General features: G+C 74.0%; 57 protein-coding genes and 3 pseudogenes (2 of these 60 cut by a window edge). 21 read left to right on the top strand and 39 right to left on the bottom strand.

Annotated elements, in window-relative coordinates; genetic code table 11:
* A protein-coding gene (locus ABGB16_RS08290) for a molybdopterin molybdotransferase MoeA (RefSeq protein ID WP_347667371.1) crosses the window boundary here: on the top strand, window positions 1-438 show its 3' end. 822 nt of this gene lie to the left of the window's left edge; only the last 438 of its 1,260 coding nucleotides appear in the window; its start codon lies beyond the left edge, outside the window; it ends in the stop codon at window positions 436-438.
* Window positions 439-524: 86 nt separating this feature from the next.
* Entirely contained in the window at window positions 525-941 is a 417-nt protein-coding gene (locus ABGB16_RS08285; protein WP_347667408.1) for a molybdenum cofactor biosynthesis protein MoaE, read from the top strand.
* Window positions 942-1,099: 158 nt separating this feature from the next.
* On the opposite strand, the gene ABGB16_RS08280 is transcribed toward ABGB16_RS08285, so the two are convergent.
* Together ABGB16_RS08280 and ABGB16_RS08275 are read right to left on the bottom strand one after the other, a co-directional pair.
* Window positions 1,100-2,545 carry a glycosyltransferase 87 family protein gene (locus tag ABGB16_RS08280; protein ID WP_347667370.1) on the bottom strand — a complete coding sequence of 482 codons (1,446 nt, stop codon included), beginning with the start codon at window positions 2,543-2,545 and terminating at the stop codon, window positions 1,100-1,102.
* Between the two features lie 214 nt (window positions 2,546-2,759).
* Entirely contained in the window at window positions 2,760-3,305 is a 546-nt protein-coding gene (locus ABGB16_RS08275; protein ID WP_347667369.1) for a DoxX family protein, read from the bottom strand.
* Between the two features lie 146 nt (window positions 3,306-3,451).
* On the opposite strand from ABGB16_RS08275, the gene ABGB16_RS08270 reads away from it, so the two are divergent.
* A complete protein-coding gene (locus tag ABGB16_RS08270; RefSeq protein ID WP_347667368.1) occupies window positions 3,452-3,997 on the top strand; it encodes an N-acetyltransferase in 546 nt (181 codons plus the stop codon).
* 36 nt (window positions 3,998-4,033) lie between these two features.
* Here ABGB16_RS08270 and ABGB16_RS08265 read toward each other — a convergent pair whose 3' ends face one another.
* The 3 genes and pseudogenes from ABGB16_RS08265 to ABGB16_RS08255 all read right to left on the bottom strand — a co-directional run.
* A complete protein-coding gene (locus ABGB16_RS08265; protein ID WP_347667367.1) occupies window positions 4,034-5,269 on the bottom strand; it encodes an ATP-binding protein in 1,236 nt (411 codons plus the stop codon).
* Between the two features lie 162 nt (window positions 5,270-5,431).
* A complete protein-coding gene (locus ABGB16_RS08260) occupies window positions 5,432-5,857 on the bottom strand; it encodes a hypothetical protein (protein WP_347667407.1) in 426 nt (141 codons plus the stop codon).
* A 499-nt stretch (window positions 5,858-6,356) separates the two neighbouring features.
* Window positions 6,357-6,800, bottom strand: a pseudogene (locus ABGB16_RS08255) (hypothetical protein); the annotation flags it as partial.
* Window positions 6,801-7,594: 794 nt separating this feature from the next.
* On the opposite strand from ABGB16_RS08255, the gene ABGB16_RS08250 reads away from it, so the two are divergent.
* Together ABGB16_RS08250 and ABGB16_RS08245 are read left to right on the top strand one after the other, a co-directional pair.
* Window positions 7,595-8,137: an EamA family transporter gene (locus ABGB16_RS08250; protein WP_347667366.1), complete on the top strand. Its 543-nt coding sequence runs from the start codon at window positions 7,595-7,597 to the stop codon at window positions 8,135-8,137.
* 10 nt (window positions 8,138-8,147) lie between these two features.
* Window positions 8,148-8,870: a prepilin peptidase gene (locus tag ABGB16_RS08245; protein WP_347667365.1), complete on the top strand. Its 723-nt coding sequence runs from the start codon at window positions 8,148-8,150 to the stop codon at window positions 8,868-8,870.
* A 36-nt stretch (window positions 8,871-8,906) separates the two neighbouring features.
* Here the strand turns inward: ABGB16_RS08245 and ABGB16_RS08240 are convergent, their stop codons facing one another.
* The 5 genes from ABGB16_RS08240 to ABGB16_RS08220 all read right to left on the bottom strand — a co-directional run bounded on the left by ABGB16_RS08240 (window position 8,907) and on the right by ABGB16_RS08220 (window position 15,789).
* Window positions 8,907-12,095 carry a UvrD-helicase domain-containing protein gene (locus ABGB16_RS08240; protein WP_347667364.1) on the bottom strand — a complete coding sequence of 1,063 codons (3,189 nt, stop codon included), beginning with the start codon at window positions 12,093-12,095 and terminating at the stop codon, window positions 8,907-8,909.
* A gap of 227 nt (window positions 12,096-12,322) precedes the next feature.
* Window positions 12,323-13,564 (bottom strand): metallophosphoesterase, encoded by a 1,242-nt coding sequence (locus ABGB16_RS08235; RefSeq protein ID WP_347667363.1) that lies wholly within the window; start codon window positions 13,562-13,564, stop codon window positions 12,323-12,325.
* 13 nt (window positions 13,565-13,577) lie between these two features.
* Window positions 13,578-13,826, bottom strand: a complete 249-nt coding sequence (locus ABGB16_RS08230) for a MoaD/ThiS family protein (protein WP_347667362.1) — start codon at window positions 13,824-13,826, stop codon at window positions 13,578-13,580.
* Window positions 13,823-14,836 carry a GTP 3',8-cyclase MoaA gene (moaA, locus tag ABGB16_RS08225; RefSeq protein WP_347667361.1) on the bottom strand — a complete coding sequence of 338 codons (1,014 nt, stop codon included), beginning with the start codon at window positions 14,834-14,836 and terminating at the stop codon, window positions 13,823-13,825. Before moaA ends, ABGB16_RS08230 begins: the two co-directional genes overlap by 4 nt.
* The gene (locus ABGB16_RS08220; RefSeq protein ID WP_347667360.1) at window positions 14,833-15,789 is read right to left on the bottom strand and encodes a fructosamine kinase family protein; all 957 of its coding nucleotides are present in this window, start codon (window positions 15,787-15,789) and stop codon (window positions 14,833-14,835) included. Before ABGB16_RS08220 ends, moaA begins: the two co-directional genes overlap by 4 nt.
* 174 nt (window positions 15,790-15,963) lie before the next feature.
* Here ABGB16_RS08220 and ABGB16_RS08215 point away from each other — a divergent pair, with 174 nt between their 5' ends.
* Window positions 15,964-17,010: a DUF4192 domain-containing protein gene (locus tag ABGB16_RS08215; RefSeq protein WP_347667359.1), complete on the top strand. Its 1,047-nt coding sequence runs from the start codon at window positions 15,964-15,966 to the stop codon at window positions 17,008-17,010.
* A 459-nt stretch (window positions 17,011-17,469) separates the two neighbouring features.
* On the opposite strand, the gene fdhD is transcribed toward ABGB16_RS08215, so the two are convergent.
* Window positions 17,470-18,333 (bottom strand): formate dehydrogenase accessory sulfurtransferase FdhD, encoded by an 864-nt coding sequence (fdhD, locus tag ABGB16_RS08210; protein ID WP_347667358.1) that lies wholly within the window; start codon window positions 18,331-18,333, stop codon window positions 17,470-17,472.
* A gap of 287 nt (window positions 18,334-18,620) precedes the next feature.
* The gene (locus ABGB16_RS08205) at window positions 18,621-18,800 is read right to left on the bottom strand and encodes a hypothetical protein (RefSeq protein ID WP_347667357.1); all 180 of its coding nucleotides are present in this window, start codon (window positions 18,798-18,800) and stop codon (window positions 18,621-18,623) included.
* 41 nt (window positions 18,801-18,841) lie between these two features.
* Between ABGB16_RS08205 and ABGB16_RS08200 the strand changes: the two genes are divergently transcribed.
* The 5 genes from ABGB16_RS08200 (at window position 18,842) to ABGB16_RS08180 (ending at window position 23,078) form a co-directional block, all read left to right on the top strand.
* On the top strand, window positions 18,842-19,048 hold the full coding sequence (locus tag ABGB16_RS08200) for a hypothetical protein (protein ID WP_347667356.1): 207 nt from the start codon (window positions 18,842-18,844) through the stop codon (window positions 19,046-19,048).
* A 503-nt stretch (window positions 19,049-19,551) separates the two neighbouring features.
* Complete coding sequence (locus ABGB16_RS08195) at window positions 19,552-20,850, top strand: hypothetical protein (RefSeq protein ID WP_347667355.1); 1,299 nt, start codon at window positions 19,552-19,554, stop codon at window positions 20,848-20,850.
* Window positions 20,851-20,910: 60 nt separating this feature from the next.
* On the top strand, window positions 20,911-21,510 hold the full coding sequence (locus tag ABGB16_RS08190) for an NTP transferase domain-containing protein (RefSeq protein ID WP_347667354.1): 600 nt from the start codon (window positions 20,911-20,913) through the stop codon (window positions 21,508-21,510).
* A complete protein-coding gene (locus ABGB16_RS08185) occupies window positions 21,507-21,761 on the top strand; it encodes a DUF6457 domain-containing protein (protein WP_347667353.1) in 255 nt (84 codons plus the stop codon). Before ABGB16_RS08190 ends, ABGB16_RS08185 begins: the two co-directional genes overlap by 4 nt.
* Window positions 21,762-21,977: 216 nt before the next feature.
* The gene (locus ABGB16_RS08180; protein WP_347667352.1) at window positions 21,978-23,078 is read left to right on the top strand and encodes a hypothetical protein; all 1,101 of its coding nucleotides are present in this window, start codon (window positions 21,978-21,980) and stop codon (window positions 23,076-23,078) included.
* A 15-nt stretch (window positions 23,079-23,093) separates the two neighbouring features.
* On the opposite strand, the gene ABGB16_RS08175 is transcribed toward ABGB16_RS08180, so the two are convergent.
* A complete protein-coding gene (locus tag ABGB16_RS08175; RefSeq protein ID WP_347667351.1) occupies window positions 23,094-24,992 on the bottom strand; it encodes a beta-propeller domain-containing protein in 1,899 nt (632 codons plus the stop codon).
* Window positions 24,993-25,080: 88 nt separating this feature from the next.
* Window positions 25,081-25,539: an Lrp/AsnC family transcriptional regulator gene (locus ABGB16_RS08170; protein ID WP_347667350.1), complete on the bottom strand. Its 459-nt coding sequence runs from the start codon at window positions 25,537-25,539 to the stop codon at window positions 25,081-25,083.
* 59 nt (window positions 25,540-25,598) lie between these two features.
* Here ABGB16_RS08170 and ddaH point away from each other — a divergent pair, with 59 nt between their 5' ends.
* Window positions 25,599-26,432 (top strand): dimethylargininase, encoded by an 834-nt coding sequence (gene ddaH, locus ABGB16_RS08165; protein ID WP_347667349.1) that lies wholly within the window; start codon window positions 25,599-25,601, stop codon window positions 26,430-26,432.
* A gap of 64 nt (window positions 26,433-26,496) precedes the next feature.
* Here ddaH and ABGB16_RS08160 read toward each other — a convergent pair whose 3' ends face one another.
* Both ABGB16_RS08160 and ABGB16_RS08155 read right to left on the bottom strand, forming a co-directional pair.
* A complete protein-coding gene (locus tag ABGB16_RS08160; protein ID WP_347667348.1) occupies window positions 26,497-27,705 on the bottom strand; it encodes an ABC transporter substrate-binding protein in 1,209 nt (402 codons plus the stop codon).
* An 85-nt stretch (window positions 27,706-27,790) separates the two neighbouring features.
* Window positions 27,791-28,579: an alpha/beta hydrolase gene (locus tag ABGB16_RS08155; protein ID WP_347667347.1), complete on the bottom strand. Its 789-nt coding sequence runs from the start codon at window positions 28,577-28,579 to the stop codon at window positions 27,791-27,793.
* A gap of 132 nt (window positions 28,580-28,711) precedes the next feature.
* Here ABGB16_RS08155 and ABGB16_RS08150 point away from each other — a divergent pair, with 132 nt between their 5' ends.
* Complete coding sequence (locus ABGB16_RS08150; RefSeq protein ID WP_347667406.1) at window positions 28,712-29,314, top strand: bacterial proteasome activator family protein; 603 nt, start codon at window positions 28,712-28,714, stop codon at window positions 29,312-29,314.
* A 54-nt stretch (window positions 29,315-29,368) separates the two neighbouring features.
* Here ABGB16_RS08150 and ABGB16_RS08145 read toward each other — a convergent pair whose 3' ends face one another.
* The 3 genes from ABGB16_RS08145 to ABGB16_RS08135 all read right to left on the bottom strand — a co-directional run bounded on the left by ABGB16_RS08145 (window position 29,369) and on the right by ABGB16_RS08135 (window position 31,969).
* Entirely contained in the window at window positions 29,369-30,181 is an 813-nt protein-coding gene (locus ABGB16_RS08145) for an HAD family hydrolase (RefSeq protein WP_347667346.1), read from the bottom strand.
* Complete coding sequence (locus ABGB16_RS08140; RefSeq protein ID WP_347667345.1) at window positions 30,181-31,002, bottom strand: HAD family hydrolase; 822 nt, start codon at window positions 31,000-31,002, stop codon at window positions 30,181-30,183. Before ABGB16_RS08140 ends, ABGB16_RS08145 begins: the two co-directional genes overlap by 1 nt.
* A gap of 166 nt (window positions 31,003-31,168) precedes the next feature.
* A complete protein-coding gene (locus ABGB16_RS08135; RefSeq protein WP_347667344.1) occupies window positions 31,169-31,969 on the bottom strand; it encodes a hypothetical protein in 801 nt (266 codons plus the stop codon).
* 145 nt (window positions 31,970-32,114) lie between these two features.
* Between ABGB16_RS08135 and ABGB16_RS08130 the strand changes: the two genes are divergently transcribed.
* The 3 genes from ABGB16_RS08130 to ABGB16_RS08120 all read left to right on the top strand — a co-directional run bounded on the left by ABGB16_RS08130 (window position 32,115) and on the right by ABGB16_RS08120 (window position 33,933).
* On the top strand, window positions 32,115-32,546 hold the full coding sequence (locus tag ABGB16_RS08130) for an OsmC family protein (RefSeq protein ID WP_347667343.1): 432 nt from the start codon (window positions 32,115-32,117) through the stop codon (window positions 32,544-32,546).
* Window positions 32,547-32,769: 223 nt separating this feature from the next.
* Window positions 32,770-33,117 (top strand): metallopeptidase family protein, encoded by a 348-nt coding sequence (locus ABGB16_RS08125; RefSeq protein ID WP_347667405.1) that lies wholly within the window; start codon window positions 32,770-32,772, stop codon window positions 33,115-33,117.
* A gap of 93 nt (window positions 33,118-33,210) precedes the next feature.
* Entirely contained in the window at window positions 33,211-33,933 is a 723-nt protein-coding gene (locus tag ABGB16_RS08120) for an AIM24 family protein (RefSeq protein WP_347667342.1), read from the top strand.
* Between the two features lie 95 nt (window positions 33,934-34,028).
* Here ABGB16_RS08120 and pheA read toward each other — a convergent pair whose 3' ends face one another.
* The 5 genes from pheA to ABGB16_RS08095 all read right to left on the bottom strand — a co-directional run bounded on the left by pheA (window position 34,029) and on the right by ABGB16_RS08095 (window position 37,772).
* Window positions 34,029-34,985: a prephenate dehydratase gene (pheA, locus tag ABGB16_RS08115; RefSeq protein ID WP_347667341.1), complete on the bottom strand. Its 957-nt coding sequence runs from the start codon at window positions 34,983-34,985 to the stop codon at window positions 34,029-34,031.
* 9 nt (window positions 34,986-34,994) lie between these two features.
* Complete coding sequence (locus ABGB16_RS08110) at window positions 34,995-35,495, bottom strand: hypothetical protein (protein ID WP_347667404.1); 501 nt, start codon at window positions 35,493-35,495, stop codon at window positions 34,995-34,997.
* Between the two features lie 423 nt (window positions 35,496-35,918).
* A complete protein-coding gene (locus ABGB16_RS08105; protein WP_347667340.1) occupies window positions 35,919-36,302 on the bottom strand; it encodes an ACT domain-containing protein in 384 nt (127 codons plus the stop codon).
* Window positions 36,303-36,394: 92 nt separating this feature from the next.
* The gene (locus ABGB16_RS08100) at window positions 36,395-36,853 is read right to left on the bottom strand and encodes a hypothetical protein (protein WP_347667339.1); all 459 of its coding nucleotides are present in this window, start codon (window positions 36,851-36,853) and stop codon (window positions 36,395-36,397) included.
* 178 nt (window positions 36,854-37,031) lie between these two features.
* A complete protein-coding gene (locus ABGB16_RS08095; protein ID WP_347667338.1) occupies window positions 37,032-37,772 on the bottom strand; it encodes a hypothetical protein in 741 nt (246 codons plus the stop codon).
* A 164-nt stretch (window positions 37,773-37,936) separates the two neighbouring features.
* On the opposite strand from ABGB16_RS08095, the gene ABGB16_RS08090 reads away from it, so the two are divergent.
* Complete coding sequence (locus ABGB16_RS08090; protein WP_347667337.1) at window positions 37,937-39,166, top strand: arginine deiminase; 1,230 nt, start codon at window positions 37,937-37,939, stop codon at window positions 39,164-39,166.
* Here the strand turns inward: ABGB16_RS08090 and ABGB16_RS08085 are convergent.
* The 13 genes and pseudogenes from ABGB16_RS08085 to ABGB16_RS08025 form a co-directional block, all read right to left on the bottom strand.
* Window positions 39,153-40,037 (bottom strand): DUF5926 family protein, encoded by an 885-nt coding sequence (locus ABGB16_RS08085; protein WP_347667336.1) that lies wholly within the window; start codon window positions 40,035-40,037, stop codon window positions 39,153-39,155. The genes ABGB16_RS08090 and ABGB16_RS08085 overlap by 14 nt on opposite strands.
* 70 nt (window positions 40,038-40,107) lie before the next feature.
* Window positions 40,108-40,524, bottom strand: a complete 417-nt coding sequence (locus tag ABGB16_RS08080) for an ATP-binding protein (RefSeq protein ID WP_347667403.1) — start codon at window positions 40,522-40,524, stop codon at window positions 40,108-40,110.
* A gap of 78 nt (window positions 40,525-40,602) precedes the next feature.
* Window positions 40,603-42,054 (bottom strand): PAS domain-containing sensor histidine kinase, encoded by a 1,452-nt coding sequence (locus tag ABGB16_RS08075; protein WP_347667402.1) that lies wholly within the window; start codon window positions 42,052-42,054, stop codon window positions 40,603-40,605.
* A 343-nt stretch (window positions 42,055-42,397) separates the two neighbouring features.
* Window positions 42,398-43,189, bottom strand: coding sequence for a glycerophosphodiester phosphodiesterase family protein (locus tag ABGB16_RS08070; protein ID WP_347667335.1), 792 nt, complete (start codon window positions 43,187-43,189; stop codon window positions 42,398-42,400).
* Between the two features lie 13 nt (window positions 43,190-43,202).
* The gene (locus tag ABGB16_RS08065; RefSeq protein ID WP_347667334.1) at window positions 43,203-43,538 is read right to left on the bottom strand and encodes a rhodanese-like domain-containing protein; all 336 of its coding nucleotides are present in this window, start codon (window positions 43,536-43,538) and stop codon (window positions 43,203-43,205) included.
* 59 nt (window positions 43,539-43,597) lie between these two features.
* Window positions 43,598-44,539 (bottom strand): LCP family protein, encoded by a 942-nt coding sequence (locus ABGB16_RS08060; protein WP_347667333.1) that lies wholly within the window; start codon window positions 44,537-44,539, stop codon window positions 43,598-43,600.
* Window positions 44,540-44,743: 204 nt separating this feature from the next.
* The gene (locus tag ABGB16_RS08055; protein ID WP_347667332.1) at window positions 44,744-45,931 is read right to left on the bottom strand and encodes an LCP family protein; all 1,188 of its coding nucleotides are present in this window, start codon (window positions 45,929-45,931) and stop codon (window positions 44,744-44,746) included.
* 214 nt (window positions 45,932-46,145) lie between these two features.
* Complete coding sequence (locus ABGB16_RS08050) at window positions 46,146-47,378, bottom strand: LCP family protein (RefSeq protein ID WP_347667331.1); 1,233 nt, start codon at window positions 47,376-47,378, stop codon at window positions 46,146-46,148.
* Between the two features lie 66 nt (window positions 47,379-47,444).
* Window positions 47,445-48,422, bottom strand: coding sequence for an NAD-dependent epimerase/dehydratase family protein (locus tag ABGB16_RS08045; protein WP_347667330.1), 978 nt, complete (start codon window positions 48,420-48,422; stop codon window positions 47,445-47,447).
* Between the two features lie 126 nt (window positions 48,423-48,548).
* Complete coding sequence (locus ABGB16_RS08040; RefSeq protein WP_347667329.1) at window positions 48,549-50,222, bottom strand: cation acetate symporter; 1,674 nt, start codon at window positions 50,220-50,222, stop codon at window positions 48,549-48,551.
* A complete protein-coding gene (locus tag ABGB16_RS08035; RefSeq protein ID WP_347667328.1) occupies window positions 50,200-50,577 on the bottom strand; it encodes a DUF485 domain-containing protein in 378 nt (125 codons plus the stop codon). The genes ABGB16_RS08040 and ABGB16_RS08035 overlap by 23 nt, the downstream gene beginning before the upstream one ends.
* Before the next feature lie 245 nt (window positions 50,578-50,822).
* Window positions 50,823-51,353: pseudogene (locus tag ABGB16_RS08030) on the bottom strand (flavin reductase family protein); the annotation flags it as partial.
* 508 nt (window positions 51,354-51,861) lie between these two features.
* Window positions 51,862-52,053, bottom strand: a complete 192-nt coding sequence (locus ABGB16_RS08025) for a hypothetical protein (RefSeq protein ID WP_347667327.1) — start codon at window positions 52,051-52,053, stop codon at window positions 51,862-51,864.
* A 194-nt stretch (window positions 52,054-52,247) separates the two neighbouring features.
* Between ABGB16_RS08025 and ABGB16_RS08020 the strand changes: the two genes are divergently transcribed.
* Window positions 52,248-53,033, top strand: coding sequence for a helix-turn-helix transcriptional regulator (locus tag ABGB16_RS08020; protein ID WP_347667326.1), 786 nt, complete (start codon window positions 52,248-52,250; stop codon window positions 53,031-53,033).
* The gene (locus tag ABGB16_RS08015) at window positions 53,030-53,227 is read left to right on the top strand and encodes a DUF397 domain-containing protein (RefSeq protein ID WP_347667325.1); all 198 of its coding nucleotides are present in this window, start codon (window positions 53,030-53,032) and stop codon (window positions 53,225-53,227) included. Before ABGB16_RS08020 ends, ABGB16_RS08015 begins: the two co-directional genes overlap by 4 nt.
* Before the next feature lie 3 nt (window positions 53,228-53,230).
* Here ABGB16_RS08015 and ABGB16_RS08010 read toward each other — a convergent pair whose 3' ends face one another.
* Window positions 53,231-53,725 (bottom strand): SRPBCC family protein, encoded by a 495-nt coding sequence (locus tag ABGB16_RS08010; protein WP_347667324.1) that lies wholly within the window; start codon window positions 53,723-53,725, stop codon window positions 53,231-53,233.
* A gap of 82 nt (window positions 53,726-53,807) precedes the next feature.
* Here ABGB16_RS08010 and ABGB16_RS08005 point away from each other — a divergent pair, with 82 nt between their 5' ends.
* Window positions 53,808-54,062: a hypothetical protein gene (locus ABGB16_RS08005; RefSeq protein ID WP_347667323.1), complete on the top strand. Its 255-nt coding sequence runs from the start codon at window positions 53,808-53,810 to the stop codon at window positions 54,060-54,062.
* A gap of 270 nt (window positions 54,063-54,332) precedes the next feature.
* A complete protein-coding gene (locus tag ABGB16_RS08000) occupies window positions 54,333-55,001 on the top strand; it encodes an HAD family hydrolase (protein WP_347667322.1) in 669 nt (222 codons plus the stop codon).
* A 128-nt stretch (window positions 55,002-55,129) separates the two neighbouring features.
* Here ABGB16_RS08000 and ABGB16_RS07995 read toward each other — a convergent pair.
* Window positions 55,130-55,256, bottom strand: a pseudogene (locus ABGB16_RS07995) (ABC transporter permease) (its annotated part continues 203 nt past the right edge of the window); the annotation flags it as partial.

Below are 55,256 nucleotides of genomic sequence, written 5' to 3'. Positions count from 1 at the left end.
CTCGGCGCGGATTACGTGGTCAACACGGTGGCGGTCCGTCCCGGATTCCCGATGCTGCTCGCCCGGCTCACCGACCCGGACGGTCGGGTCCGCTTCGTCGCCGGCCTCCCCGGCAACCCGCAGTCGGCGATCGTCGCGCTCGTGTCGCTGGTGGCGCCCCTGCTCGCCGGCCTGTCGGGCCGGCCGGAGCCGGTGCTGCCGCACGCCACGCTCGCCGAGCCGGTGCCGGGGCGGGGCGACTACACGCACCTGGCCCTGGTCCGGCTGGACCGGATGGCCGGCACCGCTCACCCGGTGCGCCACGTCGGCTCGGCGATGCTGCGCGGGCTCGCCGGCGCGGACGGGTTCGCGGTCATCCGCCCCGGCACCACCGGGGAGCCGGGCGACCGGGTGCCGGTCGTGCCGCTGCCCCTCCAGCCCGGGGAGCGGGCGTGGTGACGGGCGCCCCGGATTCCGGCGGAGCGGGCGTGGCCACGGGCAGCCCCCTCGGCGGGGACGCGGGCGCGGCGACGGACTTCGGCACCGTGGCGGTCTTCGGCACCGTGACGGACGAGCCGCTGGACCTGGCCGCGCACGAGGAGGCGGTCGCCGACCGGCGGGCCGGCGCGGTGGTGTCGTTCCAGGGCGTCGTCCGCGACCACGACCACGGCCGCGCGGTCACCAGCCTGGAGTACGAGGGTCACCCGAGCGCCGCAGCCGTGCTCCGGGAGGTGGCCGCCGAGGTCGCCGCCGACCCCGACGTGTACGCGGTCGCGGTGTCGCACCGCGTCGGCCCGCTCGGGATCGGCGACGTGGCCCTGGTCGCGGCCGTGAGCACCGCGCACCGGTCCGCCGCGTTCGCCGCCTGTGCCCGGCTGGTCGACGAGGTCAAGGCCCGGCTGCCGATCTGGAAGCGGCAGGTCTTCGCCGACGGCACGGAGGAGTGGGTCAACTGCCCCTGACGCCGGGTGGCCGCCGGGGTGCTCTCCGCCGGTCACGCCCGCGCCCCGGGCGGCCCGCCCGGGGCGGCCGCGTGCGGCAGGTCGAGTTCGTTCCGCCGGCGGGCCGAAGTCGGTCGGCGGGCCGAAGTCGGTCGGCAGGCGCATCGGCCGGCTGCCGGTCAGCGGCGGGCGTACGCCGAGGCGGTGCGGCCCAGCCGGTCGGCGTAGAAGGCCGGCTCGGCGCCCGGCCGCCAGGGCAGCGCGGCGACCAGCACGATCAGCGCCACGGCCAGCGAGTTCTCCATGAGCGCCCCGAAGAGGCCGTCCTGGTAGTGCGACACCTCGGGGAGTTGGTGTTCGTACGGCCAGATGGGCGAGACGAGGAACAACAGGTACAGCCCGACCGCGGCCACGCCGTGCCGGAGCCCGGTCAGCGTGGGGTACCAGATCGGCGGGCGCAGGGCGTTGACCCCCGGCACCCCGCCGTACGGGAACACCTGACCTGCGCGCTGCGCCAGGCCGCGGCTGGCCTCCCGGCGCCGTACGGCGGCGTCGGCGAGCACGATGATCGCCGGGATCACCCACACGAGATGGTGCGACCACGAGATCGGGCTGATCACGTTGGCGGTGAGCCCGACCAGGGTGAACGCGGTCAACTCGTCGCCGTCGGCGCGGGCGGTGGCGGCCCGGGACAGCCCGAGCGCCAGCACCAGCACCGAGAACGACAGCCAGAGCAGGCCGGGCGTCTCGATCGAGTCGTAGAGGCGGGCCAGCAGACCGGCGAGCGACTGGTTCGGGGTCATGTCGGCGGCGCCGACCCGCTCGGTCTGCCACAGCACGCCGCCGAAGTACGTCCGCGACTCGGTGCCCACGAGGGCGAAGCCGGCGAGGGTGACCCCGACGGTGGTGCCGATCGCAGTGGCTGCCGCCCGCCACTGCCGCGTGATCATCAGGTAGGCGATGAACAGCGCGGGGGTCAGCTTGACCGCGGTGGCCAGGCCGATGCCGGCCCCGGCCCAGACGCCGCTGAACACGAACCGGCGCAGCGGACTGTCGGCCGGGTCGAACCGGGTGCCGCGCCTCGCCCGCCAGCGCAGCCCGACCATGTCGGCCATGATCAGGGCGAAGAGGAGCAGGTTGACCTGCCCGTACCCGAGGGTCTCCCGGCCCGGCTCGATGGCCACCGCCATCGGCGTCGCGATGCCGACGGTGAACCACAACGGCCAGCCGAGCCGGTCCACGATCGGCCGCAGCAGCGCGGCCAGGACCAGCGCCAGCGCGGCGATGCTGGCCAGCGCGTTCAGCCACCCGGCGGCCGCCACCGGGACCAGCGCCATGGGCAGCATGACCAGGCCCCCGAACGGCGGGTACGTGAAGCCCAACGTGGTGGAGGGGGCGATGAATTCGTACAGGTCATGGCCGCTCGCCCACCACACCACCGCGCCGTGGTAGATCTTCATGTCGAAGAAGTTGTACGGCCGCCCGAAGGCGCCGACGGCGAGCCACGCGGCGTAGGCGACGGTGGCGATGACCCCCGCGCGGACGGCAGTCCTGCGGTCGAGGCCACGGGTCATGCGGCGGACCGGGGCGAGGCGGTCCATCCGTCGTCCGACGGTCGCCGGCATGGCGTGGCCACCCCCGTACCAAGATCGTCCTACCCGTCCAGGTCCAGCAGGCAGCCTAGAACGGCGCCTCACGTTGATGCCTCCCGCGTTATGCGACCGTGTCCGATCCCACACATGTTTTTGACATTTCCACCGCGTTAACGCCTAGCGGGTGGTTCAGGTGATTTTCTACGGGGGCGGCAGCGGGGGCCGGGAGGGGGTGGAGAGCCGCAGGTCAGCCGGGCAGGCGGCGGGCGGCAGCCGCCGAGCGTACGGCGATCCGGGCCTCGCGGCGGGCGGTGCTGACCGCGCGCCGCACGGACCGTCGCGAGTGGTCGATCCGGTGGCCGGCGCGCCACCGCAGGCCCGGCTTGCCACCGCTGTCGGCGGCGGCCAGCAGCAGCCCCCCGAAGAGCCCGAGGTTCTTCAGGAAATGGGCCTGGTTCTGTGCCCGCTGGGCCGGGTCGTCGTTGCTCCAGAAGGGATGGCCGGTGGCGGTGGTCGGAATCAGCGTGCCGGCGAGCAGCAGCGCGGCCGGCCGGGCGAACCTGCCGGTGGCCAGCATCAGGCCGCCGACGAGGTGGGTGGCCGCGTTGACCCTGATCAGCGTCTCGGCGTCGGTGGGCAGGCTGGGGGCGACCTGCTGGATGAACGGGGCGACCCGGTCGGTGACCGGCTTCGCGGCCGGGACCAGCCGACCAGGGTTGTGGAAGTTGCGGGCGCCACTGACCACGAAGATGCCGCTCAACATGACGCGGGCGAGGGAGCGCACGGGTTTCATGAAATAGTCATACCCCTTCGTCCGGTCGGCTACCCCCGCAACGGCGCGATCCGCTCGCTGTCGGGACAGGTCGGACGGCCCCCACCGCCACGCCGATCTCGGTGACAGTCGCTGGTGGACCCGCTTCGGGCGGTAACCTCGCCCGGGTGACGACGCTGCGGCTCCGCCCGGAAGGCCCGGCCGACACCGGTCCGGTGGGTCGGGTGCTGGCCGCGGCCTTCGCCCGCCCGGACGTCCTGGCGCCGCCAGAGGTGGGGCTGGTCGAGGAGTTGCGCGGCACCGACGCCTGGATTCCCGAGCTGGCCATGGTCGCCGAGTACGGCGGGGAGGTCGTCGGGTACGCCCTGCTCACCCGGGTCCGGGTGCGGGGCGACGGCGGGGACGCCCCCGCGCTGGCCCTCGGGCCGGTGGCGGTGGCGCCGCACCGGCAGCGGGTCGGGCACGGCACGGCGGTGGTGCAGGCGGGCCTGGACGCGGCCACCGAGCTGGGCGAGCGGCTGGTGGTGGTGCTCGGCTCCCCCGCCTTCTACCGGCGCTTCGGCTTCACCCGGGCCGACCGGCTGGGGCTGACGAGCCCGTGGTCCGGTCTGGGCGACCCCTGGCAGGCGCTGGTCCTGCCCGCCAGCTCCAACGGCGACGGCCTCGCGCCGCGCGGCGAGGTGCTCTTCCCGTCGCCCTGGGCGAAGGTCTGACGCGTCGTCCCCGGGGCGCCGGTGGGCAGTGGGCCGTCAGGCGGGCTGGGTGCGCAGGTACCGGCCGAAGTGCGGGACGGTGAAGGCCACCGTCCCGCGCTCCCCGGAGTAGATCAACCCCTTCTTGATCAACGCGTCGCGGGCCGGGGAGAGGCTGGCCGGCTTCCGCCCCAGCGACCGGGCGATCTCGGCGGTCGGCACCGCGGCGTCCATGTCGTCCCGACCGCCGACATCCCCCTCCACCAGGGACAGCGTCGCCATCGCCCGCATGTACTCGCGCTCGGCCGGCGTGGCCCGCTCGAAGCGGGAGCCGAAGAAGCCGACGGCCAGCTCGGCCTCCGCCTCCGGGGCGGCCACCCGTACGTCCGCTGCGGTGATCGGGGAGCGCGGCGCGTGGTCCCAGGTGGCCTTGCCGTACGCCTGGACGAAGTAGGGGTAGCCGCCGGACTTCTCGTAGAGCAGGTCGAGGGCCTTCGGCTCGTACTCGACCTCCTCGCGCTCGGCGGGCGCGCAGAGCGCCTGGTCGGCGGCGATCCGGTCGAGGCGGTCGATCCGTTGGTAGCGGAACAGCCGCTCGGAGTACGACTTGGCGGCGCTGAGCACGGCGGGCAGGTGCGGCAGGCCGGCGCCGACCACGATCAGCGGGGCACCGAGCTGGGACAGCTCGTGGCAGGCGGCGCAGAGCGCCGAGACGTCCTCGGCGCCGAGGTCCTGCATCTCGTCGATGAAGATCGCGATGCCGGTGCCGACGTCGCCGGCCACTGCGGCGGCGTCGCTGAGCAGCTCGACCAGGTCGATCTCGATGTCCCCGGAGTCGGCGCGCCCGGTGGCCGCCGGCACGTCGATGCCGGGCTGCCAGCGGTCGCGCAGCCTCGGGGCGGCGCCGGCCCGCCCGGTCGGCGCGGACCGCTGGGCGAACGCCTTGAGCACCCCGAGGAACGCCTCGATCCGGTCGGGGGCCCGGTGCCGGGGGGCCAGCTCGCGGACCGCCATGTGCAGGGCGGCGGCGATCGGGCGGCGCAGGGACTGGTCCGGCCGGGCCTCGATCTTGCCGCTACCCCAGAGCTGCCCGATGGCCTGCGAGCGGAGGGTGTTGAGCAGCACGGTCTTTCCGACGCCGCGCAGGCCGGTGAGCATCAGGCTGCGTTCCGGGCGGCCGCGCGCGATGCGCTCCAGCACCACCTCGAAGACGTCGAGTTCCCGCGCCCGCCCGGCGAGCTCGGGCGGGCGCTGACCGGCGCCCGGGGCGTACGGGTTGCGGACCGGATCCACGAATCGCACAGTATCGGGCTGTCTAGCTGCGAGGCTAGACATCCGTAGATGCGGCTACCGGCGTGTCGCGCCGGCCCTCGGGGGCAGTGGGATCAGCCGTCGAGACAAAACTAGGGCTGTCTAGCGTGGATGCTAGACAGCCCTAGTTTCGGCTACCGGGGGCTATTTGAGCTTCTTGAGGCAGAGCACGTAGTCCAGGAAGTCGACCGAGTTGTCGTGGACGTAGTTGGCGGTCGACTCAGGGGCCAGAGTCTCGCACCGATCGCCGTCCGCGGTCGCCGGGATGCGCAGCAGGATCTTGTACGTGTTCGGCCCGCACGGCACCTTGCGCAGCTCCGCGTCGTCGTCCGTGCCGTCGTTGACGACGCAGTCGCCCTTGGCGAACTCATCGTCGTCGTCCTCGCTCGGGCTCGGCTCGGCCGTGGTCGGGGCCGCCGTCGGCTCGTCGCTGGGCTCCACGGGGCCCGCGGAGACGCTCGGCGCCGGAACGACCGGGTCGTCAGCCACGTCGGCCGCCCGGTAGATCCCCCAGCCGGCCAGGCCGAGGCAGGGGCAGAGCAGCAGCACGACCACCAGGGCGATGATCAGGCCGACCCGCCGGCCGTTCCCCTTGGCGGGCGGGGTGACCGGCCCGGGCCCGTACCCGGGTGGCGGCGGCGGACCCCACGGCCCCGCCGGCGCCGGCTGCCCGACGGGCGGGACGGGGCCGCCGGGAGCGGCGCCCGGCTGCCCGGCCGGCGGGAACGGCCCCGGCGGGGGGTACCCGCCCGGCGCGCCGCTGGTCGGCGGCGGGTACGCGCCCGGCTGCCCGCCGCCCGGCGCGGGCGGCGGGTAACCGGAGCCCGGCGGCGGGTCACCGGCGGGCGGCGGGTATCCGCCACCGGGCGACTGGTTCCACAGCGGGGCGGTCGGGGGCTCGGCCCCGCCGACCGGCGGCGGGCCCCACTGCGGCAGGGTCGGGTCGACCGGCGCGCCGCCGCCGGAACCGCCCGGCGGCCGGGCGTACCGGTCGTCGGGCGAGCCGGAGCCGGGTGGTCCGAATGATGACATTTCTTCCCCAGGGGTGTGGCGATCGGCGAGCGATCGGTCAGCGGAGCTTGAGGCAGAGCACGAAGTCGAGGGTGTCCAGCTGGCTGTCGAAGAAGTACCAGTTCGTGTAGCCCTCCACCTTGGCACACTTCGTCTCGGCGTCCTTCTCGCCGCTGGTCTGCCCATCGAAGCGGCGCAGCACCTCGTACGTCCTCGGCGCGCACGGGGCGATGAGCAGCTTGGGTTTGCCGCCCGCCGGCCCGTCGTTGCGGACGCACTGCCCGACCTTGACGAACCGGGGATCCGCCGACGATTCGGGAGCCGGACCGGTCGGGGCGGGGGCCGTCGAGTCGTCCTGGGCGTTCCCGGGCACCCCGTCGCTGCTCGGCAGAGCCGGACCCGCCGCCGGCGGCGCGTCGTCCCGGCCGAGCAGGTACCACGCTGTCGACCCGCCGGCGAGCAGCACCACCAGGGTGGCCAGCACGGCGAGCAGCGGGCCCCGCCCGCGCGGGCGCTCCGGCGGCGCCGGCTCCTCGGCGTACGGCTGCGTGCCGCCGAAGCGCGGGTGAGGCGTGCCGCCGTACGGGGGATCCGCGTAGCCGTCGCCGGAGTACGCCGGCGGGTACTCCCCGGTGCGCCCCGGGTCGGGACCGGGCTGGTGGCGCGGCGGGTACCCCGGATGCGCCGCCCCCCGGTCGGTGTCCGGCCAGGGCGGGCCCGGATGGTCGTACCCCTCGTCGGCTCGCCGCCGCGGCCACGGTGCGCTCGGGTCGTACCTTTCCTCGGGGCGCTGTTGCGGCCAGGGCGCCGTCGGGTGGCCGTACCCCTCGTCGCGCCGTCGTCCGGGCCAGGGTGCGTTCGGGTCGTCCCCCTCCTCGGGCCCTCGTCCCGGCCACGGCCCGGGACCCGCACCCGGCGGTCCGTAGTTCGACATGCGCACCCTCCTGCCCAGGTGGTGAGGCCGGCCACCAACGAGGGACACCGACGCCCAAGCCACCGTAGCGTGGTCCACCGATGAGCTCATCCTCCCCGCGCGTGACCTCTATCGCCGCGCCGGCCGCCCCGCTGCCGGGCGGTCGCCGGCACGCCCCGCGCTGATCTGGACGGCGCTGGCCCTCGTGTACGTCCTGTGGGGATCGACCTACCTGGGCATCCGGGTCGCGGTGGAGTCGCTGCCGGCGCTCACCTCGGCCGGCCTCCGGCATCGCCGCGCTGCTCATCGCCATCGTTCCCCTGCTGGTCGTCCTGCTCCGGACGGCCACCGGGGACCGGCCCCGGTTCTGGACGTTCGCCGGCGTGAGCGTCGGCTTCCTCGGTCTGGTCCTGCTGGTGCTGCCTTCCGGCGGGTCGGCGGCCGTGCCGCTGGCCGGGGCGCTGACCGTGGTCGCGGGGGCCGTCTCGTGGTCGATCGGATCGCTCCTCTCCGGGCGCCTGCCGATGCCCGCCGACCCGTTCATCGCCACGGTGTACGAGATGATCGCCGGGGCCGTGGCGCTGGCCGTGCTCGCCGCCTGCCGGGGCGAACTGCGGGACTTCGACCCGGCGGCGGTCAGCGGCCGGTCCTGGCTGGCCCTGGCGTACCTGATGGTCGCCGGCTCGCTGATCGCCTTCACCGCGTACGTCTGGCTGCTGCACCACGCGCCGATCTCCCTGGTCGCCACGTACGCGTACGTGAACCCGGCGGTCGCGGTGGCGCTCGGCGCGCTGTTGGCCGCCGAGCCGGTCACCGCCCAGGTGCTGCTCGGCGGGGCCGTGATCGTCGCCGGGGTGGCGCTCGTGGTCAGCACGGAACGCCCCGGACGGCCCGCCGGGGCGGCGGACGGTACGGCCCGGCGGTAACGTCCGGCCGGTGTCCGCCGGTCCGCTGACCCTCGTCGCTTCGGCCGAACCAGCGGCCGGCTTTCCTGTGCTCGGGTTGCCGGCCGTGCTCGGGTTGCCGGCCGGCTATCCCGCCGTCTGGCTACTGGCCGGGGTCGCGGTGCTCGGTGGGGCGGCCGGTGCCGCCGCACCGTGGCTGGCCCGGCGCTTCACCCCCGGCGACCGGGACCTGCCGGCGGCCGGCGTGACGGCGGTGGTCGGGGCGGTCGTCTTCGCGGGCCTCGGCGTCGCGCGTGTCGGCCCGGCGTTGCCGGCGTTCCTGGCGGTCGCGGCGGTCGGGCTGGTGCTCGCCGTGGTCGACCTGGCCTGCCTCCGGCTGCCGGACCGGCTCGTCGGGGCGGCGGCGCTGGCCGCGGTGGCCGGCCTGGGCGCGGCGGCGGGGATCGGCGGCCAGCCGCACCGGCTCCTCACGCCGCTGGCCGGGGCGGCCCTGTCGTTCGCCGGGTACGCGGTGCTGGCACTGCTGCCGGGCGCACGGCTCGGGTTCGGCGACGTGAAGCTGGCCGCCGCGCTGGGGCTGCCGCTCGGCTGGCTGGGCTGGCCGACGCTGCTGGCCGGGCTGGTCCTGCCGCACGTCCTGCACGGGTCGGCCGTGATCGGCCTGCTGGCCGCCCGCCGCGTCCGCCGGGACACCCTGCTGCCCCTCGGGCCGGCCCTCCTGGCGGGCGCCTGGCTGGCCGTCCTCGTGACCTGAGCCGCGCCCGCGCCGCTACCGCCGCCCCGCGCCCCTTCACAGCAGGCGGAGTTGGCGGTCCTTGGGGCGGCGGGGTTCCGCCTCGCCGAGGCGCTCGAACAGACCCGGGTCGATCACGTCCAGGAAGGGGGACGGGCGGCAGTCGCGCTCGGCGCCGTGGCGCGTACGGCGGGCCGCGTGGCTGACGTAGAGGCGGTCCTGCGCGCGGGTGAGGCCGACGAAGAAGAGCCGGCGCTCCTCGGCGATCGCGTCGTCGTCCGGCTCGGAACCCGGCCAGCGCAGCGGGAGCAGGCCGTCCTCGCAGCCGACCAGGAAGACCACGGGGAACTCCAGCCCCTTCGCGGCGTGCAGGGTCAGCAGGGTGACCGCCTCGGCGCGCGGGTCGAGGGCGTCCACCTCCGCCCCGGTGGCGAGCTGGGACAGGAACAGCCCCAGGTCGTCGCCGCAGCGGCGGGCCAGCGGGGTGAGCAGGTCGACCGCCGCCCGGACCTCCTCGGGGCGTACGGTGCCGGAGCCGTCCAGGGTGGGGGCGGCGAACCGGTCGGCCACCACCTGGCCGGCGAGCCGGACCCGGGCGGGCAGCCCGCCGCCGAGGCCGTCGGCGTGCCGCAGCTCGCGGGCGATCGCGGCCACGCCGGGCCGGTCCCGCAGCCGATCGTGCGAGCGCTTCTGCACCGGGATGTTCGCCCGGGCCAGGGCGTCCATGATCGGGGCGGCCTGCGCGTCCGTCCGGTACAGCACGGCGATGTCGGAGAACGACAGGTTCGTCGACCGGCCGTCGATCCGCCCCGAGTCCAGCGAGCGGTGGGACAGGCCGCCGACCAGTTCGTCGACGGTGCGTACGACGAAGTCGGCCTCGTCGGCGACGGACCCGGCGGCGTACCGGCCGACCAGCGGAGACTCCGGGTCGAGTCGGGCCGGGTCGAGCCGGCGGCCCCGCACCAGCGACGACGGCGCGATGGCCTGCACGGCGGCGGCCAGGATGGGCGCGGAGGAGCGGTAGTTGCGGTTCAGGCGCACCAGCCGCGCGTCGGTGAAGTCCTGCGAGAAGCGCAGGAAGTAGCCGACGTCCGCACCCCGGAACGAGTAGATCGCCTGGTCGGGATCGCCGATCGCGCACAGGTTGCCGTCGGCGGGGCTGAGCAGCCGCAGCAGCTCGTACTGGACCGCGTCGACGTCCTGATACTCGTCGACGAAGATCCACTGCCACCGGCCCCGGTACCGGTCGACCAGCTTCGGATCGGCGCGCAGCAACTCCACCGGCAGGCTGAGCAGCTCGTCGAGGTCGACGAGGTCACGCTTGCGCAGCAGCGCCGTGTAGGCGGCCTGGTCGTCGCCGGCCTCGTCCCGGGCCGCCGCGCGGTCCGCGTCGTCGGCGATCCGGAAGTCGTCCGGCAGTCCGGCCGTCCCCGCGTTCTCCCGCAGGATGGTCAGCCCCAGCGAGTGGAACGTGCCGACGGTGATGTCCTCGGCCACCGGCCCGAGCAGCCCGTCGAGGCGGTGGCGCAGCTCCTCGGCGGCCCGCCGGGTGAAGGTGATCGCCAGGCAGCGTTCGGGGAAGACGTTCAGCTCGGCGCACAGGTACGCGATCCGGTGCGTCAGGGTGCGGGTCTTGCCGGTGCCGGGGCCGGCGACGATCAACAGCGGTCCGCCCGGGGCGGAGGCGGCCACCCGCTGCATCGCGTCCAGCCGGTCCAGCAGCCCGGTGCCGACCTCCTCCATGCCGGCGAGCATCGGCTCGAACGGCTCGTGCGGGGAGGGCTGCGGCGCGATCGGCGGGGGCGGCGGGGGCGCCTTGCGCTTCGGCTCGGCCTTCGCCGCCGCCGGGCGCCGGGCCTTGGCCTTCGCCGCCGGCTCCGGGGCCCGCTGCGCCGGCACGGGTACGTCGAACAGCGTCTCCGCCTGCGGCCCCGCGGCCGTCCCGCCCAGCTCGACCGGGTCGAACAGGGTGATCACGCCGTACTCGCCGTCGTAGCCGGGAACCCGGCGCACGGCGCCGCGCCGCAGCCGACCGATGCCCTCGGCGAGCAGTTCCCCGCCGACCCGGCCGATCTCGTCGAGCGGGGCGCGGGTCAGGATGTCCAGCTCCGGGCCGAGCGCGGCGACCAGGTCGTTGAGCTTCCCCTCGACCTTCTTCGACCGGGGGCCCACCTTGTTGATCTCACCGAGGATCTCCGCCAGCGGCACCAGGTGGGTGACCTCCCGGGCGTGCGCGGGACGGTGCCCCTCGGGCCGGTCGGCCAGCTCCTCCACCCGGCTGAGCACGCCGACGGTCAGTGGCTTGCCGCACTCGGGGCAGCGCCCGCCCGCGGCCCGGGTCTGCTCGGGCGACCAGTTGACGCCGCAGAGCCGGTGCCCGTCGGCGTGGTACTTCCCCTCCTCCGGGAAGAACTCGATCGTCCCGGCCAGTCCGTCGCCGGTGCGCAGCGCCTCCCGGATGGCGAAGTAGTCCCGGCCGGTGGCGAAGACCGTCGCCTCGCGGGCCAGCGCCGGTGGGGAGTGGGCGTCGGAGTTGGAGACGAGCCGATAGCGGTCCAGGCTGCCGACCCGCCAGTTCATCTCGGGATCGGAGGAGAGCCCGGTCTCCACGGCGAAGACGTGCTCGGCGAGGTCGGCGTAGCAGTCGGCGATCGCGTCGAAGCCGGACTTCGAGCCCAGCGCCGAGAACCACGGCGTCCAGATGTGCGCGGGCACGAGATAGCCGTCCGGGCTGGACTCGAGGGTGATCTCCAGCAGGTCCCGGGAGTCGAGGCCGAGGATGGGCCGGCCGTCGGAGGCGATGTTCCCGATCCGGGCGAGGGCGGCGTTGAAGCGCTCCACCGCGTCCAGGTCGGGCAGGTAGACCAGGTGGTGCACCTTGCGGGTGCGGTCGTCCCGCTTGTAGATGGTGGAGATCTCGACGCTGAGCATGAACCGGACGGGGTCCGCCTCCGCCTCGCTCGCCAGCCGGGGCGGCAGCCGGCGGGCGATGTCCCGCTCCGCCTCGGGGCCGAGCCGGTACAGGCCGGGCTCGGCCGGCTGCAGCGTCTGGCGCAGGTGGTCGTACCAGGCGGGGTGGGTGAAGTCGCCGGTGCCGAGCACGCCGATGCCCTTGCGTCGGGCCCACCAGCCCAGGTTCGGCAGGGTCAGGTCGCGGCTGCACGCGCGCGAGTACTTCGAGTGGATGTGCAGGTCCGCGACGAACGGCGAGGGGCCACCGGGGGGTGCGGCGCTGAACGGAGGCACGCCGCATCCTGCCACGCCGCCCCGGCGCGCCGCCCTCCGCCACGCGTACGCGTGACCTGAGCAATCCACCTCTGGACATGCGCGGCCCTCGCCGCTATGCGTCCGCCACCGCCCCTAGACCCGCGTTGATCATGGAGTTGGCGGGGCAAATCGTCTGATTCGGTGCCGTTAACCCCATGATCAACGAGGCGGAGCGGGGCGCGTGGGGGCAGGTGGTAGCCGGTGCGTCAGGGGGTGCGGAGTTCGACCAGGGTGATCTGGGGGTTTGCGCCCACCCGGACCGGCGGGCCCCAGAAGCCGGCGCCGTTGGTCACGTACACCTTCGTGCCGTCCACCTCGCCCAGGCCGGAGACCACCGGCTGCTGCATCGCCACCAGCAGGTTGAACGGAGCCATCTGGCCGCCATGGGTGTGGCCCGACAGTTGCAGGTCGACGCCGAACTTCGCCGCCTCCACGGCGGCGATCGGCTGGTGGGCCAGCAGCACCACGGGGCGGCTCTGGTCCCGGTCGCCGAGCGCGGCGGCGTAGTCGGCGGGGGCGGCCAGCCCCGTGCCGGCGGCGCTCACGTCGTTCACCCCGGCGAGGTCGAGCACGCCGCCCGGCGTACGGATCTCCTGCCGGACGTTCTGGAGCACCCGCAGCCCGAGCCGGTCCACCTCCTGCACCCACTCCTCCACGCCGGAGTAGTACTCGTGGTTGCCGGTGACGAAGAAGCTGCCGTAGCGGGAGCGCAGGTCACGCAGCGGCGCCGCCGCCTCGCCCAGCTCGGCGACCGAGCCGTCCACCAGGTCGCCGACGACCGCGACCAGGTCGGCGTCGAGTCGGTTGATCATCGCGACGATCCGCTCGGTGTGCGCCCGGCCGCGGAACGGCCCGAGGTGAATGTCCGAGACGGTGGCGATGCGCAGGCCGTCCATGCCCCGGGGCAGCTTCGCCAGCGGGATCTGCACCCGGTCCAGCCGCGGCGGGCCCAGCGCGTTGCGTACCCCGTACCCGGTGATGCCGGCGGCCGTGAGACCCGCGAAGATCGCCGCGCCGCGGGCCAGCAGCAGCCGGCGGTCGGGGTCGTGGTCGGGCTGGTCCACGGCTGCGGCGGCCGGCGGGTCCGCCGGGCCGGTCGCACCCACGAGCACCGGCTCGGGCGCGGCGGCGGTCGGCTCGGCGGCGGCCACCCGGCGGCGCAGCACCAGCCGGACGGCCAGCATCGGCACCTCGAGCACGGCGAGCACGACCAGCAGGTAGAACATCAGCGCGAGCCACACGTACCCAGGCCAGGACAGCCAGTACCAGTCGGCCCGGACGCTCGCCAGGGTCGCGGGGATGAGCAGTCCCAGCACCACCGCCGCGACGGCGCCGACGCGGCGCCACCGGCCCGGGCCCGTGGTGTCCCGGACCAGCCGCCTCCACAGGTAGAAGTGGATCAGGCCGAGGACGACGAGCACCACGACCACGGACAGCACAGCCGCCAACACGGATCCCCTCTCAGCCGCCCGCGAACGGCGGCAGCACGTCGATCGTGGCGCCGGCCGGCAGCGGTGCCCCACGATCATGACAGGCGACGCCGTCGACCAGGAAACTCGCAGCCCGCAGCACGGCGGCGAGGCGCTCGCCGTGCCGTTCGGCCAGCTCGCCGACCAGTTCGTCCAGGCAGCCGCCGGCGGGCACGCTCTCCTCGGCCGTGCCGGCGGCGGCCCGCGCCCCGGCGAAGTAGCGGACGGTCAGCACGCTCAACCTCCGATCGCCGACATCGGGCGGGCCGGCTGGAGGAAGGCCGGGTCGTCGATGCCGTGCCCGGCCCGCTTGCCCCACATCGCCGTGCGCCACAGTCGGGCCAACTCCCCGTCGTCCGCCCCGGCCCGCAGCGCCCCGCGCAGGTCGGACTCCTCCGTCGCGAAGAGGCAGGCCCGGACCTGGCCGTCGGCGGTGAGCCGGGTCCGGTCGCAGTCGCCGCAGAACGGCCGGGTCACGCTGCCGATCACCCCCACCCGGGCCGGCCCGCCGTCGACCAGCCACGTCTCGGCCGGCGCGGCGCCCCGCTCCGCCGGGTCCGGGGTCAGCTCGAACGCGGTACGCAGCGCGGCGAGGATCTCCTCGGCGGTGACCATGCTGTCCCGGTCCCAGCCGTGCTGGGCGTCCAGCGGCATCTGCTCGATGAACCGCAGCTCGTAGCCGTGCGCCAGGGCGAAGCGGACGAGCGCGGGAGCCTCGTCGTCGTTCACCCCGCGCATCAGCACACTGTTGACCTTGACCGGGGTGAGCCCGGCGGCGGCGGCCCCGGCCAGGCCGGCGAGCACGTCGGCGAGCCGGTCCCGCCGGGTCAGCCGGGCGAACCGCTCCGCGTCGAGGGTGTCCAGCGAGACGTTCACCCGGTCCAGCCCGGCGGCCCGCAGCGCGGGTGCCAGCCGGCCGAGCCCGATGCCGTTGGTGGTCACCGAGATCCGGGGCCGGGGCTCCAACGCGGCGACGGCGGCGACGATGCCGACCAGTCCCGGGCGGATCAGCGGCTCCCCGCCGGTGAACCGCACCTCGGTCACCCCGAGCCGCTCCACCGCCACCCGGACCAGCCGCACGACCTCGTGGTCGTCGAGCAACTGCGGCCCGGCCAGCCAGGGCAGCCCCTCGGCCGGCATGCAGTACGTGCAGCGCAGGTTGCACTTGTCGGTCAGCGAGACGCGCAGGTCCCGGGCGACGCGGCCGTACCGGTCGACGAGGACGCCGTCGGTCGGTGGCGCGGCGGTCACCGTTCGACCGTAGCGCGGTCGGCCCCGCGCAGCGCGGTCGGTGGCGTGACGGTCGCGCGGTCGACCCCGCGTAGCGCGGCGTGGGCGGCGTTGCCCACCGCATCGCGGTACGCGGCGCCGAACAGGGCGGTGTGCACCAGCAGCAGGTGGAGCTGGTGCAGCGGCACCCGCTCCCGCCACCCGTCGGCCAGCGGCCACGCCTCCCGGTAGGCGGCCATGATCCGGTCGGCGTGCGGCGGCCCGCCGAACAGCGCCAGCAGGGCCAGGTCCGTCTCCCGGTGGCCGCCGTGCGCCGCCGGGTCGACCAGCCACACCCGGTCGTCCGCCCCCCACAGCAGGTTGCCCGGCCACAGGTCGCCGTGCACGCGCGCCGGCGGCTCGTCGCCGCCGAACTCGCCGATCCGGTCCACGACCTCCTCGACCAGGGCGGCCTCGGCGGCGGTGAGCGCGCCGTTGTCGACCGACATCCGCAGGTACGGCGCGAGCCGCGCCCGGGCGAACCAGGCCGACCAGGGCCCCGCGTCCGGGGTGTTGTCCTGCGGGAGCGCGCCGATGAAGCCGGCCCACTCCGCGCCGAAGGCGGGGGCCCCGGCGCGGTGCGTGGCGGCCAGCTCGCGGCCGAACCGCTCGGCGGCCTCGGGCGTCGGCTCGCCGGGCTCCAGCCACTCCAGCGCCAGCAGCTCCGGCAGCGCCACCACCACCTCCGGTACGGGTGCCCCGCCGGCCTCCCGCAGCCAGCGCAGCCCGGCCGCCTCGGTGGCGAAGAACTCGGCCGGCACCGGCCGGCCCGCACCCTCGGGCCAGGACTTGGCGAAGACGGAGTGCCCGTCGTCCAGGGTCAGTCGGGAGGCGGCGCAGTTGCTGCCGCCGGAGACCGGGGTCTCCCTGATCCGTTGATGGGTGAGGAACGTCGGCAGGTGCTCCGGGTGCGCCCGCAGGTACGCCAGGTCCATGAGCGCAAGGTAGCCGGTGTGGTCCCACCGGTGAACGCCCCCGGGCCGCGCCGGCACTTTCGGCCGACCGATGAACCCTTGCCGACCTGCGCCGATACTCTCCGTGTCTGTGGATAACCCGCGTGTCGTCCACAGGGCCTGCCGGGGCGCTCCCGGGCGGCCCAGGCTGCCCCCATGACTCCGACCGACCGCCCCCGGCTCGCCGTCCGCTCACCCGCCGACCTGATCGCCGCCGTGCCGTACCTGCTCGGCTTCCATCCCGCCGACAGCGTGGTGGTGGTCGCACTTCGGGGCCCGCGGATCGTCTTCGCCGCCCGCGCCGACCTGCCCGGACCGGGCGCCGACCCGCTCGACCCGGCCATCCACCTCGCCGGCGTGATCGCGCGGCAGGGCGCGGAGTCCGCCACCGTGCTCGGGTACGGCGAGGCGGCCCGGGTCACCCCCGCCGTCGACGCGGTACGCGGGTCGCTGACCGCCGCCGGGCTGGCCGTGCTCGACGCGCTACGGGTGACCGACGGACGCTACTGGTCGTACCTGTGCGCCGAGCCCGCCTGCTGCCCCGCCGAGGGCACCCCGTACGACGCCGGGGCCAGCGAGGTCAGCGCGGCGGCCGTGTTCGCCGGCCAGGTGGCGCTGCCCGACCGGGCGGCACTGACCGCGCAGGTGGCCCCGCTCGGCGGCCCCGCCGCGTCGGCCATGCGCACGGCGGTCGCCCGTGCCGAGCGCCGCAGGGACGCCCTGCTGGCGGGAGCGCCCACGGCCGACCTGATCGGCGGACGCACCCTGCGCCGGGCGGGGGTGAACGCCGTCCGCGCCGCCCTGCGCCGGCACCGCCGGGGCGAGCGGCTCCCCGACGACGAGGTGGCCTGGCTGACCGTGCTCCTGACCCACCTTCCGATCCGCGACCACGCGTGGGAACGCACCGACGGGCGGGACGGCGACATCGACCTGTGGACGGACGTGCTGCGTCGCGCCGCCCCGGAGCTGATCGCGGCCCCGGGCTGCCTGCTCGCGTTCGCCGCCTGGCGGGCGGGGCAGGGCGCGCTGGCGGCGGTGGCGCTGGAGCGCGTCCTGGCGGCGCATCCCGGGTACTCGCTCGCGCTGCTCCTCGACGAGCTGCTCCGCACCGGGGTGCCCCCGTCCCGGCTGGACGGCTGGCCGGCGGTCAGCCCGCCCGCCGTGCTCCGTCCGCGCCGCCGCCGCCCCCGTCGCCCCACCTGACCGGAGCCGCGACCGCGTCGGGCGGCTCGGTGGGGGCGCCGATACCGCGCGATGTCGGCGGTATGGGGCGGACGTGGGGGCGCGCCGGTGCCGCCATGTCGGCGACATCGGGCGGACGTGGGGGCGCGCCGGTGCCGCCATGTCGGCGATATGGGGCGGACGTGGGGGCGCTGATGCCGCCATGTCGGCGACATCGGGCGGACGTGGGGGCGCTGATGCCGCCATGTCGGCGACATCGGGCGGACGTGGGGCGCTGATGCCGCCATGTCGGCGACACAGAGTCGATCATGCGGTCAGTCGGCCGATCCACGGCCAGGTCGCACCGTGCCGTGCGCCCGGTCAGGTCGCGCCGTGCCGTGCGCCCGGTCAGGTCGCGCCGTGCCGTGCGCCGGTCAGGTCGCGCCGCGCCGGTCAGGTCTCGCCGTGCCGCGCACTGGGTCAAGTCGCGCCGCGCGCCGGTCAGGCGCTGCCGGCGCTCACCCGGTGAGCTGCCGTGTAGACGTTCATCGTCCGGCCGCGCAGGAAGCCGACCAGGGTCATCCCCGCCTCGTCGGCGAGGTCCGCTGCCAGGGTGCTCGGCGCGGACACGGCCGCGAGCAGCGGTATCCCCGCCATCCACGCCTTCTGGGTCAGCTCGAAGCTCGCCCGGCCCGAGACCAGCAGCAGGTGGCCGGCGAGCGGGAGCCGCCGCTGCCGTACCGCCCAGCCGACCAGCTTGTCGACGGCGTTGTGCCGGCCGATGTCCTCGCGCAGCACCACCAGTTCCCCGTCGGCGGTGAACAGCCCGGCCGCGTGCAGCCCGCCGGTGCGGTCGAAGGCGCGTTGGGCCGCCCGCAACCGGTCGGGCAGCTCGGCCAGCAGCGTGGCCGGCACGGTGAGCGGGTCGCCGGCGACGGCGAAGGGGGATCGGGTCCGCACCGCGTCGATGCTGGCCTTCCCGCAGACGCCGCACGAGCTGGTGGTGTAGAAGTTCCGGGCCGGGTCGACGCTCGGCTCGGGCACGCCGCGGGTGAGGACCACGTCCACCACGTTGTACGTGTTCGGCGTCTCCGCGCCCGCGCAGAGCTGAGCGGTGTGCACGTCGGCGTCGGAGCGGATCAGCCCCTCGGTCAGCAGGAACCCGATCGCCAGGTCCAGGTCGTCGCCGGGCGTACGCATGGTCACCGCGAGCGGGCGCCGCCGGCCCGGGCCGCCCGGCCCGACGCGGATCTCCAACGGCTCCTCCACCGCGAGGTTGTCCGGCCGGCGTACCGTCGCCCGCCCGTCCGCCGCCGCGTCGAGGTCGACCCGGAGCACGCTCCTTCGGTCCGTCGCCCGTCCCATCCCGCCATCCTGCCCGAACCGCCCACCCCGCACACCGGCGACCGCCGCCGGGACCTCCCGTACGAAAGGGCCGGGGGACTCAGGCGGTGGCGGCGGGGCCCACGGACTCCTCGGCCCGGCAGGCTCCTCGGCCCCGGCAGGCTCCTCGGCCCCGGCAGGCTCCTCGGCCCCGGCGTGGCCGGCGATCGCGGTCCCAGCCCCGGCGCGGCCAGCGGCCTCAACGCTGGCGGGACCGACGGTCTAAGCCCGGCGCGGCCGGCGGCCTCAACGCCGCCGGGACCGGCGGTCTAAGCCCCGGCGGGACCCGCGGCCTCGGCGTCGGCGTCGGCGTCGGCCTCGGCGGGCAGGGTGGCCTCCAGCCAGCTGACGATCAGCTCGGCCACGGCGTCCGGCGGCGGCATGGCGATGCCGACCGCGTTCTCCCGCTGCCACAACTCGAAGATGACCCGCTCCTGCGGCTCCACCACCGTGTGGCCGCTCGTCCCGCAGCGCCTCCACGTGCCGCTGGGTGACCCGCTTGACCCACATCGAGCGGTTCATGCTGGGGAAGAACAGCGACGGGCGGTCGCTGGCCAGCAGTGCGGTCTGCGCCGGGTTGCCGGCCAGGCCGAGGGCCGCCGCGGCGATCGTGTTGGCCGTGGCCGGCAGGACCACGATGCCCAGGGACCGCTTCGCGAACTCCGTGGGGTTCAGGGTGGGATCGGCGCCGGTGTAGACCTCGTCGGCGTACCAGGCGGCCACCTGTGGCTGCACGAACCGCTCGGCGCTCGCCGTGAGCAGCACCCGCAGCGGCAGGTCGATCTCCTGGCGCAGCCAGGACAGGTACCCCGAGGTCGCCATCGCGGCGCTGGAGCCACAGACGATCACCGAAAGCGCGTCATCTCGCATTGCGACAGCGTGGCGTGACGGGTCGATCACGGAAATGGGGGAGCGGCCCCATCTTCGACGGTGGGTGTCCCCCGGAGTTTGGGGGCCGCTCCCCATGCCGCGCGGCCCGCCGGGCTGGCAGGTTCTTCCCCAGGCCCAGGCCGGCCCCCCGCACGACGCCGTCCGAGGAGGTGAACGTCATGAAGAAGATCACGATTCGCAAGACCGGTTCCATCAAGCTCACCACGTCTGCGCCGCTGTACTGCACGGACTGCTGCTGACCGGTCCGGCCGCCCCGGCGTCTGCGGCGCCGGGGCGGCCGTCACCGGCCCTCACCGTGATGGAGGACCGATGTCAACCACCCGCCTGGAGTTCCACCCGCTCACGTACGTCCAGGAGCGGGACGATGTCACGGTCGGCCGTGTCGACGCCGCCTCCTTCGCCGTGCTGCCGGAGGACGGCGTCGCGCTGCTGCGCCGCCTCGCCGACGGAATGCCGGTCGCCGCGGCCGAGCAGTGGTACCTGCGCACCTACGGCGAGACCGTCGACATGGCCGACTTCGTGGACGCGATGCGCGAGCTGGGATTCGTCCGGGCCGAGGGGGAGCCCCTGGCCACGCCGCCGAAGGTCCGCTTCCGCCGGCTCGGCAGGGCCACCTTCTCCCCGCTCGCCTGGGCCGCGTACGCGCTGGTCATCGCCGCCGCCGCGGTCGCCATGGTGAGCCGGCCGGAGCTGCGCCCGCAGGCCAGCAACGTGTTCTTCGTGCCGTCCCTGCTCGCCGTCCAGTTGGGCCTGGCCCTCTGCCAGTCGCCGGCCATCCTGTGGCACGAGTGGTACCACCTGCTCGCGGCCCGCCGGCTCGGCCTGCCCACGCGGATGCGGGTCGGCCGCCGGCTCTACTACGCCGTGGTCGAGACCGAACTGGACGCCCTGCTCACCGTGCTGGCGTGGCAGCGATACCTGCCGATGCTGGCCGGGCTGCTGGCCGACGCGGTGCTCTTCGGCACGCTCGTGCTCGCTGCCGCGGCCGACCTGTCCGGCGGGTTGTCCTGGGCGGGACGGCTCGCGCTCGCCGTGGTGTACACCGTGCTCCTGCGGATGTCCTGGCAGTTCTACGTCTTCCTGCGCACGGACATGTACTACGTCGCCACCACGGCCCTGGGCTGCACCAACCTGGACGAGGTGAGCCGGGCGTACCTGCGCGACCGGTTCTCCTGGCTGCCCTGGGTGCGGCGGTCCGACTGGGCCGAGGGGAACTGGTCGCCGCGCGATCGGCAGCTCGCGCCCTGGTTCGCACTGATCACCTGCGCCGGCGTCGGGGTCCTGCTGGTCACCGTCGCGCTGTGGACCGCGCCCCTGATCTGGGAGTTCGGCACCCGGGTCGTCACCGCCCTCGTCGACGGCACCCCGACCGGGCCCGGCTTCTGGGACTCCGTCGCCTCCCTCCTGCTGGTCGCGTTCGAGATCGTGCTGCTGCCGCTGCTGGCCGGACGTACCCGGCCCGGTGCCGGGCGGCCCCAAAAGGGATTCGCTGAATTGCGGCGAAAATGGCGATTCGTCGGAGCCGCGAATCGTTTCCTATCGCGCGAAACGCAGGTCCTGGGAGTTCGCGTGCGCACGGGTCCGGTGACGGCCGACCCGCAGGCGTGACGGCCGACCCGCAGGCGCACGCCGAACGCCGTGCGCGGCGTTCGGCGGTACCGTGGCCGGATGACGGGCTATGCGGCGATCGTGCTGGCGGGCGGGGCTGCCCGCCGGATGGGCGGCGTGGACAAGCCGGACCTCCCCGTCGGTGGCCGTCCGATGCGCGACCGGGTGCTGGACGCCGTGGCCGACGCCGCCGCCCGGGTGCTGGTCGGGCCGCCCCGGCCGGTGCCGGAGGACGTCCGGTCGACCCGGGAACGCCCGCCCGGCGGTGGCCCGGTCGCGGCCGTCGCCGCCGGCCTGGCCCTGCTCCCTCCGGGTACGACGGTCGTCGCCGTGCTGGCCGGCGACCTGCCCCTGCTGACCCGGCCCGCGATCGGGGCGCTGCGGGAGCGGCTCGCCGAACCGGGCGTGGACGGTGCCTGCTACGTCGACGACGAGGGGCGGCGGCAGACCCTGTGCGGCGTCTGGCGGGTACCCGTGCTGCGGGCCGCCGTGGACCGGCTCGCGGCCGCCCGGGGCGGCTCGGTGGACGGCGCGTCCCTGCGCGCGCTGCTCGACGGCCTCGCCGTCCACGAGGTGCACTGGTCCGGCGACGGCCCGCCGCCCTGGTTCGACTGCGACACTGACGAGGACGTACGCCGGGCGGAGGAGTGGACGCGATGACGGTGATGGACGAGTGGGTCACGGCGGCCTGCGCCGAGCTGGGCCTCGACGCGGTCGAGGTGCCGGTGCCGGTCGTGCTCGACCTGGCCAGGGACGTCGCCCACCAGGTGCTACGGCCCGGCGCCCCGGTCACCGCGTACCTGCTCGGCCTGGCCGTGGGACGGGGGGCCGAGCCGGCGGCGGCGGCCGCCCGCCTCGGCGAGCTGGCCGCCACCTGGCCGGTCGAACTGGGCGGGCCGCCCTCCGACTGACCCCCTCCAGGCCGCGCCGTGCGCGACCGACACCCGGGTGCCGTGCGCGACCGACACCCGGGTGCCGTGCGCGACCGACACCCGCGCCGTGCGCGACCGATACCCCGCCCCACGCCGCGCAGGAGGCCCGGTTTCGGGCCCGTTGTCCGATCCTCGTCCGGCTGATTGGGCCCCCCGGCGCGCTGGGTAGGGTGATCGGGACGGACGGAGGCGATCATGTCGGTAGGCCACCCCTCGACGCCGGCCGGAAACCCGCCCGGCGGCGCGCCTGAGCAGGTCGAGTCGATCCTGCTCGACGAGCCGACCACGGCTGACCTGCGGGCCAAGGTGACCGAGGCCTGGCGGGAGTTCGCCCGCGCCCTCGCCGACCGGCTGCGCGAGCTGCCCACCGGGTCGCACGTCGAGCTGACCCTCGACCCGACCGCCTCCGGCACCGGCGACGCCGTCTACTCGATCAGTGTGGACATCGCGGACTCCGGCCGGCTCTCCGCACAGGCGGTCGGCAACGCCACCCTTCCCCAGGGCTACCGGCTGGACCGCGCCGCCGTGGCCGACATGGTCGCGCTGGGCTGGTCCCCGCCCGGGGTGGTCGCCGGCTCCGGCGAGTACTTCGGCCTGGCGGGCGACACCGCCGAGGCGACCCGGATCGCCGCCCTGCTCTCGCGTACCCTGCGCGACGTCTATGGCGCCCCGCACCCCGCGTTCCTGGTCTACCTGGTGCAGGACGCCGACGGCGAGCCCATGACCGTGGAGCCGCTGGGCACCGCGCGCGGCGAGTTCGGCCCGGACCGCGCGGCCGAGACCGACCTCGACGAGGCCCTGACCGCCGCCGCGCAGGCGGCGGAGGAGGACGTGCTGGGCCTGGCGGAGCGGGTCCGGACGGTCGTCTCCACGATGCTCAAGTCCAACGCCGACCAGTTGCAGGTCGACTCGGACGGGGACATCAGCATCCGGGCCGGGTCGGCCATGGTGTTCGTCCGGGTACGCGACAACCCGCCCCTGGTCGACGTCTTCTCGCCCGTGCTCACCGAGGTGGAGCCGACCGAGCGGCTCTACGTGAAGCTCTCCGAGCTGACCAACCGGATGCCGATCGGCAGGCTCTACTGCGCCGACGACACGGTCTGGGCGTCCATCCCGGTGTTCGGCCGCAACTTCCAGGCGACGCACCTGATGCTGGCGGTGCAGGTGATGACCGGCCTCGCCGACGAGCTGGACGACCGGCTGCACGGCGAGTTCGGCGGCAAGCGCTTCTTCGGCGAGGGCGACAAGCCCGGCCAGCGGGACCAGGGCGAGCACCGCACCGGCATGTACCTGTGAAGGGAAGGGAAGGAGTCAGGTCGTCGGCAGCCAGGCCAGTTGTTCGGCGCCGGCCGGGTCGCTTGCCCGCAGGCCGGTGTCGGAGACGGTCCACAGAACGCCGCCGACCAGCAGCGACCGGGTGACCGGGGCGCCACCCTGGTGCGCGACCCGGCCGACCTCCCCGACGGACGAGCCGGTGACCCGCAGCAGGCGCAGCGCGTTGTCGACCGGGAGCGCCACCAGGCCGGTCCGGGCGTCGTACAGGAACGCGTGCGGGTCGAACTCGACCGTGGAGGCGGCTCCCGGCACGTGGTACCTGGCCAGCCGGGCGGGCTGGGCCGGGTTCGCCACGTCGAACAGGGAGACCTGGAGGCCCTGCGTCCGCCCCCGCTCGTCCGCCTCCTGGCCCACCCCGAGCAGCCGGTCCTCGCCCACCGGGTGCAGGTACGCCGAGTACCCGGTGATCTTCAGCTCCCCGGTGACCCGGGGCGCGGCCGGGTCGGTCAGGTCGAGCGAGTAGAGCGGGTCGGTCTGCCGGAACGTCACCACGTAGCCGGTGGGGCCGAGGAAGCGCACCGAGTGGATCCGCTCGCCCCGACCGAGCCCGGTGGCCGAGCCGGTGCGGGTCAGCGTGCCGTCGCGGCGGGTCAGCACGTACACGGCCGACTCGGTGCCCTCGCGGAGCGGCCGGGAATCGCCGCTGGTGGTGGCCACCCGGAGCCGGCCCTGCCACTCCGACAGCGCGTACTGGTTGACGAGCGTGCCCGGCACGACGCCGGCGGCCAGGTAGTGGGGCCGGCCCGGGGCGGCGGTGTCGAACTGGTAGATCGCGGTGGCCGCCGGCCCGGCCGAGATGCCCCACCCGGTCCGCCAGGGCCGGCCGGCCGGGTGGCGCGAGCCGGCCAGGTAGAGGCTGCGGGCCGTCCCGTAGACGGTGTCCGCGTCGGCGGCGACGCTGACCGGGTCGCCGTCGCCGAGCCGGCCGGTCGTCAGGTCGAAGCTGAGCACGGTGAGCACGGCGCTGCCGGTGCTGTCGGCCGTCGCGCTCAGCCGGTCGCAGCCGACCCTGCCGGCTTCGCGCCGGTCGCCCTCGGTCCACTCGTACGTCGGCAGCCAGGCGTCCAGGTCGGCTGCGGCGATCACCGCCCGGTTCGCCGCCAGCCGTTCCTCGTCCGTGGCGTCCTGCTGGTACGGAAAGGTCAGCCGGGGATGCGAGCGGACCACCACCCGGGCCGTCGCCCCGGTCAGCCGCGCGTCGAGCAGGCTCCCGTCGATCCGGTACGTCCCGACGAGCGCCGGCGGCCCGGCCAGGTCCACCAGCAGCAGCCGCGGGCCCGGCTCCCCGCTGTCGGCCGGCCGCTTCCCGCCCATGACCCGGACCCGCGGCGCCGACCGGACCAGCACCAGCGCCCGGTCGCCGTGCAGCAGCAGGCTCGCGGCGGGCCAGTCGGTGGGCAGGGTGGGGTCGTCACCCGCCGCCAGGTCCAGCCGGCCCGTGATCCGCCGCGTCGCCGGCTCCGTCACCCGCAGCACTCCGCCGGTGACCGTGACGATCCGTCGTCCGTCGGTCTTCACCAGGTCCGGCTCGTCGGCGTCCGGCTCGTGGTTGTTCGTGGTCGAGTGATCCGCCCGCGCGGCCTCCCCGCCCGGCGCGCCGGCCCGCGACTTCCGCACGTCGCCCATCGCGGGGACGGGCCCGCCCAGCAGGTCGATCGCTTCGGGCGCGAGGCCCCACGGGCTGACCGACTCGGTCGCCGCCGCCCGCAGCCGGGCCAGCGCGTCGGCGCACGAGTCGAAGGACACCAGCCGGACGGCCCCCGCCGGGGGCGTCCAGGGCTCCGTCGTGCCGCGCGGCAGCCCGGCCGCGCTACCCGCCAGCAGGGTCAACGCGGCCAGCGTGCCGGCCGCGGCGGTTACCGTTCCCCGTGCCATGTCCGGTTCGACGCCGGCCGTCCGGTCACGGTTCCGGCGGGCGCCGACGGATGCCGCGATGTCCCGACCAGGCGGACGTGGTGCCGCGTCAGGGGGTGGACGGGCCGACGCCGGGGGATTCGACCAGCCGGGAGAGCACGATCGTGCTCCGGGTCGAGGTGACGAACGACTCGGCCCGGAGCCGCTCCAGCGACTGCTCCAGGTGGGCGATGTCGGCCGCGCGCAGGTGCACCAGCGCGTCCGCCTCCCCCGAGACGGTGTACGCCCCGACCACCTCGGGATGCCGGCGGGCGGCCACGCCGATCTGGGCCGGAGTGGTCCGTCCGGCGCAGAACAGCTCCACGAACGCCTCGGTCGTCCAGCCGACCGCCGCCGGGTCGACGACCGCCGTGAAGCCCCGGATCACGCCCGTGGCGCGCAGCCGGTCGACCCGGCGTTTGACCGCGGGAGCGGACAGCGACACGCGGCTGCCGATGTCGGCGTACGACGCGCGGGCGTCGGCCACGAGCAACGCAATGATTCGCTGATCTACCGCGTCTATCTGCAACGTTCCGCCTTCGGGAAGCAATGGTTGTGGCTGTTACCAAAGGTGTAGCCTACCTACCCTTGGTCATCGTGGACCAGCAGCGAGTCGCGCGAAAGCGGACATATCTCATGTGCTCGCCCGAGCACTTCGCCGTCGAGTACGCGATCAATCCGTGGATGGACGTCACCACCCCCGTCGACGCGGGCCTGGCGGTCAAGCAGTGGGACCGGCTGCGGGAGACGCTGATCGATCTCGGTCACGACGTGCACCTGCTGACGCCCCAGGCCGGGCTGCCCGACATGGTGTACGCGGCCAACGGCGCGTTCGTGGTGGACGGGACGGTCTACGGAGCCCAGTTCAAGCACGAGCAGCGGGCCGCCGAGGCCGCCGCGCACCGGGCCTTCTACGAGGGGCACGGCTGGCGGTTCGTCGCCCCGAACGAGACCAACGAGGGCGAGGGTGACTTCGCGTACCTGCCGGACGCGCACGGCGGGCTGATCCTGGCCGGCCACGGCTTCCGTACCGAGCTCCCGGCGCACGCGGAGGCGCAGGAGGCGCTCAGCCGCCCGGTGGTGTCGCTGCGCCTGGTCGACCCGCGCTTCTACCACCTGGACGTGGCGCTGGCCTCGATCGACGACGCGAACATCGTCTACTACCCCGGCGCCTTCTCGGCGGCCAGCCAGAAGGTCCTCGCCCAACTCTTCCCGGACGCGGTGATCGCCGACGACTCCGACGCCCTGGCCTTCGGCCTGAACCTGGTCAGCGACGGGCTCAACGTCGTCCTCAACAGCGAGGCGACCCGGCTCGCCGGCAAGTTCAAGGCCGCCGGGTACAACCCGGTGCCGGTCGACCTGGCCGAGCTGAAGAAGGGCGGCGGCAGCGTGAAGTGCTGCATCGCCGAGCTGCGCCACTGACCCCGCGGGTCACCTGACGGCACGGGCGGGTCCCCGCGGAGGAAGGGACCCGCCTGGGCGGGGATCAGCCCAGCGTGGCCAGCTCGTTGATCAGCACGTTGGAGACGAGGCGGCCGTCCCGCTGCACCCTGCGCAGGTACCACTTCTGCTGCGGGGTGCGCGGCTGGTTGAACTGCCACGCCCCGCGCGGGCTGTCGATCTGGCCGATCTTGCCCAGCGCCAGGTTCACCTGCTGTGAGGTCGGGTTCGACCCGGCCAGCCGGATCGCCTTGTCCAGCACCTGCGCGGCGTCGTACGAGGCCATCGCGTACGTGGTGGGGGACACGTTGTGGTGCTTCCGGTACGCCGAGGCGAAGATCCGGTTGGCGGTGTTGTTCAGGTCGGCGGAGTAGTTCAGGGCCGTGACGATGTTGCGGGACTCCGCCTCCTGCACGTCGCTGAGCACGGTGCCCTCGGTGAGGAACCCGGGGGCGTAGATCGGGCCCCGGTACCCCTCCCGGTACAGCTGCCTGATGAACTGCGCAGCCGCCGAGCCGGCGAAGTCGCAGAAGATCGCGTCCGGGTTGCGGCTCAGCGCCTTGCGGATGTCTGCGGCGTAGGTGGTGCCCCCCGGAGAGTCGGTGGGGTTGGTCCAGACCACCGCGTCCGAGATGCGGGGGTCGGCGGAACCGGCCGTGCCGAAGCGCGCCTTGAACCCGTCGATCACGTCCCGGCTGGCGGGACTGTTCGGCGCGACGATGGCGACCTTGCTGCCCGGTGACAGTTTCTGCGCCAGGTACGGGCCGAGCGCCCGCCCCGGCTCGTCCAGCACGTACGAGGCGCGCCAGATGTAGACGACGCTCTGGAGGCTCCTGGGCGAGGCGTTGGAGCCGATGAGCGGGACCCGGGCCTTCTCCACGGTGTCCCGGATGCCCGCCATCACGATCGAGTTGACCACCCCGGTGAGGGCCAGGGCACCCTGCCTCAGCAGGCTCTCCACGGCCGCCGTGCCGGTCTCCGCGCTGTCGCCCTCGTCGGCGGTCAGCAGAGTCACCGGATGCCCGCCCAGGCGCTGGTCGTGGAGGTCCAGGTAGAGCTGGAAACCGTTGGTGATCTCCTCGCCGATGGTTTTGTAGCCGCCCGACTGCGGTGCGATCAGACCGATCTTGATAGGTTCGCCTGCCGGGGCCGACGCGGCGTCGCCGTCGCCGTCGGTGCCGCAGGCGGCGGTCAGGCCGGTGGTACCGAGAGCGGCCAACAGTTGGAGTGCCCGCCTACGGTTCATCTGGGACACCGCGTTCCTTCCGGGGATCTGAGCAGGGCAGATAGGCCCCTCGGCGTTCCTACCCGGTCGGGCACGCTGCGTCAATGCTCAGTGATCACCCGAAAGACCGCACCGCATCGACCACCGTCGGCCAGGCCGCCGACTCCGGATCGATAAGCCCGAAGTGCTCGCATTCCGGCAGCTCGACCAGGCGCGTCGGGCTGCCCGCCGCCCGCGCCGCCTCGGCGTACGCGCGGCTCAACGCCACCGGCACCTGGCGGTCCAGCAGACCGTGCACGATCACGGTAGGCGTCGATCTGTTCACCAGGCTGCGGGGGTCGGCCGCGGCGTACCGCTCGGGGTGATCCTCCGGGCCGCCGCCGAGCAGCGCGGCCACCGCGCCGGAGTCCAGGTCCAGCCGGTACGCCTCGGCCAGGTCGGCGACCGGGGCCAGGGCCAGCACCCCGCCGACCGTGTCCGGGGCGGACGCGGCGGCGTACAGCGCGAGGTGGCCGCCGGCCGAGTGGCCGACCAGCAGCGGCGGGCCCGGCGGCATCCGGTCGCCCAGCACCGGCGCGGCCAGCTCCGGCAGCGCCGCCACCCCGGTAAGCACGTCGGTCAGCGTGCCCGGCCAGCCGCCGCCCGGCTGCCCGGTCCGCCGGTACTCCAACTGCGCGACCGGGTGGCCGAGCGCGGCCAGGGCCGCCGCGAGCGGACCCGTGTGGGTGCGGTCGTACTCGGCCCGCCAGAAGCCGCCGTGCACCACGACGACCAGGGGCCGCGCGGGGCCGTCGCCCGCCGGGAGGCGCAGGTCGGCGATCTGGTCCGGGTGCCCGCCGTACGCGACGGTGGCGTCCGGGGGCGGGGCGGGGCGGCTGAGTACGGCGCGGGGATCGGCGGACACGTCGGCGACGGTAGCGTGCCCCGCCCCCGGCGCGCTGTCGGGTGGAAGAAGGGTTCCCTCCTCTACCGGATGCGTCGACATGAGGCCTTCCTAATGGTCCCGGCGAGCGTCCACGGCACCCGCTGCGCGAAGATGGAACGCATGACCGAAGCGCGTTCCCCTGGACACAACGACGAGCCGGGCCACGACGGCACCGGTCACTCCGGCACGGTGGTGGTGGTCGGCCCGGACGGCCGGCCGGTCGGCACCGTGCAGACCGACGAGGGCGCGGGCGAGGACCCGACCCGCCTGGTCGAGCAGCCGGCCAAGGTGATGCGGATCGGCAGCATGATCAAGCAGCTGCTGGAGGAGGTCAAGGCCGCTCCGCTGGACGACGCCAGCCGCCACCGGATGCGGGAGATCCACGAGCGGTCGATCGTCGAGCTGAAGGAGGGCCTGGCCCCCGAGCTCCGCGAGGAGCTGGAGCGCATCTCGCTGCCCTTCACGGAGGACAAGGCGCCCAGCGAGAGCGAGTTGCGCATCGCGCACGCCCAGCTCGTCGGCTGGCTGGAGGGGCTGTTCCACGGCATCCAGGCGGCTCTGGTCGCCCAGCAGATGGCGGCGCGGGTGCAGCTGGAGCAGATGCGCTCCGGCCGGGCCGCCCTGCCCAGCGGGCCCGGCGGGATGATCCCGGGCATGCCGGGCATGGGCCAGCCGCAGGGCGGCGAGGGCCACGGCACCGGCCAGTACCTCTGACGGGCGGCGCCGGGCCGGCGAGCGGGCGGAGCGGCCCCGCCCGGCCCGGCGCGCTCAGCCCACCCCGAAGACCTTCTCCAGGTACGCCGCCACGCCGTCCTCCGAGTTCGCCGCCGTGACCTCGTCGGCGATCGCCAGGACGGCGGGGTGCGCGTTGGCCACCGCCACCCCGCGCCCGGCCCAGGTCAGCATCGGCACGTCGTTCGGCATGTCCCCGAACGCCAGCACGTCCCGCGCGTCCACCCCCAGCCGGGCGCAGTACCAGGCCAGGCCGGCGGCCTTCGTCACGCCCGCCGCCGAGATCTCCACCAGCCCCGAGTACGACGAGTGGGTCGCCTCGGCCAGCCCGCGCAGCGCCCCGGCCACCACCTGGACGAACACGTCCGGGTCCTGCTCGCCGGCCCGGGCCAGCAGCTTCACCGCCGGCATCGAGTGCAGCTCCTCCGGCGACTCGATCGCTCTGATCAGGTCGGTGTCGGCGTCCCAGCGCAGCGGGTAGTGCGCCTCGTGTCGCATCTCGCGGCTGTCCACGATCTCCACCGCGAAGCTGACCCCGGGCACCTCGGCGCGCAGCCGGCGGGCCACCTCGGCGAGCAGCTCCGGCGCCAGCGGGTCGGCCCGCAGCACCTCGTCGGTGGCCGGGTCGTACACCACCGCCCCGTTCGCGCAGATCGCCGGGAGCGGCTCGGCCAGCTGCTCGTACACCAGCTTGAGCCAGCGGATGGGACGGCCGGTGACCAGCACGACCGGCGTGCCCCGCGCGGCCAGCCGGGTCAGCACGTCCCGGGTGCGCGGCCTGACGGTCCGCTCGTCGTCGAGCAACGTGCCGTCGATGTCGCTGGCCACCAGCCGTGGTGTCTCTCCCATCACCGGGAGAGTAGTCGGTCCAGGTACACCGCGACGCCGTCGTCGTCGTTGCGCAGGGTCACCTCGTCGGCGGCGGCCCGGACCAGCGGGTGCGCGTTCGCCACGGCCACCCGGGCCCACCCGGCCCACTCGAACATCGGCAGGTCGTTGGGCATGTCCCCGAAGACCAGCACCTCGGCCGGGTCGACCCCGAGCTGCTGCGCCACCACGGTCAGCCCGGACGCCTTGTCCACCCCGGGCGGGCAGATCTCGACGAACCCGAGCCCGGCCTGGGTGAGCGTGGCGACCTCCGGCGGGACGATCCGGCGGGCGGTCTCCAGCAGGACGTCCACGTGGTGGTCGGCCGTCCGCGCGAACGCCTTGATCACGTCGACGGCCAGGCACTCGTCGCGGGTGCGGGCCTCGAACCGGTCCGGGTACGGCCAGCTCGGGTGGTAGTCGCCCCACAGCGGGGCGTCGTGCTCGTCGGACGCCTCGACCATCACGGTGAGCGGGCCGACCTCGGCCTCCAGGTCGGCCAGCAACCGGGCCAGCACGTCCCGGGCGAGCCGCTCGTCGCGCAGCACCACCGGGCCGGCCGGGTCGCTCTGGTCGACCACCCGGCCGCCGCCGGCCATCACGAGGTAGTCGGCCGCGCGGATGTCGTTGCGGGTGAGCTCGGCGAGCCGGGGACCACGGCCGGTCGCCCCGACCACCGGGATGCCGGCGGCCCGCACCCGGTCGAGCACCCCGTGGGTGTACGCGGAGACGGTGTCGTCGCTGCGGACCAGCGTGCCGTCGAGGTCCGTGGCGATCAGCTTGGGCAGGCCCGGGCGGGTCATGGTTCCTCCTTCGCCCGCCGCCGTCGCGCCGGCCGTTCTCGGTCGTCGGTGCCTCGACCGGTAGGACGGCGGGCAGCAACCGTACCTCGCCGAACAGGCCGCAACCATGGCTTCCTGACGAATCGGGCACCAACGGAGGGCGACCTCCGGGTGTCCCCGGGTCGGGTCAGCGTGGCGGCTCGGGCCGGGCGAAGGGCACGGTCGGCTGGACGGTGAGGTCGGCCGGGGCGGGCGGCAGGTCGTCGACCCGGGACGACGGACGCCGCGCCCCGCCCCGCCAGCTCCACGCCCGGCCGGAACCGCTCCCGTCGGCGGAGGCGCCGTCCTCCACCGGGTCGTCCTCCTCCGGGCCCTCCTCGCCCGGAGCATCCCCGCGCGCGGCGGCGTCGCCGGGCGCGTCGAGCCGGCCGGCGAGGTGCAGCGCCACCGCCAGCAGCGCGCACGCCGCGAAGGCCATCTCCAGCCCCCGGCCGTACTCGACCTTGAAGCCGTCCTCGGACGTGTAGAACAGCATCCGTCGGCCAACCTCGTCCAGCGCGAACGTCATGGCCGCCAGGAGGCCGAGCACGGCCGCGGCCAGCGCGAGGCCGGCCACCCGCGCGTTCCGCCGCGCGCCGGCCGTGCCGTGCAGGGCGAGGGCGACCGCCGCGACCAGCCCGAACAGCCCGAACAGGTAGCCCGTCCCGAACCCGCCGACGTCGGACACCCCGGCCGGCACCCGCAGGCTGGTGCTCCCGTCGGGGCCGCTGTTCGGCACGGTCATCACCAGCCACTCCCCGGCCAGCGAGGCGAACGCGGCCGCGGCGCCGAGGCCGGCGGGCACCAGGGGGAAGCGGCGGTCCCGCGTCAGCCCGGACAGGGCCCCGCCCGCCCGGCCCGGTGGGGGCCGCTCCGTACCACCCCACTCCACGACGGCCGCCCCTTCGGATCGGTCGTCCTGCCGGGGAATGGGGAGATCCTGGGACATCGGCCACCTCTCCGCCGCTCACGGGCCTGAGGCGAATCATGACACAGGTGGCGGCATCGGCGGGATTCGCGCGGTCTGTGGTTCCCTGGGTGGGATCGGGGGCAGTCGGCCGCCGGGGCGCCGGGCTTTCCGCTAGCGTCGGGACATGCCTATCCGTACCGCTTCCGCACGCTGGCAGGGCGATCTCGCCGAGGGCTCCGGCACGGTCCGCACCGGCAAGGGCGGGCTCCAGGGGAACTACTCGTTCAAGTCGCGCTTCGAGGAGGGCGAGGGGACCAATCCCGAGGAGCTGATCGGGGCCGCCCACGCGGCCTGCTTCTCGATGGCCCTGTCCAAGCAGCTCGCCGACGCCGGCGCCACCGGCACCTCCGTCGAGACCACGGCCAAGGTGCACTTCGACAAGACCGACGCGGGCATGACCGTGACCCGGATCGACCTGGAGACGGTCGGCCAGGCCCCGGGCCTGGACGACGCCCAGTTCGCCAAGCTGGCCGAGACCGCCAAGGAGAACTGCCCGATCTCGCGGCTGCTGTCCCCCGGCGCGCAGATCAGCCTCACCGCCCGCCTCGCCTCCTGAGGCTCCACCCCGCCCCCGCCGCACGGCCGGCCCCGGCCCCCGCCGCACGGCCGGCCCCGGCCCCCGCCGCACGGCCGGCCCCGGCCCCCGCCGCACGGCCGGCCCCGGCCCCCGCCGCACGGCCGGCCCCGGAGGAATCGCCCGCCGGGGCTTGTTCCGTCCGACGTGGATCTTGCGGGTCGGGCGGGGGCGGGCCGGGTCGGCGAGAATTGGGGGCGTGGCGGTGGAGATGAGCCGGGAGCGCTTCGAGGAGCTCGTGGGAGAGGCCCTCGACGAGGTTCCCGAAGAGCTGCTCGGGTTGATGAGCAACGTGGTGATCCTGGTCGAGGACGACCCGCCCCCGGGCGACGAGGACCTGCTCGGCCTGTACGAGGGGCACGCCCTCACCGAACGCGGCTGGGACTACTCCGGCGTCCTGCCCGACCGCATCCTCATCTACCGCCGTCCCATCCTGCGGATCTGCGACAGCGAGGAGGACGTCGTCGACGAGGTGGCCGTGACGGTGGTGCACGAGATCGCCCACCACTTCGGCATCGACGACGACCGGTTGCACGAGCTGGGCTGGGCCTGAGTCTGCCCCCCGCCACCGTTCCGGGCGATGTGCCCGGGTTGCGATCGTCGCCTACCCTCCGGACAGGCACTTTCCCCGTCAGGAGGCACCTCGATGCGCAGCGCGCTGTTCTCGGCAGAGAACCTGGAGAAGGAGTCCGCCCAGCCCGGCATGCGGCTGCAGAACTCCAAGATGTTGAAGATCGAACTCAACGGCGAGGCGATGGCCCGGGTCGGGTCGATGGTCGCCTACCAGGGGCAGGTGCAGTTCCAGGCGCTCGGCTCCGGCGGCCTGGGCAAGTTCATCAAGCAGAAGCTCACCGGTGAGGGCGTTCCGCTGATGAAGCTCACGGGCCGCGGCGACGTCTTCCTCGCCGAGCTGGCCAAGGACGTGCACATCATCGACCTGGAGCCGGGCGACGCCCTCTCCATCAACGGCTCCAGCGTGCTGGCGTTCGACTCCACCCTCCAGTACGACATCCGCATGGTCGGTGGCGCCGGCATGGCCTCCTCCTCCGGCCTGTTCAACTGCGTCTTCACCGGCTACGGCCGGATCGCGATCACGACCAAGGGCACGCCGGTCGTGCTCAACGTCGACGCGCCGACGTACGTGGACCCGCAGGCCGCCGTCTGCTGGTCGGCCAACCTCCAGACCGGCTACCACCGGGCCGAGCAGCTCGGCCTGGGCACGCTGCTCGGCCGCACCACCGGCGAGGCGTTCACGATGAGCTTCGCGGGGCAGGGCTTCGTGGTGGTGCAGCCGTCGGAGGAGCCGCCGGTCATGGGCAGCGGGGCCCAGCAGCAGCAGGGCGGCCTGTTGGGCGGCCTGCTGAGCTGACCGGCGGCGGGGCGCTCCGGCGACGGGGGCGTCGCGCGCGCTCGGCTCGTCCGGCGGGCAGCCGGACCCCGCTTCGGCTCAGCCCTCCCGCGCGGTCAGCTCAGCTCCCCCGCGCGAAGCCGGGACAGCCACGCCGCCGCGTCGGCGTAGTCGACGTCCGAGAGACCGGCGGGCGGGGGGACCGGTCGCTCGGTCGCCCCCTCGGCCCAGCGGTGCCGGGGGTACGACCCGAGGAAGCGTACGTCCGCGCAGACCCGGCGCAGACCCTGCAACGCCTCCCCGAGCCGGACGTCGGCGACGTGCCCCGTGCAGTCGAGGAAGAAGACGTACCGGCCGAGCGCCTCGCCCGTCGGGCGGGACTCGATCCGGGTCAGGTTGATCCCGCGCACGGCCAGCTCCATCAGCACCGACAGCAGGGCACCCACCCGGTCGTGGGCGATGTACACGGCCAGCGACGTGACGTCGTCCCCGGTGGGGGGCGGGGGCGGGCCGGGCCGGGACAGCAGGGCGAACCGGGTCACGGCGTCCGGGTGGTCGGCGATCTTGTCGGCCAGCACGGCCAGCCGGTGCCGGGCCGCCCCGATCGGGGCGCAGATCGCGGCGTCGTACTCGCCCGCGGCCGCGCCCGCGGCGGCGGCCCCGTTGGACAACACGTCGATCACCACGGCGTCCGGCAGGTACGCCCGCAGCCAGCCCCGGCACTGGGTGGACGCCTGCGGGTGGGCGGCCACCGAGCGGACCGACGCCAGCGTCGTCCCCGGCCGGGCGCCGAGCACGAACTGGACCGGCAGGATCACCTCCCGGGTGATCACCAGGGGCTCCCCCTCGGCCAGTTCGTCGAGGGTGACCCCGACGGCGCCGCCGATCGAGTTCTCCAGGGGCACGAGGGCGGCGTCCGCGTCCCCGGCCCGTACGCTCTCCAGCGCCTCGCCGACGCTGCGCGCAGGCGTGCGGGTGCCGTGCTCCGCGGCGGGCACGGTGCGCAGCGCCTGCTCGGCGAAGGTGCCCTCGGGGCCGAGGTAGGCGAAGCGGGTGGGTGGTGTTCCCGGCATACCGCCAGCCTACGCACCCGGTACGCCGGCCGTGCCGCCGTCGCACGCGAGCGCCCGGATGCCGACCGGCCCGGACACCCGTACCTCGATCGTGCAGACGTCGGTGCCCGCGGTGACCAGCTTCAGCGCGCCCGGCCGGCCCCGGGTGACCACCTGGAGCTCCTCGTGCCCGGTCACCCGGAGCACGGTGTACTGCCAGTCCCCGGCGCAGAGCGGGCCCCGACGCACCCGTACCCCGGCCGATCGGGGCAGCACTCCGCCGCTGCCGCGCAGCAACGACACCACCCGGTCGCCCGACGGGCCGTTGCGGCAGTCGGTGGCGACCAGGTCGGGGGCGGCGGTGGTCGGCGGGGCGAACGGGGGCGGGGTGACCGTCGGCGCGGTGGACGGGCCCGGGGTGGGCGAGGCGCCCGCCGCCGTGGGGCTGGGCGACTGGGCCGGCTGGAGGAGTTCGGGCGGCACCCCGCAGCCGCCCAGCGTCACGGCGGCGAGGAAGGCGACGGCCAGCAGCGTGATCGTCGTGGGCGGCCGGCGGGTCGCGGTGCGGTGCGGGGTGGTGGGCGGCACGAGCCGATCCTTGCATCGGAGAACATCGTTGCGGCCGGATGGCCGAGCCCATCGTAGAAGCTGCCGGCGCGCTGGTGAAGAGCGGCGGCCGGCAATACGCGACCGGCCGGGTCGCGGTGTCCGGCCCGACGCCGTGCCGGGTCGGTGGCGCCGAGGCGCGGGCGGTGCCCGTCAGCCAGGGCGCGGGCGGTGCCAGTCAGTCGAGGCGCGGGCGGTGCCAGTCAGTCGAGGCGCGGGCGGTGCCAGTCAGTCGAGGCGCGGGCGGTGCCAGTCAGTCGAGGCGCGGGCGGTGCCAGTCAGTCGAGGCGCGGGCCATACCCGTCAGCCGCGGCGCGGCTATGCGGGTCAGTCGAGGAGGCCGTGCCGTCAGTCGAGGATCCGGTGCCCGGCGCGGCGCAGCGCGGCCGTGGCCTCGCCCAGCCGGACGGCCGGCACGAGCACGTGGTCGGTGTCGTAGGTGGAGAATGCCACCGCGTTGACCCGGGCCTGCGCGAGCGGGGCGACCAACGAGGCGAGGGTGCCGGTCACCGCCAGGTCGAGCGGCCCGACAACCCGCAGGCAACGCCAGTCGGTCTCGGCCTCTGCCGGAGCGCGGGCGGCCGGGCAGATCACCGAGACCCCGTCGGTGGACCAGCTGACGCTCACCACCTCGCTGTCGCCCAGCTCGGCCCACAGGGCCGGCCGGAGGGCGGCGTCGGTGGCCAGCCGGCACACCGCGTACTCTCCCGGCAGCAGAGCGACATCGAGCATGATGGCACCTTACGGCCTGAGCGGCTCGACGCCCCAGCTCCGCCGGTGCGGCGAACGCCACATTTATGCTGGTCACGGTGAAGCTGGGCGGATCAGACCGCCGCGAAGAAGGTGAGCGACCCGGCGACCTGGCCGTCGGTCAGCACCGGCGTGGAGATGGCGTCCACGGTCGGGTCGGGGCAACCCGCCGCCGCGGCCTGGACCCGTAGCAGCCCGCGCGCGAGGCGGCCGGAATGCAGGGCGAGCAGCGGTGGGATCTTGTCGGTCTCCTGCTCGGTCAACTCTCCGCGGTGGGCGGTGAAGTCGAGCAGGCGCAGGCAGCCGTCGAGCAGCGGCAGCCCGATCACGTCCTCCGGGCAGCCGAGGCAGAGCAGCTCGCAGCCGGACGCCGAGACCGCGACGACCCGGGTCTCGGCGTCGATGAGCAGACACGGCTCGGCCGCGCAGGAGACCGTGACGACCCACTGCCCGAAGTTGTCGGACTCCTGCGCCGGCGGTGTCCGGGCGTCGGGCACGAACACTTCCGAGAGCGAGAGTTCGACGTGAGCCACCGCGCCTCCTATGTGCACCGACTGTCTGTCCACGCTAGCCGGTCGAACCGGCGAGCGTTGGCCGCGCTGGCGCCACCGAGCCGCCGGTGGTCGGTTGCCCTGGACCGGGCGGCCGGCGACGGCGCGGCCGGATTGCTGCTCTGCGTACGGACCGGAACGCGTGGCGTCGCCGGAGACGTTACCGGCGGTTGGCCGGCTTGTCAGCCGCCGTTCGGCCCGCGTCGTACCACCGGTAGTCGGCCGCTGGACGGTACGTGCCGTTCATCCACGTGCCGGGGTGCTGTGCGACCCGGGCCAGCTTCTCGGCGGTCGTCGGGCTGATCCGGTTTCCCCCGGCGACGAGCAGCCGGTCCAGCTCCCGGTGGGTGGCCATCAGGCAGTCCTTCGGCAGGCCGTAGACGCTGATGTCGCCGGAGCCGACGAAGGCCAGCACCGGCGTCACCGGGATCGGCAGCCCCACCGCCTGGGAAAGGGCCCTGCCCGCCCGCTTGGCGTCCCTGCGGGCCTCGGCCACGTAGGGCGGTCGCTTGCCGTTGATCTGGACGACGTCGCCGGCCACCAGCACCCGGGCCCTGCCGTGGTCGGCGATCGTCACCGCGTACAGGCCGCTGGGGCCGATGGCGAGGAAACCCGCGCGATCGTCCTGGGCCTGGTCGAAGACGAGATCCGCCGCGTCGGTGCGGGGCCACTCGATGACGTGCCAGGCCGGACCGAGGTGGTCGAGCCGACTCAGCGCCCGAGCCCCGGCCGCCTCCAAGCGGCGGGCGCCCCGCTCGGCGCGCCGGCGACGAGCCCACTCCAGTGGGTTCGGGCGAACCGGCTCCAGCGCCCCCGGCGCCTCGGCCCGGGGGTGTGGCACCGCGATGGGCGGCAGTGCCCGGGCGGTGGGTCCGACACGGCGTGCGGGAAAGACAGTCATCGCGACCTCCGGCAAAAGGTCCCTCGAAGTTATCTTCTCACTACCCTACGTTGCCAGACCGGGTGCCCGGCAAGTCCAACGGCCGGAGTGAGTGTGGATGAATGCCATATTCATCCACAGTCGTTTTACCGGATGCCGCCAATCCCTGCCCTACGCTGGGGCGGGTGACCCACTACGTGGACAGCGAGGTCGGCCGGCTCGGCACGGTGCTGCTGCACCGACCGGGCCCGGAGCTGGCCCGACTCACCCCCCGCAACAACGACTCACTCCTCTTCGACGCTATCCCATGGGTGGGCCGCGCGCAGGAGGAGCACGACGCGTTCGCCGCGGCGCTGCGCGAGCGCGGGGTGGAGGTGCTGTACCTCGCCACCCTGCTCGCCGAGACCCTTGCCGTCACCGATGCCCGCGCCGAGCTGACCGAGCAGGTGCTGCGCTCGCCCCGGCTCGGCGACGCCCTGCGCCGCCGGATCGCCGACCATCTCACCTACCTGGACCCGGCCGCCCTCGCCGACGTACTCATCGCGGGCCTCGCGCACGAGGAGCTGCGGATCAGCCAGGAGCGGCCCGGTGGGCTGGTCTACGCCCTGATGGACCGGCACGACTTCGTCATCGACCCGCTGCCCAACCTGCTGTTCACCCGCGACTCCTCACTGTGGATCGCCGACCGGGTCGGGGTGACCAGCCTCGCCATGCTCGCCCGCCGCCGGGAGAGCACCATCACCCACGCCATCTACCGCTACCACCCACGGTTCGCCGGCACCCGGTTCGTCTACGGGCCGGAGCTGGAGCACCTGGAGGGCGGGGACGTGCTGCTGCTCGCCCCGGGCGTGCTCGCCGTCGGGGTGGGCGAGCGGACCACCCCCGCCGGGGCGGAGCGCCTCGCCCGACAGGTGTTCGCCGCCGGGCTGGCGCACACCATTCTCGTGGTCCCGATCGCCCAGGAGCGGGCCACCATGCACCTGGACACGGTCTGCACCATGGTCGACGTCGACGCCGTGCTGATGTACCCCAACGTCGCGACCACGCTGTCCGCGTACACGGTGGTCGCCGGCCCCGACGGGGAGCCGCAGGTGGACGGGCCCGCGCCGTTCCTGCGCGCCGCCGCCGACGCGATGGACCTCGACCAGCTCCGCGTCATCGACACCGGCCTCGACCCGGTCACGGCCGAGCGGGAGCAGTGGGACGACGGCAACAACACCCTCGCGCTCGCCCCCCGGCTCTGTGTCGGGTACGAGCGCAACACCGAGACCAACGCGCAGCTGGAGCGGGCGGGCATCGAGGTGATCCCGATCGCCGGCTCCGAGCTGGGCTCCGGCCGGGGCGGCCCCCGGTGCATGTCCTGCCCGCTGGTCCGCGAGCCGCTGAAGGGGGAGGAGCAGCTCAGCGGAGGGTGAGCTGGCGGCCGAGCAGCCCGTGCCGCGCCCGCCGGCCCGCCGCGTCCAGCGGGTCCTTGTCCTCCAGCGCCTCGGCGTACCGCTTGGCGAACTCCGTCACCGGCTCCTCCCACTCGGCGGCCGGCACGTCCTCGGGCAGGTCCCACACCGGCACCAGGCGGCCGTGCGCGCGGAACATGCCGGCGAAGCGGGTGTTGCCGCCGAGGGTCAGCGTGCCGGCCGCGCTCAGCCGGGCCAGCGCGTCCAGCGCGGCGTCCTCGTCGTCCGGGAGGACCCAGCGCACGTGCGCCTTCTTGGGCACCTGGCACCAGTACGCGGCGCGGGCGGCGGCGAGCCGTACGGTCGGGTAGATCGCCGCGTTGGCCCGCTCCAGCGACGCCTGGACGGTCGGGTCGTCGGCGGCGCCCGGGTCGAGCCAGAACTCGAACCCGTCGTGCATCGTGATCTCCAGCGGGCCGTCGACCAGGACGTCCTGGAGCCGGGGCCCGGGCCCCGGCAGCGGCGGCACGGACACCGACTTGCCCGGTTCGGTACCCAGTGCGCAGAGCAGGGCGTCGGCCAGGTCCCGGGAGACGTCCCCGGACTGCTGGTGGCGCTGGAGCCCGATGAACACCCGCCCGTCCGGCTTGCTCGTCGCCGCGGCGGCCATCGGCAGCACGGTCGCCAGGGTCACCTGCCGGTCGCCGTACTCCTCGACCAGCGCGGGGGCGAGCCGCAGCGGCGCGGACGCCGCCGGGACCAGCTCGCGCAGGGCGATCCACTCGGGCTCGTCGGTCAGGCCCTCGAACGGTCGGGGCACGAAGACGTCCCGCACCTTCTCCCGCTTGGGGGTGGCTTCGGCGGCCCGCTGGCTCTTTCGACGCTTGCTCACGGCGAGACAGCCTAGAGGCCGAAGCTGAACGGCGTGGGGACGACCCGCCCTCGCACCGTACGATCGCCGGTCAGCCCGCGACGAGCAGGTCGGGTCGGTCGGCGCACGCGGGGTCGAACTCGGCCCAGACACACTGGCCCAGGCCGTCCCGGTCGACGCCCCACCGGCTGGCGAGCCCGGCGACGATGTGCAGGCCACGGCCGTCGACGGCGTCCGGGCTGGCCGCCCGCAGCCGAGGGCCGACGGTCGCCCCGCCGTCGGTCACCCGGAGCTGGACGACCTGCCCGCCGGGCACCGGGCGCAGCCGCCAGGCCACCCGGACCACCCCGCCGGGAAGCGGGTCGGCGTGCCGGATCGCGTTGCCGACCAGCTCGGCCAGAACGGCCACCAGGTCGGCCAGCAGGACGGGGGAGACCAGGCCGCCCAGCTCGTCGGCGAGCCGGTGCCGGGCCAGCCGCGCACCGGTGGCGTGGTGCGGCACGACCACGCACCACGAACGCTCGACCGGCCCTGTCGCCACCGCCGCTCCTCACTCGCCCCGCCGAGCCGCCCCGCTCGCCGGTGCTCACCGGCGCGGCAGCCGCACCTCTGCGACCGTACCCCCACCTGACCTCGGTCGGAGGGATACCCATCCATTCTGTTGTTCGACGATCCGCCGGACCAGGTACAGGCCGAGACCGGCGCCCGGCTGGCCCCGCCGGCCGTCGGTCTCGCCCTGCCAGAACCGCTCGAACGCCCGCTCCACGTGCTCGGGTGGGATGCCGACCCCCCGGTCGCTGACCCGGAACGAGACGTACCGCCGGGTGGCGGTGGCGGCGATCTCGATCGGGGAGTCCGGCGGGGAGTGCTTGTCGGCGTTGGTGCCCAGCTCGGTCAGCACGGTGACGAGGCTCAGCCGGTTACCGAGCGCCTTCGGCAGGTCGGCGGGCAGGTCGAGGACGATCCGGTGGCGCAGGTCGGCGGGCAGGTCGGCGACGGCCGACCGCAGCGCGTCCCCGAGGTCGAACGGCGCGGGCGGCTCGCCCGGGCTCCGGTCGGTGGCCGAGGTGAGCAGCCGGTCGACCAGCCGGGCCAGCTCGTTGGTCCGCTGCCCGATGATCCGGGCGGCCTCCCGCCGGTCGGCGTCGGTCAGCGAGTCCCAGTGGTCGGTGAGGGTGTCCGCGTACCCCTTGATGACGGTGACCGGGGTGCGCAGCGCGTGGCTGGTGACCGCGACGAACAGGTCGCGGTCCTCGTCGCGCAGCTGTTGTTCGGTGGTGTCCCGGAGGGTGACCACCCGTAGCCCGCCCGGGCCGGGCACGTCCCCCGACGTGACGCGCACCCACCGCCCGTCGGGCAGCCGGTGGTCGAGAACCTGACCGGGCTCCGGGAGCGGGAACGGCAGCGGGCGGTTCAGCGCCTGGGCGGCCGACCGGCCGGTGGCCCGGGCGGCGGCCGGGTTCCAGAGCCGGACGTGGCCGTCCCGGTCGACCACGGCCAACCCGTCGGCCAGCGCCACCACCGGGCCGTCGCCGTGCGCCGGCAGGCCCGTCCGGTCGCCGTACCTGTTGGCGATGCAGGCGGCGAGGTACGCGACCACCTCGTGCCGCCCGGTGCCGGTCGGGTCGTCCTCGTCCGGGTAGAACGCGTGCAGGCTGCCGACGGTGACCCCGCCGACTTCGGCGCGGGCGACCACCATCCGACGCAGCCCGTGCCCCGCCAGCTCGTCGCCGAACGGGTCCGGGAGCCGGCTGACGTCGACCTCGCGCACGCGGGGGCCGGCGAGCAGGCAGACGGTCGCCGGGGCGGTGGGCGACACCGGTCGGCCGACGGCCCACTCGGCGCTTCCGGTCGCGGCGACGACCCGGCCGCCGGTCGGGGTGAACTCCACGAACGCCGTGCCCGCGGCCCCGATCGCCGGCCCGATGACCTCGAGCAGCCTGGGCAGGTCCGGCAGCCCCGCACCGTCAGAGTTGATCATGTCGATCACGACGTCGTGGCCGGCGAGGAGAGCGGCGGGGGCGATGCGCTCCGGCATGTCCCGAGTGTGCCGCGCCGGTCGGCCCGCCGACACCCCCGGCCGATCACGCTCCCGGTGCCGTCCGGGCAGGCTGGCCGGGAGTTGTGCGACGTCCGGGGAGCGGTGCTGTCCGGGCAGGCTGGCCGGGAGTTGTGCGACGTCCGGGGAGCGGTGCTGTCCGGGCAGGCCGGTCGGGAGTTGTGCGACGTCCGGGGAGCGGTGCTGTCCGGGCAGGCTGGCCGGGAGCTGCGCGACGTCCCACGAGCGGTGCCGTCCGGACAGGTGGGCCGCGAGGTGTGCCGGGTCGGGCGAGCGGTGCCGGCCGGACGCCTGTTCTCGCACCTCCACCCCGTCGCCCCGCTCACCGGCCCAGCCGGGCCAGCGCCTGGGCCGGCCGGTCCGTGATGATCCCGTCCACCCCGGCGTCGAGCACCAGCTCCAGGTCGGCCGGCGCGTTGACCGTCCAGACGTACACCTGGTTCCCGGCGGCCCGCAGCGCGGGCAGCAGTTGCGGGCGGGCCCGGAGCAGGGCGACCCCGGGCCCGGCTATCCGGGTGCCGAACGGCAGCCGACCCAGCCGTAGCCAGCGCGGCAGCACCTCCAGCAGCAGCACCGTCGGCAACTGCGGGGCCAGGTCGCGGATCCGGCGCACCGCCAACGGCGAGAACGACATCACGGTCACCCGGACCGGATCGTCCGGATCCGGCTCGGCCAGGCCGTACCGGCGCAGCAGAGTCACCAGCCGGCGCTCGACGTCCCCGCCGTACCGGGTCGGGTGCTTCGTCTCGATCAGCAGCCGGACCGGCCGGCCGGCGGCCAGCACGGCGTCGAGCAGCCGCTCCAGGGTGAGCAGCCGGGTGTGCGACTCGTCCGGCGGCTCGTCGCCGTCGACCGGGACGCAACCGGGGTGCCAGGAGCCGAAGTCCAGCGCCTCCAGTTCGGCCAGCGTGCGCGCGCTGACCAGCCCGGTGCCGTTGCTGGTCCGATCCAGCCGCCGGTCGTGTACGCAGACCAGGTGGCCGTCGCGGGTCAACCGGACGTCGCACTCCAGCCCGTCGGCGCCCTCGTCGAGGGCCCGCAGGTACGCGGCGAGGGTGTGCTCCGGCAGGTCGGCAGAGGAGCCGCGGTGCGCGAAGACGAGGGGGGCACCCATCTGTCGAGTTGCCTCAGACGACCTGGCCCGGCTGCCCGTCCTCGCCGACCACGGGCCGCCCGGCGGAGGCCCACTCGTACATTCCGCCGTCGACATTGCGTACCCGGTCCCAGCCGTTCTGCACCAGGTGCGCCACGACGTGGGCAGACCGGCCGCCCGAGCGGCAGATGACGGCCACCTCCCGGTCCTTCGGCACCTCGGCGAGCCGGCCGGGCAGCTCCATCATCGGCAGGTGGTGGGCGCCGGGGGCGTGCCCGGCGGCCCACTCGGCGTCCTCACGGACGTCGAGCAGGTAGGTGTCGTCGCTGATCTCGGTCACGGGGATGCTGGGGATCTGGGGTCCGAACACGGCTACCAAGCCTAGGTCCTCGGGGGGCCGCCGTGGGTGCGCGGGAGCCCTCCTGGCGGTCAGAGCCGGGTGACCCAGCGGGGGTTCGCCTGGGCCCACCTGGGCATCCGGGTGCCCCGCACCGCCGCGAAGAGCTGGTCGCCCTCGTCGTCCAGCACCACGTACGAGACCTCGTCGATGGTCTCGGGGTGGGAGGGAAGCTGCACCCCGGTCAGCCCGTCCGGGGGGAGGCCGCGGAGCGTGAGCGCAAGGTCCTCCAGGGGTACGCCGTTGGTGTCGACGGTCAGCGACGCGCCGACCGCCCGGATCAGCCGGTCCAGCCGTACCGGGTCGCCGCGCAGGTTCGTCTCGCCGGCCCGGTCCAGCATCGCCCGGAGCAGTTGCTGCTGGTGGCGTTGCCGGTCGTAGTCGCCGCCGGGCAGGTCGTACCGCTGGCGGACGTAGTCCAGCGCCCGTGCGCCGTCCATCTGCTGACAGCCGGCGGCGAAGTCGTGCCCGGTGTGGATCGAGCGCACCGGGGTGTCGACGCACATGCGGATCCCGCCGAGCAGGTCGACGACCTGCCGCAGCCCGGCGAAGTCGACCAGCGCCGCCCCGTCGAAGCGCATTCCGGTGAGCCGGGCGAGGGTGGCTGAGAGCAGCCGGACGCCGGCCTCGCCGCCCCCACCGTGCTCGTACGCGGAATTGATCTTGTCGCTGCCGCCCCCGTACCCGTTCGGGGCCGCCGGGATGCTGACCAGCAGGTCCCGGGGGACGGAGATCAGGTACGCCTGTTTCGTGCCGGCCGGCACGTGCACCAGCAGGATGGTGTCCGACCGCTCGTCCGGCCCGCTCTCGCCTGGGCGGCGGTCCGACCCGACGAGCAGGTAGTTGAGCGAGCCGCCGAGGTCGGTACGGTCCCGCCGGGCGCTCGGGTCGAGCAGTTGCTCACGCGCCACGGCGCGGTCGTACCGCCGGCCGAGGATCTCGATCGCGGCTACCGCGGCGCCGGCCAGCAGCACCAGGGCCAGGCCGACCCCGAGCAGCGCGCGGCTCCGCCGGGGTACGCGCCGGCCGGCGGGGCCGCCTCGGTCCCGTCCGGTTCGCCCTGACCTGGCCGTGACGTCCTCCCCGCCGCCGTACGTGAGACTCGCTCAGGTCAGGCTACGGGGGAGCCTCCGGGTCCCGGGCGGCTTTGCGCAGGTCGGCCGCCGGGAGCGGCGTCGCTACTTCCGGGTCGACAGGACGCTCGGGTTCGCGTACACGAACTCGGCCAGCTTGTCGTTCTTCACCGCCTGGAACATCTGCATGGTCAGCGGGCTCAGCATTTCCTTGCTGCCGTCGGCGGTGGAGTTGAACTTGCCGCCGTTGGTGCGCAGCATGGTCAGGTCGTTGCCGGTGACCCCGCGCATGGTGAAGATGAAGTCGGCGATGGGCACCCCGCCGACGTCGAGGACGAGGGCCTTGCCGGCCGCCTTCATCAGCGCGTTGAGCTTCACCGGGTTGGTCAGCGTCCCGTTCTCGGTCGCCTTCTTCGCCATCGCCTTGATCAGCTGCTGCTGGTTCTGCTGGCGGTCGTAGTCGCCGCCGTCCAGGCCGTAGCGCTGCCGGGAGTAGTCCAGCGCCGCCCAGCCCTTCATCTCCCGGCAGCCCTTCTTGTGCACCACCGGGGTCATCGTCTTGCCCGTCTTCTTCGCCTCGGCGTTCCACATCGGCTTGCCGTCGACGTACGACATGTGGTGCGACGTCACCTGCTGGCTGACGCAGATCCGCACGCTGCCCAGGGTGTCGATGATCTTCTTGAAACCGCCGAAGTTGATGATCGCCGCGCCGTCGAAGCTGACCCCGGTCATTCTCTTGATCGTCTTGGCCATGAGCTGGGCGCCGCCTTCCCAGCCGCCCCCGTTCTGGGCGCCGTACTGGAAGGCTGCGTTGATCTTGTTGATCCCGTGGCCCGGAATGTCCGCCTGGGTGTCGCGCGGGATGGAGATCATGTATGCCTGGTCGTGCGAGGCGGGGATGTGCAGCACGATGATGCTGTCCGCCCGGACGTCGTCGGCGGCCCAGCGCTCGCGCGCGTCGACGCCGAGCAGCAGCATGTCGATCGGGCCGTCGAGGTTCTTGCCACCCTCGGCACTCGACTTGCCGGCGTCGCCGAGCAGGTTGCCCTGCGCGATGTTCCCGGTCGCCTGGCTGATGATCGCCTTGCTGCCGACGATGGCGATGCCGCTGGTCAGCATCAGGACCGCCCCGAAGATCAGGGTGAGGCGGGCCCAGAGGGGGTCCTTGCGGCGGGTCCGCTTCTTCGCGGCGCCGCCGGATCGCCGACCGCCGCTGGAGCGCTGCGGGGATGTCCGCGCGGACGCCCTGGCGGGCTCCAGTGACGAGGGGCGACGGCTGGCTTGAACCGGCATGCGTGCTCCAGCTCGCGTGATCGGGGGGCGGGACAACTTTACGTACCGCTTCCCGTCATGGCGAGTTCGTCAGCCGGACAATTTTCGTTCTCCCGGGCGACCGTCCATGGCAATCGTCCGAACGTCCAGATGAATGCGACCGGCCAGCGGTTGGAGCCCTGAGGACAAGGATCCAACCGCCGGCCGGCGATGACGCCCGTCGAAGTGGCGCGACTCAGTTCGCGTTGCTCGCGCCCTCGGCCGGCTGGTTGGCCTTCACCCAGTCGGCCATCGTGTCCGCCGACATGGCCTGGTACATGGCCAGCGCCTTCTCCCGGTCGGAGACCACCACGGACTCACCGTTGACCATCTGGCCGCCGAGGTTCGGGCTGGTGACGAACGTCAGGTTCTCCCCGCGCAGGCTGCGGAACTGCAGCGCCATGTCGACCACGGAGAAGCCCTCGTCCACCGTGACCGCCTTGGTGACCGCCTGGAGGAACGCGTTCAGCTTGCCCGGGTTGGTCAGCGTTCCACTGCTGGCCGCCTTGTCCATCAGCGCCCGCAGGAACTCCTGCTGGTGGCGCATCCGCGCGAAGTCGCCGTCCGGGAACTGCTTGCGCTGCCGGATCCAGTCCAGCGCCTCGGCGCCGTTCATGTGGTTGACGCCCTTGGTGAACTTCCGGTACGGCTTGTGGATCGAGGTGATGGTCCGCTCCACCTTCAGGTCGACCCCGCCGAGCGCGTCCGTGACCTCCTTGAAGCCGGCGAAGTCGATCGCCATCACGTGGTCGATGCGGACGTCGGTGAAGCACTCCACCGTCTTGACCGCCAGCGGCAGGCCCCCGAACGCGAACGCGGCGTTGATCTTGTGACGCTGCCCGGAGCCGCACTCCGCCTGGGCGTTCTCGGGGATCGGAACGTACAGGTCCCGGGGGATCGAGACCAGGTACGCCTCCTTGTGGTCCGCCGGGATGTGCATGACGATGATCGTGTCGGCCCGCCACTGGCTCCGCTGGTCCACCGGGGCGTCCGGGTCCCGGGAGTCGCTGCCGACCAGCAGGATGTTCAGCGCGCCGTCCACCTGTTTCGCCGGCCGCCCGCCGGTCAGCTCCGCGAACGGATCGGTGCGCGCCAGGTCGTCGTTGAGGTTGCGGGCGTAGAACCATGCGCCGGCCCCGCCGAGCAGCGCGAGCACCAGCACCGCGACGCCGGCCACCAGGCCGATCCGGCCCCACCGCGGACGCGGGCCGCGCCGGCCCGACCCACCAGGGTCACGCGGGCCGCCGGGGCCGCCCGGTCCCGCGGGGCCGCCCGGCCCGCCGCCGTACGGCCGGTCGTCGTGCGAGGGGTGCCACTGGGCCTGAGGGGTGTGGGCCCGGCCCGGCGAGCCCCGGCCGGGCACCGAGGCACGCCCGGAACTGCGGTGCAGGTACGGGAGGGAGGCCCCGGCGGGAGTGGTCGCTGACATGTAACCGAGGGTACGTAGCCCCGTCGAGTCCTGCCGTGAAGCGAGCCCGCGGGCGGCGCGCGTCGGTTACCCTAGCCGCTCGCGGAAATACTCGATCGTGCGCCGAAGGCCCTCTTCGGGCGCGACGGTCGGCTCGTAACCCAGCAGCTCGCGGGCCAGGGTGAGGTCCGGGCGGCGCATCTCCGGGTCGTCGGACGCGCGGGTGACATAGGTCACCTCCGAACTGCTGCCGGAGAGCGACACGATCAGCTCGGCCAGCTCCCGCATGGTCAGCTCGTGCTCGGTGCCGCAGTTGATCGGCCCCGTCTCGGTCGAGTCGAGCAGCAGCAGGATGCCGCGCACCAGGTCGTCCACGTAGCAGATGGACCGGGTCTGGTTGCCCGTGCCGTGCACGGTGATCGGCGCGCCGCGCAGCGCCTGGGAGATGAAGGTCGGGATGGCGCGGCCGTCGTCCGGCCGCATCCGCGGGCCGTACGTGTTGAAGATCCGCACGATCGCCGCGTCCAGCCCGCGGCTGCGGTGGTACGCCATGGTGGCCGCCTCGGAGAACCGCTTGGCCTCGTCGTAGACGCTGCGGATGCCGATGGGGTTGACGTTGCCCCAGTACGTCTCGCGCTGCGGGTGCTCCTTCGGGTCCCCGTACGCCTCGGAGGTGGACGCCATCAGGAAGCGGGCGCCGTCGGCGAGCGCCCGGTCCAGCAGGTGCAGGGTGGCCACCGAACCGACCCGGAGGATCTCCACCGGCAGCTTCTCGAAGTCGGTGGGGCTGGCCGGGGAGGCCATGTGCAGGATGGCGTCGAACCGCTCGGCCAACGCCGGGTGGTGGCTCGGCAGCCCCTCCGAGATGTCGGCCTCGACAAGGGTGAAGGTCGGCTTCTCCAACAGGTGGGCGACGTTGTCCCTGGACCCGGTGACGAAGTTGTCCAGCACCACGACCGCGCAGCCACGGTCGATGAGGGAGTCCACCAGGTGCGACGGGACGAAGCCGGCGCCGCCGGTGACGAGGACGCGGTGGCCGGAGCCGAAGCGGGGAGCAACCTTCATGCCGGCCAGCCTACTCAGCCGCCCCGGCATCGGCTGTCGGAGGAGGGGAAGAAACGGGCGAGCCCCCCGCCGACCGGCGGGGGGCTCGCCACGTGCCCGGCAGGTGCGGTGCCGAGCGGGCCTGGGTCAGTGGGCGCCGGCGCCCGTGAGCGAGCGGACCTCCAGCTCGGCGTACTTCTCCTCGTCGTGCTCCGTGGAGAGCACCGTGCCGATCCACCCGCACAGGAAGCCGAACGGGATGGACAGGATGCCCGGATTGGACAGTGGGAACCAGTGCCAGTCGTGCTCGGGGAACATCGAGGTCGGCGCCCCGGAGACGACCGGCGAGAAGAACACCAGCAGCACCGCGGAGAGCAGGCCGCCGTAGATCGCCCAGACCGCGCCGGAGGTGTTGAACCGCTTCCAGAACAGGCTGTACAGGATCGCCGGCAGGTTGCCCGAGGCGGCCACCGCGAAGGCCAGCGCCACCAGGAAGGCCACGTTGAGGCTCTGCGCGTAGATCGACAGCGCGATCGACACCGCGCCGATGACCAGGGCGGAGAGCCGGGCCACCGTCACCTCCTGGCGCTCCGACGCCTGGCCCTTCTTCACGACGTTGGCGTAGAAGTCGTGCGCCAGGCTGGACGACGAGGCGAGCGTCAGACCGGCGACCACGGCCAGGATGGTGGCGAACGCGACCGCCGCGATGATCGCGAGCAGGGTGGCCCCGCCCAGGTTCCCGCCGAGGAAGTCCTTGCCGAGCGCCTCGGCGAGCTGCGGGGCGGCCGTGTTGCCGGCCTTGTCCTGCGCGACGATCTCCTTGCCGCCCACCAGCGCCGCCGCGCCGAAGCCCAGCGCGAGGGTGAGCAGGTAGAACGCGCCGATGATGCCGATCGCCCAGAGCACGCTCTTGCGCGCCGCCTTGGCCGTCGGGACGGTGTAGAAGCGGATCAGGATGTGCGGCAGGCCGGCCGTGCCGAGCACCAGGGCGATGCCCAGCGAGAGCAGGTCCATCTTGTTGTAGAAGGTCTGCGTGGCGTTGCCGGCGACCTCGACGCCGTACCGCAGGCCCGGTTCCAGGAAGGCGCTGCCCTTGCCGGAGGACGCGGCGGCGTCGCCGAGCAGCGACGACAGGTTGAACTTGTACTTGGCCAGCACCAGCAGGGTCATCAGCAGCGCGCCGGACATCAGCAGGAACGCCTTGACGATCTGGACGTACGTGGTGCCCTTCATGCCGCCCACGGTGACGTAGATGATCATCAGGGCGCCGACCATGATGATCGTGGCGACCTTCGCCGTGTCGGCGTCCATGCCGAGGAACGTGGTGCCCGGCTTGATGCCGAGCAGCAGCGCCACCAGCGCGCCCGCGCCGACCATCTGGGCCAGCAGGTAGAAGATCGACACGGTGATCGTGGAGACCGCCGCCGCCGTACGCACCGGACGCTGGCGCATCCGGAACGCCAGCACGTCCGCCATCGTGTATCGGCCGGAGTTGCGCAGCAGTTCGGCGACGAGCAGCAGCGCGACCAGCCAGGCGACCAGGAAGCCGATCGAGTAGAGGAAGCCGTCGTAGCCGTACAGGGCGATGAGCCCGGCGATGCCCAGGAACGACGCGGCCGACATGTAGTCGCCGCCGATCGCCATGCCGTTCTGGAAGCCGGAGAACGACCGGCCGCCCGCGTAGAAGTCGGTGGCGGTCTTGGTCTGCCGGCTGGCCCAGATCGTGATCGCGAGGGTGACCGCCACGAAGACCAGGAAGAGCGTGATGGTCAGGTTCCGGGCGGTGCTGCCGCCCGCCTCAGCCGCGAGGACCGTGCTCATGGGTCACCTCCCCGATCTCGGCGCGGATGCGGTCGGCCACCGGGTCGATCCGCCGGTCGGCGAACCGGGAGTACAGCCAGGCGATCAGGAACGTGGAGACGAACTGGAGCAGGCCGAAGACCAGGGCGACGTTGACGTTGCCGAACAGCTTCGCGCCCATGAAGTCCCGCGCGTACGCGGAGAGGATCACGTAGAGCGCGTACCAGAGGAAGAACGCGACGGTCATCGGGAAGACGAAGCCGCGCAGGGCGCGACGCAGCCCCGCGAACTCGTCCGACCGCTGCACGGCGAGGTACCGCTCGGCGGCGGACTCGGCCGGCGCCGGCGTGTCCGGCGCGGGTGTGTCCGTGGACATCTGTGGATCACCACCTTCACAGGCGAGGGGAGTTTTCGGGCACCGTAGAAACGGTGTCCCCCGCCCGGGAAGGGCCAGATCGAGCCTGGTCACCCCCTGCGCTGAACGGTCCCCCTCCTGCGCCGAGTGACCCAGGTCACTCCGGTGACCGGTCGGCGCTTACGGCTGGCGTTGATGCCGCCATGGCGGCGACATGGCGGCATCGACGGGCCCCGGACACCGCCATGTCGCCGACCTGGGGTCGATCACGTCAGCTCGCGGTACCGCCCTCGGTAGTGCAGAAGGGGAGCCGTCTCCTCCGACAGGTCGACCGCCTCGATCGTGGCCTCGACGAGCAGCGCCCAGCCGTACTCGCGGGCGGAGTCCAGCCGGCAGCCCGCCCAGCCGCCCGCGTCGGCCGGCACCGGCCCGTACTCCGTGTCGGTCCACGAGCCGGTGGCGAACAGGCCGCCCGGCGACGGGAACAGGCCGGCGAACCGGTCGGCGAGCTGCCGGTGCGGCGGGCCCAGCGGCGCGACCGCGAACCGCCCGGCCTCCTCGACCGCCGCCCACAGGTCCGACTCGGCATCGACCAGGCCGAGCAGCCGGTCCGGCTCGCCCTCGGCGACCAGCGTGGACGACACGGTCAGCCCGGCGGGCCCGGGCGCCGTCCAGAGCGTCACCGGCGCCGCGAGGCGACCCCGCAGCCGCCGCGCCGGGGACCTCAGACCGACGGGTACGGCGAACGGATCGGTGTGGTGGATCTCGGCGCCCGGATCATGATTCACGTGAAACATTGTGACCCGGGTGGCGGCGCGGGATTCGCCGCTCGGCCGCGCGTCGCCCGCCATCTCGTAATCGTCGCGCCGCGCGTCGCCCGGCGGCTCGTGGCGCGTCGCCCGGCCTTCGGTCATCGTGCCGCCGGGTGTCGCTTGGTCTGAGGTCAACGTTGACGGCTGAGCGAGCGCGACACGCCGAATCCGTGCCGTTCTACCGTCAACGTTCAAGCCGTCGGGCGTCGACCGGGCGCGCGCCCAGCCCAGGAAGCGGTCGTGCAGGTCAGCCGGGCGGGCGTGCCCGCCGAGTTGCCCGAGCTGGTCGCCCGCCTCGGCCAACAGCCCGGCCAGGTACACCAGCAGGGCCGCTCGCTGCCCCCGGTACTCGACGAGCAGACCCAGCCGGGCCGGCTGACACGGCCACGGCGCGCCGCAGGCCCGGCACCGCCAGAGCGGACGCATCGCCACGTGCGGGACGTACCGGCTCACCGCCCGGCCGCTCCGCCGCGTCCCGGCCGGGCCGGCGGCGTCACCACCGGCCACCGTTCGCCCGCCAGGTCTGGGCCGGGGTGAGCCAGCCCGCCCGGCCCGGCCGCGGGTACGCCACGGTCGGCCACGACGCCCAGTCCGGCACGGGGTTCCGGCGGGTCGGTGGCACCGTCGTCTGGTACGCGTGCACGGCGGCGTTGCGTCGGCGGAGCCGACGGAGCAGTGGGAACATGGTGGCCTCCTTCGGTAGAGGGGCCGCCCCGCCCAGGGGGAGTGACCGGGGCGGCCCGCGCAGGACCGGCCGCCGGGTCGTCGCCTCCACCAGCCGGGCCGCGTGCCCTCCACCCTGGACTCGAAGTGCCGGACAGGGGAGGATGCCAGGGCTTACTACGCAGCGCGGTCGCGTACTTACCGGAGAGGTAAGCGGTGAACTACGAGAAATGGATCAGAGCGTTGAAGGCCGCCCGGGCCGGGGCGGAGGTGTCGCAGGAGGGGCTGGCGACCCTGATCAGGTGGAGTCCGTCCACGGTGGCGGCGATCGAAACCGGCCGCCGCCGGCCCACGATGGAGTTCGCCATCGCCGCCGACGAGGCCCTTGGCACCGGCGGCCTCCTCGCCGGCCTCCTCGAAGAACCCGAGAGAAGGGCTGGGCCACCCTGGTTCGAGTCCTGGCCCGGCCATGAGCAACGGGCGGTTCGGCTGCGCAACTTCGAGCCGTGCCTGGTCCCCGGGCTCCTCCAAACCGAGGAGTACGCCCGGGCGATCATCTCGGCCGGTGGGCTCTACCGGGGCGATCAGTTGGACCAGCTCGTCAGCGTCCGTATGGGCCGGCAGCGCCTGCTGCACCGGGACGATCCGCCGGAGTGCGTGTTCGTCATCGACGAGAGCGCGCTGCGCAGACCGGTCGGCGGGCCGGCCGCCATGGACCGTCAGCTCGGCCGGCTGCTCGAAGTGGTCGAACTGCCACATGTGCAGCTGCACGTGCTGCCGCTCAGCGTCGGCGCGCACGCGTCCATGGGCGGCGGGTTCGTGCTCGCCGAGCTACCCGAGGGCGACCGCCTGCTCTGCCTCGACAACGGGGCGCGCGGGCAGATCGCCGACTACCCGGAGTGGATAGCCTTGGTCCAGCGGAAATGGGAGCTTCTTCTCGGCGAGGCGCTCAGCCAGAGTGCCTCGATCGATCTCATCAACAAGTTGAAGGTGACGCCATGACGAGTGTCGCGCCCCGCTGGCGCAAGTCGACCTGGTCCGCCAACGAGGGCAACTGTGTCGAGGTGGCGGGCAATGTGCCCGGGGTGGTGCTGGTGCGGGACAGCAAGGACCGGTCCGGGCCGGTGCTCACCTTCCGCCCCGACGCCTGGCGCCGCTTCGTCGGGCTGGCGACGGGTGAGACCCGGAGGGACTGAGCCTCAGTCGTCCGCCGGCAACGAGCGGCGGGCGGCGGCCAGGACCTCCGGGTCGGCGCAACCGGCGGCGTACCCGGCGATCCGGCGGCGGATGTCCCGCCCCAGCAGCCACAGCCCGACCCGGTCGGCGACCGGGCGCAGGAACGCGGGCCGGCAGCGGAAGTTGTATCGCCAGGTGGCGACCGTCGTACCCGGTTCGGGGCCGGCCGCGAACCGCCACCCGCCGGCGAACAACTCGAAGAACCACGGTCCCCGGACCATCTTCATGCCCACGTGGCTCGGCGGCGCGAACGAGACGTACTCGCTGACCATGGTCAGGCCGTGCCGGGACCGGGTGAAGGTGCGTATCCCCTTGCCCGGGCGCGTGGCGCCTTCGGTGAAGTGCTGCTCCCGTACGAAGGGATCCCAGCGGTAGCGGACGGGCGCGACGGTCTGCGACACCGCGAAGGCCAGCTCGGGCGGCACCGGGACGGTCGTCACCGCTTCGACGACGGGCACCGGCCCATTGTGCAGCTCCGGGCCAAGTGGCCGCCTGCTGCCCGCGACGAGCTTCCGTGCGCGGGTGATCTACCGTGCGGGCATGTCCCCGTTCACCCGGCAGCCACTCGCCCAGACCCGCATCGCCAACGCGGACGCCGTGCTCCGCAACGAGGTGGACCTGCGCGCCTATCCTCACCGGCACCTCGCCCTGGTCGCCAGCCCCGGGTTCAGCGGGAGCGGCGCTACGCGGCTGATGGAGGCCGTCGAGTACCTGTCGCACTACGGGTGGGACCTGGTCAACGTCACCAGCGTCAACAGCAGCAACCTCGTGTACGCCTTCATGCGCCGCCGGTGACGCCTGGGCCCCTGTCCGGCTGGGGGCTCGGGTGGCGCGCACGTTCGTCCTCCTGCACCTACTCGACGTGCTCGCTGTGGAGCTGCCCCGCCTGCGCTACCGGGGACCCGAGTCGGCCATCCGCCCGTGTCTCGTAGACCAGGGCGGTAGCACAGCCGGGGCAGGTCCAGAGCGCCTGATTCGGAGAGCGGCATTCCCGCCCGTGTCCATGGAACAGCGGCGGCTCGCGACGAGCGTGTCGGATCCGGGTGACCGGTAGGGTCCGTGATCGTGCAGCGACTGGCGCTCTTCGATCTCGACAACACGTTGGTCGACAGGAGCGAGGCGTTCCGGCGTTGGGCGGCCGGGTTCTGCGCGGAGTACGACCTTCCGCAAGACGCCCTCGCCTGGCTGCTCGCCACCGACGGGGACGGCTTCGTGCCGCGCGACTGGTTCTTCGGCGAGGTGCGGCAGCGGTTCGGTCTCGCCGCGTCGGCCGACCACCTGTGGGGGGACTACCGGCGCCGGATGCCGGAGCTGGTGAGCTGCCGCCCGGAGGTGCGGAGCATGCTGACCTCGCTGCGGGATCGGGATTGGCGGATCGCGATCGTCACGAACGGTCAGGCCGACAACCAGCTCGGCAAGATCCGCCGCACCGGGCTGGACCAGCACGTGGATGCGTGGGCGGTGTCCGGCGAACTGGGAATCAGGAAGCCCGCGCGGGGACTGTTCGAGGCCGCGGCACGCGGATGCGGTGTCCGGCTGGACGACGGGGGTTGGGTGATCGGTGACAGCCCCACGCTCGACGTGGAGGGCGGCCGCGCGGCGGGGCTCTCGACCGTCTGGATCAGTAGAGGCCAGGCATGGCCCGGCGAGTTGAGCCCACCCGACCACGTCTGCGCCGAGGTGGAGAGTGTCGCGGCCGTTCTGCTCGACGAGGCGCCCGGGCCACGCGCGTAGGGGCGCGGGGCCTGCATGTCGCCGACATGGCGGAGTCAAAGTGGCGCGGATACCGCCATGTCGCCGACATGGCGCGCGGCGGAGGCGCGTCGGGGGGCGGGGGGCGGAGGCGCGGGCGCGCGGGGGCGTCAGCGGCGCGGCGTGACCGCCGTCAACAGCTCCGGCGCCCGCCGGTCCAGCACGTCCCCCGCCAGGTACGCGCCGAGCAGCGCCGCCGCCACCACCATCGGCATCGCCGCGACCGCCGAGGCGACC

Origin of the sequence: Micromonospora sp. B11E3, from assembly GCF_039871625.1 — a bacterium.
In the GTDB taxonomy this organism is placed as follows: domain Bacteria; phylum Actinomycetota; class Actinomycetes; order Mycobacteriales; family Micromonosporaceae; genus Micromonospora.
The sequence above is the reverse complement of the archived record's forward strand: the minus strand, read 5'-3'. Positions and strand labels throughout refer to the sequence as shown.

What these genes read in the sequence shown, in the direction of transcription:
- ABGB16_RS08280 (WP_347667370.1), bottom strand. Translation starts at nt 2,545, where the DNA reads ATGCCGGCGACCGTCGGACGACGGATGGACCGCCTCGCCCCGGTCCGC.
- ABGB16_RS08275 (WP_347667369.1), bottom strand. Translation starts at nt 3,305, where the DNA reads ATGAAACCCGTGCGCTCCCTCGCCCGCGTCATGTTGAGCGGCATCTTC.
- ABGB16_RS08220 (WP_347667360.1), bottom strand. Translation starts at nt 15,789, where the DNA reads ATGGACCTGGCGTACCTGCGGGCGCACCCGGAGCACCTGCCGACGTTC.
- ABGB16_RS08215 (WP_347667359.1), top strand. Translation starts at nt 15,964, where the DNA reads ATGACTCCGACCGACCGCCCCCGGCTCGCCGTCCGCTCACCCGCCGAC.
- fdhD (WP_347667358.1), bottom strand. Translation starts at nt 18,333, where the DNA reads ATGGGACGGGCGACGGACCGAAGGAGCGTGCTCCGGGTCGACCTCGAC.
- ABGB16_RS08195 (WP_347667355.1), top strand. Translation starts at nt 19,552, where the DNA reads ATGTCAACCACCCGCCTGGAGTTCCACCCGCTCACGTACGTCCAGGAG.
- ABGB16_RS08190 (WP_347667354.1), top strand. Translation starts at nt 20,911, where the DNA reads ATGACGGGCTATGCGGCGATCGTGCTGGCGGGCGGGGCTGCCCGCCGG.
- ABGB16_RS08185 (WP_347667353.1), top strand. Translation starts at nt 21,507, where the DNA reads ATGACGGTGATGGACGAGTGGGTCACGGCGGCCTGCGCCGAGCTGGGC.
- ABGB16_RS08180 (WP_347667352.1), top strand. Translation starts at nt 21,978, where the DNA reads ATGTCGGTAGGCCACCCCTCGACGCCGGCCGGAAACCCGCCCGGCGGC.
- ABGB16_RS08175 (WP_347667351.1), bottom strand. Translation starts at nt 24,992, where the DNA reads ATGGCACGGGGAACGGTAACCGCCGCGGCCGGCACGCTGGCCGCGTTG.
- ABGB16_RS08150 (WP_347667406.1), top strand. Translation starts at nt 28,712, where the DNA reads ATGGAACGCATGACCGAAGCGCGTTCCCCTGGACACAACGACGAGCCG.
- ABGB16_RS08145 (WP_347667346.1), bottom strand. Translation starts at nt 30,181, where the DNA reads ATGGGAGAGACACCACGGCTGGTGGCCAGCGACATCGACGGCACGTTG.
- ABGB16_RS08140 (WP_347667345.1), bottom strand. Translation starts at nt 31,002, where the DNA reads ATGACCCGCCCGGGCCTGCCCAAGCTGATCGCCACGGACCTCGACGGC.
- ABGB16_RS08135 (WP_347667344.1), bottom strand. Translation starts at nt 31,969, where the DNA reads ATGTCCCAGGATCTCCCCATTCCCCGGCAGGACGACCGATCCGAAGGG.
- ABGB16_RS08130 (WP_347667343.1), top strand. Translation starts at nt 32,115, where the DNA reads ATGCCTATCCGTACCGCTTCCGCACGCTGGCAGGGCGATCTCGCCGAG.
- ABGB16_RS08120 (WP_347667342.1), top strand. Translation starts at nt 33,211, where the DNA reads ATGCGCAGCGCGCTGTTCTCGGCAGAGAACCTGGAGAAGGAGTCCGCC.
- pheA (WP_347667341.1), bottom strand. Translation starts at nt 34,985, where the DNA reads ATGCCGGGAACACCACCCACCCGCTTCGCCTACCTCGGCCCCGAGGGC.
- ABGB16_RS08105 (WP_347667340.1), bottom strand. Translation starts at nt 36,302, where the DNA reads ATGCTCGATGTCGCTCTGCTGCCGGGAGAGTACGCGGTGTGCCGGCTG.
- ABGB16_RS08095 (WP_347667338.1), bottom strand. Translation starts at nt 37,772, where the DNA reads ATGACTGTCTTTCCCGCACGCCGTGTCGGACCCACCGCCCGGGCACTG.
- ABGB16_RS08075 (WP_347667402.1), bottom strand. Translation starts at nt 42,054, where the DNA reads ATGCCGGAGCGCATCGCCCCCGCCGCTCTCCTCGCCGGCCACGACGTC.
- ABGB16_RS08070 (WP_347667335.1), bottom strand. Translation starts at nt 43,189, where the DNA reads ATGGGTGCCCCCCTCGTCTTCGCGCACCGCGGCTCCTCTGCCGACCTG.
- ABGB16_RS08055 (WP_347667332.1), bottom strand. Translation starts at nt 45,931, where the DNA reads ATGCCGGTTCAAGCCAGCCGTCGCCCCTCGTCACTGGAGCCCGCCAGG.
- ABGB16_RS08050 (WP_347667331.1), bottom strand. Translation starts at nt 47,378, where the DNA reads ATGTCAGCGACCACTCCCGCCGGGGCCTCCCTCCCGTACCTGCACCGC.
- ABGB16_RS08045 (WP_347667330.1), bottom strand. Translation starts at nt 48,422, where the DNA reads ATGAAGGTTGCTCCCCGCTTCGGCTCCGGCCACCGCGTCCTCGTCACC.
- ABGB16_RS08040 (WP_347667329.1), bottom strand. Translation starts at nt 50,222, where the DNA reads ATGAGCACGGTCCTCGCGGCTGAGGCGGGCGGCAGCACCGCCCGGAAC.
- ABGB16_RS08035 (WP_347667328.1), bottom strand. Translation starts at nt 50,577, where the DNA reads ATGTCCACGGACACACCCGCGCCGGACACGCCGGCGCCGGCCGAGTCC.
- ABGB16_RS08025 (WP_347667327.1), bottom strand. Translation starts at nt 52,053, where the DNA reads ATGTTCCCACTGCTCCGTCGGCTCCGCCGACGCAACGCCGCCGTGCAC.
- ABGB16_RS08015 (WP_347667325.1), top strand. Translation starts at nt 53,030, where the DNA reads ATGACGAGTGTCGCGCCCCGCTGGCGCAAGTCGACCTGGTCCGCCAAC.
- ABGB16_RS08005 (WP_347667323.1), top strand. Translation starts at nt 53,808, where the DNA reads ATGTCCCCGTTCACCCGGCAGCCACTCGCCCAGACCCGCATCGCCAAC.